Origin of the sequence: Paenibacillus sp. ACRRX, assembly GCF_022346885.1 — a bacterium.
Taxonomy (GTDB): Bacteria; Bacillota; Bacilli; order Paenibacillales; family Paenibacillaceae; genus Paenibacillus_B.
On record NZ_JAKRNK010000008.1, the window covers coordinates 57,672 to 115,342 of the forward strand.

Annotated in this window: 36 protein-coding genes and 1 other annotated feature (1 of these 37 only partly in view); of the genes, 9 read left to right on the top strand and 27 right to left on the bottom strand. The window is 46.9% G+C overall.

Features of this window, described 5'->3' with window-relative positions; all coding sequences use genetic code 11:
* Positions 1-39: 39 nt before the first annotated feature.
* The 8 genes from MH117_RS20710 to MH117_RS20745 all read right to left on the bottom strand — a co-directional run bounded on the left by MH117_RS20710 (position 40) and on the right by MH117_RS20745 (position 24,598).
* Positions 40-5,565: a non-ribosomal peptide synthetase gene (locus MH117_RS20710; protein ID WP_239332019.1), complete on the bottom strand. Its 5,526-nt coding sequence runs from the start codon at positions 5,563-5,565 to the stop codon at positions 40-42.
* Between the two features lie 62 nt (positions 5,566-5,627).
* Positions 5,628-6,362 carry a VOC family protein gene (locus MH117_RS20715; protein WP_239332021.1) on the bottom strand — a complete coding sequence of 245 codons (735 nt, stop codon included), beginning with the start codon at positions 6,360-6,362 and terminating at the stop codon, positions 5,628-5,630.
* Entirely contained in the window at positions 6,334-8,748 is a 2,415-nt protein-coding gene (locus MH117_RS20720; protein WP_239332023.1) for a bifunctional Gfo/Idh/MocA family oxidoreductase/class I SAM-dependent methyltransferase, read from the bottom strand. The genes MH117_RS20715 and MH117_RS20720 overlap by 29 nt, the downstream gene beginning before the upstream one ends.
* Positions 8,735-9,871 (bottom strand): saccharopine dehydrogenase family protein, encoded by a 1,137-nt coding sequence (locus MH117_RS20725; RefSeq protein ID WP_239332025.1) that lies wholly within the window; start codon positions 9,869-9,871, stop codon positions 8,735-8,737. The genes MH117_RS20720 and MH117_RS20725 overlap by 14 nt, the downstream gene beginning before the upstream one ends.
* A gap of 281 nt (positions 9,872-10,152) precedes the next feature.
* Positions 10,153-19,269: a non-ribosomal peptide synthetase gene (locus tag MH117_RS20730; protein WP_239332027.1), complete on the bottom strand. Its 9,117-nt coding sequence runs from the start codon at positions 19,267-19,269 to the stop codon at positions 10,153-10,155.
* Between the two features lie 38 nt (positions 19,270-19,307).
* On the bottom strand, positions 19,308-22,310 hold the full coding sequence (locus MH117_RS20735; RefSeq protein WP_239332029.1) for a salicylate synthase: 3,003 nt from the start codon (positions 22,308-22,310) through the stop codon (positions 19,308-19,310).
* 134 nt (positions 22,311-22,444) lie between these two features.
* Positions 22,445-23,224 (bottom strand): thioesterase II family protein, encoded by a 780-nt coding sequence (locus MH117_RS20740; protein WP_239332031.1) that lies wholly within the window; start codon positions 23,222-23,224, stop codon positions 22,445-22,447.
* A 360-nt stretch (positions 23,225-23,584) separates the two neighbouring features.
* Positions 23,585-24,598, bottom strand: coding sequence for a helix-turn-helix domain-containing protein (locus MH117_RS20745; protein WP_239332033.1), 1,014 nt, complete (start codon positions 24,596-24,598; stop codon positions 23,585-23,587).
* Positions 24,599-24,762: 164 nt separating this feature from the next.
* Between MH117_RS20745 and MH117_RS20750 the strand changes: the two genes are divergently transcribed.
* The 5 genes from MH117_RS20750 (at position 24,763) to MH117_RS20770 (ending at position 31,035) form a co-directional block, all read left to right on the top strand.
* Positions 24,763-25,383, top strand: coding sequence for an MptD family putative ECF transporter S component (locus MH117_RS20750; protein ID WP_239332035.1), 621 nt, complete (start codon positions 24,763-24,765; stop codon positions 25,381-25,383).
* Entirely contained in the window at positions 25,380-26,063 is a 684-nt protein-coding gene (locus tag MH117_RS20755; RefSeq protein ID WP_239332037.1) for an energy-coupling factor transporter transmembrane component T family protein, read from the top strand. Before MH117_RS20750 ends, MH117_RS20755 begins: the two co-directional genes overlap by 4 nt.
* Positions 26,060-27,487 (top strand): ABC transporter ATP-binding protein, encoded by a 1,428-nt coding sequence (locus tag MH117_RS20760; RefSeq protein ID WP_239332039.1) that lies wholly within the window; start codon positions 26,060-26,062, stop codon positions 27,485-27,487. Before MH117_RS20755 ends, MH117_RS20760 begins: the two co-directional genes overlap by 4 nt.
* Before the next feature lie 105 nt (positions 27,488-27,592).
* Positions 27,593-29,296, top strand: a complete 1,704-nt coding sequence (locus MH117_RS20765; protein WP_481857290.1) for an ABC transporter ATP-binding protein — start codon at positions 27,593-27,595, stop codon at positions 29,294-29,296.
* Positions 29,296-31,035: an ABC transporter ATP-binding protein gene (locus MH117_RS20770; RefSeq protein WP_239332043.1), complete on the top strand. Its 1,740-nt coding sequence runs from the start codon at positions 29,296-29,298 to the stop codon at positions 31,033-31,035. Before MH117_RS20765 ends, MH117_RS20770 begins: the two co-directional genes overlap by 1 nt.
* Before the next feature lie 174 nt (positions 31,036-31,209).
* Here the strand turns inward: MH117_RS20770 and secA2 are convergent, their stop codons facing one another.
* The 11 genes from secA2 to MH117_RS20825 form a co-directional block, all read right to left on the bottom strand.
* Complete coding sequence (gene secA2, locus MH117_RS20775; RefSeq protein ID WP_239332045.1) at positions 31,210-33,501, bottom strand: accessory Sec system translocase SecA2; 2,292 nt, start codon at positions 33,499-33,501, stop codon at positions 31,210-31,212.
* Positions 33,502-34,308: 807 nt separating this feature from the next.
* Positions 34,309-34,677: an arsenate reductase family protein gene (locus tag MH117_RS20780; protein ID WP_239332047.1), complete on the bottom strand. Its 369-nt coding sequence runs from the start codon at positions 34,675-34,677 to the stop codon at positions 34,309-34,311.
* A complete protein-coding gene (locus tag MH117_RS20785) occupies positions 34,674-35,681 on the bottom strand; it encodes an RluA family pseudouridine synthase (RefSeq protein ID WP_239332049.1) in 1,008 nt (335 codons plus the stop codon). Before MH117_RS20785 ends, MH117_RS20780 begins: the two co-directional genes overlap by 4 nt.
* Entirely contained in the window at positions 35,674-36,264 is a 591-nt protein-coding gene (locus tag MH117_RS20790; protein WP_239332051.1) for a cob(I)yrinic acid a,c-diamide adenosyltransferase, read from the bottom strand. Before MH117_RS20790 ends, MH117_RS20785 begins: the two co-directional genes overlap by 8 nt.
* Before the next feature lie 28 nt (positions 36,265-36,292).
* Positions 36,293-36,865 (bottom strand): adenosylcobinamide-phosphate guanylyltransferase, encoded by a 573-nt coding sequence (locus MH117_RS20795; RefSeq protein ID WP_239332053.1) that lies wholly within the window; start codon positions 36,863-36,865, stop codon positions 36,293-36,295.
* Between the two features lie 38 nt (positions 36,866-36,903).
* Complete coding sequence (locus MH117_RS20800) at positions 36,904-37,467, bottom strand: hypothetical protein (RefSeq protein ID WP_239332062.1); 564 nt, start codon at positions 37,465-37,467, stop codon at positions 36,904-36,906.
* Positions 37,468-37,577: 110 nt separating this feature from the next.
* On the bottom strand, positions 37,578-37,838 hold the full coding sequence (locus tag MH117_RS20805) for an aspartyl-phosphate phosphatase Spo0E family protein (protein WP_239332064.1): 261 nt from the start codon (positions 37,836-37,838) through the stop codon (positions 37,578-37,580).
* A gap of 148 nt (positions 37,839-37,986) precedes the next feature.
* The gene (locus MH117_RS20810; RefSeq protein WP_275444759.1) at positions 37,987-39,195 is read right to left on the bottom strand and encodes an aminotransferase class I/II-fold pyridoxal phosphate-dependent enzyme; all 1,209 of its coding nucleotides are present in this window, start codon (positions 39,193-39,195) and stop codon (positions 37,987-37,989) included.
* A gap of 11 nt (positions 39,196-39,206) precedes the next feature.
* On the bottom strand, positions 39,207-39,707 hold the full coding sequence (locus MH117_RS20815) for an Lrp/AsnC family transcriptional regulator (protein WP_239332066.1): 501 nt from the start codon (positions 39,705-39,707) through the stop codon (positions 39,207-39,209).
* 176 nt (positions 39,708-39,883) lie between these two features.
* Positions 39,884-40,279, bottom strand: a complete 396-nt coding sequence (locus tag MH117_RS20820; RefSeq protein ID WP_239332068.1) for a spore coat protein — start codon at positions 40,277-40,279, stop codon at positions 39,884-39,886.
* 28 nt (positions 40,280-40,307) lie between these two features.
* On the bottom strand, positions 40,308-40,559 hold the full coding sequence (locus MH117_RS20825; RefSeq protein ID WP_239332070.1) for a hypothetical protein: 252 nt from the start codon (positions 40,557-40,559) through the stop codon (positions 40,308-40,310).
* Between the two features lie 127 nt (positions 40,560-40,686).
* Here MH117_RS20825 and MH117_RS20830 point away from each other — a divergent pair, with 127 nt between their 5' ends.
* Positions 40,687-41,925 carry an NAD(P)/FAD-dependent oxidoreductase gene (locus tag MH117_RS20830; RefSeq protein ID WP_239332072.1) on the top strand — a complete coding sequence of 413 codons (1,239 nt, stop codon included), beginning with the start codon at positions 40,687-40,689 and terminating at the stop codon, positions 41,923-41,925.
* A gap of 47 nt (positions 41,926-41,972) precedes the next feature.
* Here the strand turns inward: MH117_RS20830 and MH117_RS20835 are convergent, their stop codons facing one another.
* The 4 genes from MH117_RS20835 to MH117_RS20850 form a co-directional block, all read right to left on the bottom strand.
* The gene (locus tag MH117_RS20835) at positions 41,973-43,166 is read right to left on the bottom strand and encodes an MFS transporter (protein ID WP_239332074.1); all 1,194 of its coding nucleotides are present in this window, start codon (positions 43,164-43,166) and stop codon (positions 41,973-41,975) included.
* A 105-nt stretch (positions 43,167-43,271) separates the two neighbouring features.
* Positions 43,272-43,844 (bottom strand): hypothetical protein, encoded by a 573-nt coding sequence (locus MH117_RS20840; RefSeq protein ID WP_239332076.1) that lies wholly within the window; start codon positions 43,842-43,844, stop codon positions 43,272-43,274.
* Positions 43,845-43,998: 154 nt separating this feature from the next.
* A complete protein-coding gene (locus tag MH117_RS20845) occupies positions 43,999-44,418 on the bottom strand; it encodes a DUF350 domain-containing protein (RefSeq protein ID WP_239332078.1) in 420 nt (139 codons plus the stop codon).
* A gap of 28 nt (positions 44,419-44,446) precedes the next feature.
* Complete coding sequence (locus MH117_RS20850) at positions 44,447-46,804, bottom strand: endonuclease MutS2 (RefSeq protein WP_239332080.1); 2,358 nt, start codon at positions 46,802-46,804, stop codon at positions 44,447-44,449.
* A gap of 156 nt (positions 46,805-46,960) precedes the next feature.
* Between MH117_RS20850 and MH117_RS20855 the strand changes: the two genes are divergently transcribed.
* Entirely contained in the window at positions 46,961-47,323 is a 363-nt protein-coding gene (locus MH117_RS20855) for a phage holin family protein (RefSeq protein WP_239332082.1), read from the top strand.
* Positions 47,324-47,561: 238 nt separating this feature from the next.
* The gene (locus MH117_RS20860; protein WP_239332084.1) at positions 47,562-47,939 is read left to right on the top strand and encodes a cupredoxin domain-containing protein; all 378 of its coding nucleotides are present in this window, start codon (positions 47,562-47,564) and stop codon (positions 47,937-47,939) included.
* A gap of 47 nt (positions 47,940-47,986) precedes the next feature.
* Here the strand turns inward: MH117_RS20860 and MH117_RS20865 are convergent, their stop codons facing one another.
* From MH117_RS20865 to pheS, 4 genes are all read right to left on the bottom strand, one after another.
* Complete coding sequence (locus MH117_RS20865; protein ID WP_239332086.1) at positions 47,987-48,604, bottom strand: CvpA family protein; 618 nt, start codon at positions 48,602-48,604, stop codon at positions 47,987-47,989.
* Positions 48,605-48,617: 13 nt separating this feature from the next.
* Complete coding sequence (gene zapA, locus MH117_RS20870) at positions 48,618-52,010, bottom strand: cell division protein ZapA (protein ID WP_239332088.1); 3,393 nt, start codon at positions 52,008-52,010, stop codon at positions 48,618-48,620.
* Between the two features lie 317 nt (positions 52,011-52,327).
* On the bottom strand, positions 52,328-54,766 hold the full coding sequence (pheT, locus tag MH117_RS20875) for a phenylalanine--tRNA ligase subunit beta (RefSeq protein WP_239332090.1): 2,439 nt from the start codon (positions 54,764-54,766) through the stop codon (positions 52,328-52,330).
* 34 nt (positions 54,767-54,800) lie between these two features.
* The gene (gene pheS, locus MH117_RS20880) at positions 54,801-55,835 is read right to left on the bottom strand and encodes a phenylalanine--tRNA ligase subunit alpha (protein WP_239332092.1); all 1,035 of its coding nucleotides are present in this window, start codon (positions 55,833-55,835) and stop codon (positions 54,801-54,803) included.
* A gap of 58 nt (positions 55,836-55,893) precedes the next feature.
* Positions 55,894-56,157: a binding site (T-box leader), on the bottom strand.
* 487 nt (positions 56,158-56,644) lie between these two features.
* On the opposite strand from pheS, the gene MH117_RS20885 reads away from it, so the two are divergent.
* Positions 56,645-57,671 carry the 5' portion of a mannose-1-phosphate guanylyltransferase gene (locus tag MH117_RS20885; protein ID WP_239332094.1) on the top strand. The gene runs 26 nt beyond the window's last position, so the window shows 1,027 of its 1,053 coding nt (coding positions 1-1,027); it begins with the start codon at positions 56,645-56,647; its stop codon lies beyond the right edge, outside the window.

Consider the following 57,671-nt stretch of genomic DNA (forward strand, 5'->3'; position numbering starts at 1 on the left):
CGAGACAAACTCGGGGAGCTTCTATTCATAGTACAAGCGCTAGCATTTAAGCAGCGGTGCAGATACAATTTGTGCAACGTTAGCCACATGTTTGGGATCTTCTATACAACTAAAGTGATTGCCTCCAATTGTAATCACTTCAAAATCTCCTAGACAAACGTCCCTCCAAAAATCATGCGTCATTTGATCGGTACCTGGTAAAAAGCCAACCGGCTCTTCGGCTAATAAAAGTCGGATATTTCCCATATAAGGAAGCGGAGTATAACGCGACGCCATAAAGCTTTGGCAATACACTTTATACAAACCTTCAGCCATCTCAACCGGCATATGATTGCCCGTATTAGCCGTCACTGCATCCACATATGCGGTGAATCGCTCCTTCATAGGCATCATCGCCATTTTATTAAATAGCGTCCCTACCTTGTCAAGTACTTCATCCCCGCCGATTGTGCAAACGGAGCCCTGCGGAACGCTTTGATTGTTCTGTTCAAAGACGTGGATCAGACCACACCCTAGTTCTTCAGGAGTTGCATCATCAAACCCAGCTGTTGCAAGGGAAATATGCAAATTAGGAACAAATAACGTTTCAATGACGAGATCATCATTAATATCAAACAACACGGGATGACTGTCTATCAGAACTAGATCACACAGTTCAATCCCCTTCTCGACTAGTCTTCTGGCCACTTCAATCGCGATCATGCCGCCCAAGCTATACCCAAGGAGCTGCATCTGTTTGCAGCCGCTTTCCAGCAAGCGCTCCGTATAGTCATCTGCAATCCGTTCAATAAGCTCTGACGGCGCCAAGGAACAGTAAGTCTCCACATCCGCAATCGAGATGCCTATAACAGCTCCTAAATGATCCAGTTTAAGACGTTCCAGCAATAAGTGGAAACAATTCATCGTTCCAAGCCCTGCATGGAATACTACGCGAAGAGGTCCGGTCTCGCCTCCGCCATATGATGTAAGCGCAGCATTGCTTGAGCTCCCTGCTGCCGCAGAGAGGGCAATAGCAGCCTGCCGTTCAGGCTCTTGATCGTATGAACGCATAAATTGGGCCAGTTCCGCTACGGTGGGATAATTGAGCATTTGGCGAAGCAATGCATCATACGGAATAACGGTACGCATTGCTTGCTCTGCCAGCTTGTCACGTAGTTTACCCGCAACTTGCGCCATAATAAGCGAGTCAGCGCCATGCTCATAAAAGCTTTGCAGCCTGCCAATACGCGGAATACCTAATGCACTTGCCCACATTTCGGCAAGCTGTGCCTCATCTTCATCCATGCTTTCCTCGGTAGCGACCATGCTGTTATCATCTCCTGTTGTAGCTGCAGGAAGCCAAGTCAGCAGCTCGCGCCGATCCAGCTTTCCATTCCCTGTTAATGGAAGGGCATCTACAATCTGTAGATGAGCAGGAATCATATACGCAGGCAGACGTTCAACGAGAAAATGCTCCAGCTCCGAAGTTTGTAAGGATAATCGATCCTGCTTCATCTGCTTGGCATACAGATGGAATCCTAAAGGGGCCAGCTTATGCTGTGATGCCGGCAAACATAAAACAGGTTCTTCCCCATACCTGTGCAGCAGTTGTAACCAGTCATCCTTACTCAGGTACGAACTGTCAGCACGAAGCTCATCGCCCGGTTCTGTCATCATAAAGGCTTGCGAAGCCAATATCCAGGCATGCTCTTCTGTTGGTTCCGTAAATATAAGCCACCCGCCTGGACTAATAAGTTGATTTAAACTGTTCATGCTGACTGGAATATCCCGTGCATTTTCCAAAACTCCAGCAGCAAGCACTACGTCGAAGCTATTAGGGGATAATCCCTGTGCCCGATAATCCTCATCTACATTAAATTGCCCAAAACGAACCCACGGATATTGTGCAAATCTGGCTTTTGCTCCCGGAATAAAGAAGGCCGTAACGTCCGTAAATACATACTCTACCTCATAACCTTCTAAAGCTTGTAATACTTTTTCTGTCGTTGCTCCTGTACCTGCCCCTACTTCCAAAATGCGCAAGCAACGTCCTTGTGGCTGGCTCGCCATAATACGCTGCAATAACGTACACATGCAATCATTGAGATAGTTCGCCATAACATGATCCACATATAAGGATCTAACGTGATCTAGCTTGCCTTCCGGAAACAATAACGATACTGCATCCTGCTGACCACCAAGCAGTTCTGACAGCTTCTCCGTATTGCTGCGCACATATGCTGTAAATCCTGATGAGCCAAGCACATTCAGCCAGATCGACTCCGCCGACACCCAGTAATCACGGACTGTTCTTTCATCGACAAGTTGCGCAGTACTGCAACGCCCATCAAAATGTTCGACTAATAGCCCCGCTTGTGTCAGCTTTGCGATCCAACGCCGAACCAGCCAGCGATACTTAGGCAAGATACCTTGGCAGTATTCTATGGCCTCCTCAGCATACAGTTCGCCTGGGATAAATAGCCCTTGTTTTTGCAGTGCTAACAACATCGCGTAGTATACCGCCTGATCAAGCGCTGCTGTTGCTGATCGGATGTCTGCCACGTGTACATCACGTGTGGCTGCTGTGGCATGTTCATCGATGCCTTCCAGCAAAGGGGTCCACACCGCTTGTTCCACGCTTAACTGCCGTTCTGCCTTAAGGCCCGTTTCCACAAACGCTAACAGCGCTTGTTCTTCCCCTTTGCCAGATGCCACAACCCCTGCAGCAGCAACAACAGGATGCTGCTGCAGGGCAGATTCGATCTCTCCCAGTTCAATACGATGTCCCTTGATCTTGACTTGATTGTCTTCTCGACCAAGGAACTCAATCTCCCCGCCTGGCGTATAACGACCTAAGTCTCCCGTACGGTACAGCCGTTCTCCGTCAGAAGGATGTCTTATAAAGCGTTCCTGAGTTGCAGCCTCATTTCCCAAATATCCATCGGATAAACCATCTCCGGAAATGTACAACTCACCGCTAACCCACACAGGACAATCCCGCATCCGATCGTCCAATATTCGGAAGCTCTGATTATCCAACGGACGACCATAAGGAATGCTGCACCAGTCCTCTTGAAGTCCTGTATATCTATGATAGATCGACCAGATAGCAGCCTCAGTTGCTCCCCCCATACTTACAAGCTGCACCTCTGGCAACCGACTCATAATCAGATCAGGCAAAGTCAGCGGAATCCAGTCGCCGGATAAAAATACAAGCCGCAGGTCAGGGAGACAGTTGCCTGTTTCACCATTTAAGTATGCCATGAGCATTTGCATTAAGGCCGGGACCGTATTCCATACCGTAACGTTATGCTGCTCGATAAGTTCTGCCCAATGAGAAGGATCGGTACGTCGCTCATCACTTGGATAGACGACAGTTCCCCCTACTGAGAGCGGGCCAAATATGTCGTAGACAGACAAGTCAAAGCTGAGCTGGGCAAGTCCCAGTACGCGATCATTATGGTTGATGTTAAATCTACGATTCAGGTCCGTAATCGTATTGGCGACAGCACGATGACTCATCACCACGCCTTTAGGCTGCCCCGTAGAACCCGAGGTGTAAATGATGTACGCAGGCAAGTCAGGATCACACTCACAGTGGACTGTATGATCCTGCATAGGTGGTAGCTGATCCACTTCGATGGTGGTTAAAGAATCAGGCCATTGAAGTCCCGTATCCGCGCACGTTAGGACATAACGAACGCCCGCTTGCTCCAGCATAGACAGACGGCGCAATTCAGGCTGCTTTGCATCGATAGGCACATATACTGCCCCGGCAGACAGCACGCCAAGTACAGCAGCTACTTGATGCGCACTTTTCTCCATAACAATAGCCACTCGATCCTGAACGACACATCCTAATGCCGTTAATCGTGCTGCCACTGCCGCAGCCCGCTGCACCAGTTCCTTGTACGTGATCGTTCCGCTGCTGTCAATGACAGCAGGCAGATCTGGTGTTGCCGCAGCTTGTACTCGTATGGGATAGTGCAAAGAATGATCTGGCAAAGGCGCTTTTGTTGCGTTGATCTCATATCTTTCGGTTAACTGCCACGCTGGCAACGAGATCGGGTCCGCTTCCTCCCAGACCAGGCTAGAACTCGCCAAAGAACGCAGCAAACCCTCAAATGCATCAAACATATCGTTAACCATCTGCTCCGGAAATACGCCGGCACGCACGTCCCAATTGACCTGCAGTCCAGCTGCGCTATCCATCGCCTGGCAATCGATTAACACTTGCGGCGTCTGGCTGATACCGTACCCACTTAATTTTCCGTCGAGAGAACTGCCTTGAGTGGGCTCAACAAGACCAATTGCACTCGTAAATACAATCGGCATCAGAGCAGCTTCACGTCCTCTTTTACGTGCAATTTCACGTAATACTTCAACTCCGGAATATAAACGATGGTCCAAGTCTTCAAATAACTGTTTTTGCAACGCCTTGGCATGTTCATAAAACCTATGGTTAGTCTCCCACTGCACAGCTAACAAGTTTACTGATGTAAAATCACCAACGAGGTCATGAACCTGAGCATGCAGCGGCAAGCGGTTTAGCAGCGTCAAGTTCAAACTAAATGTCCGATTACGACTCCAGCGCTCAATTACGGCCGCATATGCCGTCATTACCACAGCTGTTGGTGTCAAGCCGCGCTGCTGTGCATGATGCTTGAGCGTACCCCACTGTTTCTGGTCCAGTTGCAGATAGCGCCGCTCGAAACGAGGTGTCACCATCGCAAGCTGCTGCCTGGCAAGCGGCAAATCCGGCGCATACGGCAGCATATCGATGCGTTCAAGCCAATATTTTTTGTCATTGGCATAAGCTACAGTCTCGCGCAGGCCGCGCTCAGCCAGCACATAATCGCGGAAACGGAGGTTCAGTTCAGGCAGCTCTGTCTCAGGTTCTTTGTACAGTGTCTCGAACTCCGCTAACAATTTCCACATACTCGCCCAATCGGCAATCAAAAATTCCATGGATACATGGAGAATCGCACCATGACGTGTATGAGTGACACCAATATCATATAACGGCCAACGGTTCGTATCATAAATACGATGACCCATCTCTTCCCGAATTTGCTCAAGTTTAGCTTCAGCTAGCTGCTCCTCGCAATCTATCAGATTCAGCGATGCAATCTCCATACGAGGTACACTCTCCATCACTTGCTGATGACCATTTTGATCTATAATCGCCCTTAACATGTCATGACGTAAAATAAGTTGATTCCAGGCTTCCTCTGTTCGTGTCGGATCCAGTTCGGGGTAGTGGAGCTCCATATAAATGTGACAAGCTACACCTCCATAACCGAACAAATCATGACGTCCTAGTAAATAAGCAGTTTGGATATCGGTAAGTGGGAAAGGTTCATATCGTGAAGCTGGATCTGGCGTAAGGGCAGCCGCGGTGGATTCAGCTTGCAGCAATTCTAGCAGTTCCATTTTGTAAGCTTTTAGCAGTTGTACATCACGGTCTGTAAGCACACCTTTGGGTGATCTGAAGCGTAGATTCCCGTTTTCCTCCCACAAATGAATTCCTTCTCTGCGCAGACGCGTAAGCAGCTCTATGCAATCCGTTTTTAAGTTTACTGTCATCACTTCACACTTCCCTTCCTCTTCAATCCGGTCATTCAGCGATAGATCAATGCCGGTTCAGACTAGACAGACGTAATTACAGCACCATGCAGCAGCTTTGAGTCCAGTGTCTGGCATAGGCCTGAAAGACCGACTTCTATTACTTTTGAGTGTCTTATATGTGATGAGGTGTCTACTCTGAGCCACTTATCGTTCTGTGACAAGGCATGAAATAAATCCATTTGATGTTCCGCTACCTCCATCTTGACCCACTCGACTCCGCGTGCTCCATTGGGGTGAGTGATTCGTAGAGGACGCTGGGGCGGATCATAAGTCGACACTACAAATGGCAAACCTAGCGGCTCAGTAGCAAACAGGCTATATTTCACCTTTTGCCCATCTGGACGAGTACGCCTGCCATGAATAACACGGGAGGTTGCTACACCTGCCAGATCAATTGCTTCTTTAATCACGGTCAGATCACGACCATCATCTACAGCGCCCCCCTGTGTATGCTCCATATCCTGTTCCTCCGGCTCCAGGGCAAGGTCACACCAACCTGATGCTGCTTTCGCCCAGTAAGACCAGCGTCTTCCCGCTACCTGCCCATAAAAGAGACCTAGCGGTCGTATGAAATAGGTCAATGGTTTAGGAATTTGGAAAAATTCAATAAACGGGCCTTGTTCAAACCACAATAAAGCGTTGTTCGCCCGATTCGGCGCGCTCCCCCACTGCATCGTAAATCCGAGTGCTTCATAATCCCTAACGACCTGCGAGATGTTGTCGACCTTACACAATATGTGGCTGCACTTCAGCATCTAGACCCTTCCTTACTACAAATAGTTTTTGACCAAGTGGTGCAAGTGGATGAGCTTCATCTGGGAATGCAGCTACTTCTTCGGCACCTGCCAATTGGAACACTTCCAGCCATTGATGAACAGACATAAAAGTGGTTTGGGTAAGCTGTCGATCATCCTCGGGCACCGTCATCATAAAAGCCTGTGAGATCAACATCTCTACAAATTCCCGTGTAGGCTCTGTTATCAGCATCCAACCTCCAGGCACCAGCACTTGCATGAGGCCTTGAACCACCTTATCCGTATCGCGCGCATTGTTAAGCATGCCTGCTGCGATTACGACATCAACGCTATGAGTCGTGAGGCCCTGCTCCGTCAGATCCCGATCAATATCCACAACGTTATAGCGCAGCCAAGGACAATGAACATAACGTTCACGAGCAGTTGATATAAAGAATTTAGAAATATCGGTAAATAAATAATCAACTGCTAGCTGTCCAGGCAGAACTTCCTGCAATCGTTTCGTTACGACGTCTGTAGTCGCTCCTGTACCTGCACCGATCTCTAGTATTCGCAGCTTGCCGTTCGTCCCGTTCCCTGTCGGGGACATTACTCGTTTGTTGGCGGCAATTCGTATGACTGCCTCAGCTACTGACTCGTTTAAGTACCGCGCAATGGCAGTGTCCCGGTACAAAGCATTGGCAACATCCATGCGACCCTCGGGAAATAATAGCAAGGCAGCTTGCTGCGTATCGCTCATCAGTTGAGGAAGCATCTCGGCATTACGCATGAGATAGTCAATCACAAGGGGAGATCCGAGCTTGCCATTCCAAGCCTGCTTAACTGCATCCCAGCGCTCATGCACCATCGCCGACGTCACCGTGCCAACACTTCGAATACGCCCCTTGTTTAATGTGATATAGCCATGTTCTGCAAGAATAGGCAGCCAGCGCTTGATCACATGTTGGTGACGTCGTGCCACCTTCCCAGCGACGAGCAACTCTTCCTCGCTGAAGTCTTGATTTGTTGAAATGAATGCCCCTTGAGACTGCAGGGCAAATAACATGGAACTTAATGCTGCATCGTCCAGTCGATTCACACACGCGGTTACTTGAACGGCATTAATGCCTCCCAGTGTGCTTTCAGCGTAATCTGTACAGCGGAACACATCGAGTTCTATCACTTGATTAGGCCCCTGCCCCGAAACTACTCTCTCCTCTGTCAGTGCTTTCATGCCAACTTCATCTGTTCGGGCTGTTGAGTTTGTTGAAACAACCTGGATGATTGAATGCTCTGTCTCTTCTGGCTCTGGTGTGATTGCGGACGCTGCTGCGATTAGCTGCTCTACCGCGAGCGGCTGATGACTGCTGCTTGCCCGCATGAGCGGATAGCCGAGTGCAGTCGTTAGCTCCTGCCATTGGCGTGCACACAGCAGTTCTTGCTGCGCCAACGTATCGATATCCGCTTTGGAGACATTGCCCAAAATGACATCTCTCATGGCTAACAAGTCTTGTCCGATAGCTCGTGGCCACTGCTTCAATAATATGTCTCTGTAACTCACGGATATTGCCCCGCCTAGAATTTCAGTACTGAAGCCAAGCATGTGAGCTGAGGTCGTATTTTCCAGTTCCCCTGCAATATGAGGAAGATCCGGCACATGCAGACGAGGATGCCATACGACAGGTCCGTGAGTATCCACCAAGGATAAACTGCCACCCTCCACGCCTATTGCCATCCGGTGTAATAAATGTAGATAATTGTCCGGATCATGGGGATCTACTTCATTGTGCGCTCTTAATGTAATTGGAATATTTCCTAACGACCCAATTAATACTTGAAAGGGTCCCTGCTCCCGAATCACATGGCTGATCTGCCATGGGCGAATGGTTGGTAGGGCTTCTAGCAAAATATGCATCAAAGGGAATGACACTTGTGTAGCACAAGCAACATCCAGATACAGTGCCTGCTGCTGCTCTAACAAGACACGCGCACTTCGGATAAATCTTTGTATGGCTGGCAAGTGGACATACAGATCCCCTGTCTGGAAATGAACTCCGTGCTGCCGTGCCGTTCGTAAACAAGCTGCCATATCCTTATGATGAACCGGCTGCTCTTGGATTACATGAATCCCACGGGCAAGCAGTTCCAGTGCTATTTCAGTTCCGCTGCCACCCATCACCCCGGACCGTAATACAACACAAGCTAAATCGACATGTTCGGGCAGCTGATCCAGCTCCGTATACAATGGAACACCATATCGTTCTGCACATTTACGGGACCGCTCACTACCTTTGGCAAACAGACCCACCAGCTCAAATTGTTCGGGTAGCGCAGATACGGCTTCCAGATAAAACTGGCCGAATCTAGAACCACAAACGATGGTACGTAATGGCTTAGGTTCGCTCATAGTCCACCTCCTGCTGACATTCTGTAACGGCAAGCTCAAGCTGATGATATTTAATTAAGCCATCCATCATCGCTGATACATCTATCCCTTCAGCCACAAAGAAACACCCCGGCTTTTTGCTGTGTCCTTGTGCAATTAATCGGGCAGCTTGAGCAGCCACAATACCCGATAACGCATTCCAATCATGAGGATATAATAGGCTCCCTCGAAGATGCACACGTCTGCCATCCTTGCTCCCTACAGCAGTGAGATAAAACATTGTATAATGATCTGCTGCTTGCCCGCTTCCATGAAATAGGGTGGTCAATGTCGCGGCGGACGCTTGTTTCTGCGCTTCCGTGTTGTATTGTTTGAGCGCCTTTATCATGACAAACTGGTTCAGCACAGACTTATTTGGATAAGTGTTATAAAAGTAGGCCGATTGAATGTTGTACATGTCAGCCATCCGCTGGAACTCACTATTTAAAATAGGGTACGTATCCAACAATCCTGCTGGTGGAGGCAACTCATAGCTGCGGTGGAAGGCCCCGGTCATTTTCTCTGCTTTTCCAAAATGGCTGTAGTTCATGCCCATGCCGGTGTCATCTTTAATGCTGCAGACAATGTCATAGGCTGCATTGATTGAGAATCCACCCTGGCCAGCAAAAAACACCTCGATTTGATGAACTTCATCAAAGTATTGAACGGCCGTATAAGCAGGTAAAATTTCAGACAATCCTGGATATGCCCCTGCAGATATTAGGAATACCAGATTTTTGGCCTCAATTTCATGTGCCCGCCGCAAAAGAAGCTGATAGAGGTGCTCATCTCCAGATACATCGACATAGTGGACGCCCTGTTCCAAGCACGCAACTGCAATGATATCTTTCATTTGCTTGGATGGTCCTGCGCAATTGACAACGATTGTACATGACCGACAAAACTGATGCAGCTGCTCTGCATCGTAAACATCTACTTGCATGACGTTAATTCTTGTTTCATACTCTGAAAAAAGAGATCGAAGCTGCTCCTGCTTACGGCCACCAAGCAAAATCGGGTACTCTGTTGCAGCTATCATCGTACGCACTGCTTCTCTGCCTACATTTCCGGCAGCTCCCAGAATGCCAATCGTGTGATTGTTCAAAGTAGACCTCCTTCTTAGCCTTTTAGCCTTTTTTAGCCCTTTTAACCTTCTTCTTTATTCTGCTCCCCCTCTTTCGCCCTCAAAGAGAACATCATCCTGACATGCTGCTGCGAGTATGTCCCTACCTCTTTCAGTCTCTTAACTCAGCCTTATCATGAAATGACTGCTTTTTGATAAGTCCAACTTCTGTGTTTCATTTGCCTGTCTCATTGAAGGCGAGGAGGATTTCTGATTTTTTATATCTAGCTGCTGTGACTAGTAGTTACTGTTCATTTCCAGCTTTATATCGTTCCCTCTACATACTCCTGCTGGCACTGATCCGCACTAGACTCATTTGTCTCTAGAAACTCCGCCAGCATCCGAACGTTAGGTGCCTCAAACAGATCATGTAACGTCAAATCGATCTGATGCCGCTCCTTAAGCAAGTTAATACATTGAATGGCACGAAGTGAGTCACCTCCAAGGGCAAAGAAACTATCATCGATGCCTACTTGCTTGCAATTAAATATTTCCTCCCATATAAAGGCGATTTTCTGCTGCATATCGCTAGAAGGCGGCACATGTGAGGTATGAAGCTGGCTCAACTGCACACAACTTAGGGCAGCTAGAGCTTTGCGGTCAACCTTTCCGTTTGCTGACAGCGGCAGTTCGTCCAATAATACATATGAAGCAGGTACCATATAATCAGGCAGCTTACGCCGCATCGCATTGGACAGCTTGGCAGGCTGGAATACCGCCACCTTGTCAGGAGCCTGTGCAACAATTAAGCTCCGTCCTAGTTGGGCTGCAGCCTGATTGCTTGCCGGGAATGCAGCTTTGCTGACATAGTTATGCTGTGTTAACATCTCTAGCCAGTTCTCTGCTTTCAGTAAAGGCAAATGACATTCTCTTCGTTCATCTTCGATCTGGTTAAATCCATCCTCAAAAAAGCCAACAGTCGTTAGCATGATACGGCGATTATGAGTTGCCTCCATTAAAAAGAGATGACCGCCCGGTGCCAGCAGTGTCTGTAAATGTTTTAGGGTTGCATTCAAATTGCGTGACCGGTGAAGTGTGTTATCAGCGACAATCACATCCATACGATGAAGCTCATAACCTTGCTGGAGAGGCGAATGGTTCATGTCATATAGACTGAACTCGAGTGCAGTTGACTCGCCCCATGTCCGCTTGGCATTGTCAATGAAGTACGTGGACTCATCCACATAGAGATAATGCCCTCTACCTTCCGGCATGCAAGATACAAGCGTGCCTGTCAGACTGCCCGCCCGTGTTCCAATTTCCAGAACTCGAACCTCATGATCCGGAGGATAACTGTTTACAATCGTACTAAATACCTCACGAGCAAGCTTCAAGTCATAATCATGGGCTAGATGAAATTGACGCAAGTTATCCGGTGTCAAGAAAGTATCTTTCTGCAGGAATAGTTCAAGCGGATCAATGTCGCCTACTAGCAGCCCCTTATATGACAAGCTGTCACGTTCGAGCAATTCAGCAAATCTCCTTGCATCTGGTGACAACAACGGCAGCTTTAACACTCCGTCAGCTGACAGTTCCGCCAATCCCTCATGTAAAGCTTGTTCATTCTTATATATGCCGATATCTGCAAACTCGAGCAGCCCCTCTTCAACCAATGCTTGCAGCCAATGCAGCAGTAATGTCCGATAACGAGATTGAATCTGGCATTTAGCTGCCAGTTCATCAAGGGTGTATCGTTCTCCTGCATGTCTAAACACACCGAATTGATACAACGTGCGGCAAATGTAAGCCAAACTTAATCGGTCCGCCTCATCCATAAATGTCGCAACTGCCTCAACGTTAACAGAATCGGGAATATGTGCGGCTTCCCGCTCGCCTGTAAGCACAATGTTCTGCCATCGTGATGTACAAACTTCAACATCCGTGTGCTCGGTTACCATGATTTCGGAAGTTTGCTCAGCACTTGGCACCACATACCCGACCAAGTGCTTATCTTGGTTCGACTCGCCAGCGACGAGTACAATGGCATCTTTGATCCCGTCATGACGCTTCATCGCAGCTTCTATTTCACCTAATTCAATCCGGTGTCCCCGAATTTTCACTTGACTGTCTTCGCGCCCTATAAACTCAATATTTCCGTTTGGTAAATAACGTCCCAGATCTCCCGTACCATATAGCCGTTCACCTGTGCGAGGATGATAGATAAATCGCTCATTTGTTCTGACCTCATCGTTCCAATAGCCTCGTGCCAAACCGATTCCACCGATATATAGCTGACCTGCAACCCAAATGGGGCAGTCCTCCAGCCTTTCGTTAAGCACGTGATAGCGCTGGTTCAACATCGGGCGGCCATAGGGGATGCTTTTCCACGTTGAATCTACTTCTTGAATCGGGAATATGTTGGACCAAATAGATGCTTCTGTTGCTCCTCCAAGGCCAATAACTTCTATCTCTTGGACATGAGCCTTGATTTTGTCAGGCAAATCCAACGGTATCCAGTCGCCACTTAATAACACCAACCGCAAGGAGGATGACATGACGGCATTTCTTCCACTTCCATATTCAACCATCATCTGCATAAAGGCCGGCACTGTATTCCATATCGTTACTTCTTGTTGTTTCAACAACTCCAGCCAATGGGCAGGTTCCTTTGCCTTAGCTGCCTCAGGCATAACAATCGACGCACCTGCAGCCAAAATACCAAATATATCGTACACAGAAAGATCAAAATTCAAGTTAGAAAGCGCCAACACTCTATCCTGCGGTCCCACATGAAACCGTTTGTTTATATCCATAATCGTGTTGACAGCACCAAGATGGTCAATCATTACCCCCTTGGGTGAGCCAGTCGAACCAGAGGTATAAATGACATACGCCAGATCTAGCGGCTGTACAACAAGCTCCAGTGAATGGAGAGCGTCTGCACTTAAATTCATCTGATCTACACACCAGCAGTCTACATCGTCAGGCCAATTTAATTTTTGTTTCAGCCACGATTGGGTAAGAACGATGCGCACCTCTCCATCACGAAGCAGCTGCCATTGCCGCTCCTCAGGATGGTCTGGATCTACAGGGAGATAAGCAGCCCCAGATTTTAATATGCCGAGTACTGCTGGAATTTGCTCCCATCCTTTATCCATGACAACAGCAACCAACGTATTTGGCTTTGCGCCCTGACCCCGTAACCGCGAGCCTATTTCATTCGAATAACGATACAAATCTTCGTAGGTCAATGTGCGATCTGGTGCAATTACCGCCGGATGTTGGAAGTTAAGGGCTGCCTGCTGGTCAAATAATTGGGTTAGTGTCTCCGTTGGAACAGTAGATTCTGTATCATTGGCTGCTATTCTGGAGTTGAGGTGAGGAACTGGGATCAGACTCGTTCCTTGTTCCCACCACACAGCATCTTCATCCGCAAGACGCTGCAGCAAACAGCAATAAGCTGCAAACATATCCTCTAGCAGCCCTTCCGGGAAAAGTCCCTCGACTGCATCCCATATCAAGAGCAGCTCACCGTCTTGTTCAACCACTTGGTGATCCAGCCATACTTGCGGTGTTTGTGTAATGTTGTACACTAGCTTGCCGAGCCACTTTCCACCAGAGTCGTCTCCGCTCCATTGGTCGACGCCAAGCGCACTCGTAAACACAACAGGCATCGATACACCTTGATGCTCTCCGTTCATTCGCGCCAATTCACGCTGTACTTGCACACCGCCGACATGAGGATGGTCAAGATCCTGCCACAACTGATGCTGCAAGTTTCGCCCGCGTGCCATAAAGGTGTTCCCCTGGGATTGATCAACTGCCAGCAGTGTCAGCGAAGTAAAATCTCCTACAATTTCCTGCACCTGCGGATGTAATGGCAGACGATTAAATTGCGTGAGATTAATCGTGAACTGGGGACGCTTGCTCCATACGCTTAGTACTTCTGCATAGGCAGTCAGGAGCAACCCGGAGGGGGTTAGACCTGCATCTGCCGACCGTGTCTTAAGCTGCTGCCAGCTGTTACGGCTAAGCCGTGCATCTTGGCGGCAGAAGCGCTGCTCCGTCATTTGATCTGGATGCAGAGCCAGCGGCAGCTCCGGGGCAGGTGGCAAATCAGGCAGGCGGTCCAGCCAATAGGCTTCGTCCCGTAGATAAACATCGGATTGTTTTAGCTGTTCCTGCGCTAACACGTAATCACGGAATGATAGTTCGAGCACAGGCAGCGGCGCAGCCGGCTCATGATAAAGTCTGTTCCATTCACTCAGAAGATGAAACATACTCCAGCCGTCAAAGATTAGATTATCAAAGCTGATATGCAGCCTTACCTGTTGTTTACCGTAACAAGTCGCTCTCACGTCAAATAGCGGCCATTGATCAGTAGACAACACCTGATGAGACATTTCATTCCGAATGTGCTGCAGCGCAGTCTCAACCTCTGTCACAGATTGTCCACGCAAGTCGTTAAGGAAGATCGAATAGACAGCCACTTGTGGCAGTATTTGCTGATGCTGTCCACCTGGAAGTATTACAGTTCTCATCATGCCGTGCTGTTCAATCAAACGCTGCCAGGCTCTTTCGATACGTTCAAGTTCTAGATCTGTCCCTTCAATTTCAAAGTAACAGTGGGTTGAAACGTTGCCTAAAGCATAAATCCCGCTTCTTCCTACCCAGTAAGCTTGTTGAATATCGGTTAGCGGAAACGGCATATGCTGCTGCGCGATGTCAGCTGTGATGAGCGGCAAGCTTGCAAGAGGCTTTACACTTTCCGTCTTCTTATCCAGCAGCTTCTGAATATGCTCTGCCAGCCCAGCTATTGATGGACGTTCAAATATGCTGCCCAGTGACAAATCCACCTCAAATCGAGTGCGAATGATCCCGATTAGCTTGGTAGCCACTAACGAATCTCCACCCAAAGTGAAGTAGTTGTCATTTATACCGACCTGATCCTTGTCAAACAACTCACACCAAATCGCTGTAAGAAGCTGTTCAACTTCTGTCTGCGGGGCTTGATAACGAATGTCAGACTTGTCCTTAAGCAAATGATCTGAAGCCGGCAATGCTTGCCGATCTACTTTACCGTTTGCAGTAAGCGGAAGCTCCTGTAATGGAATAAAAGCAGCTGGAACCATATAATCAGGCAGCTTCTGATTCAAATAATGTGACAGTTTCTCCGGCTGGAAACGGGTGACGATATGCGGCGCCTGTGCAACAAACACATGCTGAGCGAATACAGCCGCAGCATCATCTGGTCGAGGAAATACTTCTACCTCTACAAATGTTCTCGACTGCAGCAGATGCTGCCAGGTCTCCACAGCTAGCAGCGGCTCGGCACGTCGTCCATCTTCATAAGAAGAACCTCCTGCTTCAAGAAATGCCGTGCTGATGTGCTGCAATTTGCTATTACGTGTCATCTCCGCGATGATTAATAGGCCGCCAGGAGCCAGCAGATCCTGTATATGTGTTAGTGACGTATGAATGTTACGTGCACGATGCAGGGCATTTGAAGTGATGATGACGTCATAACCATGTAGTTCATAACCTTGTGTGCCAGGATGCTGATCTATATCCAAGAGCTCATACTGAACAAAAGGATACGCACTAAACTTATGCTTGGCACGATTGATAAACAAAGTGGATGAATCAGCGCATGTGTACACGCACTTGTCTCGCGATAATAAGGACAATAAAGATTCAGTCAGAACTTCGTTGCGAGTCCCTATTTCCAATATTCGAATTTCTTTCCCTTGGAGCGTGTTATGCACGACATCGTCCAACATATGGCGTATCAATCCATTACAGTAGTCAGTCCCAGGAATAGTATTCAGCAGAATAGCCGGGGACAGTTCGTGTTCGTCGGAAAAATATAACGCTAGCGGGTCCAGCTTACCTGTCAGCAGATCCACGATATAGGGGTCCAATAGTTGCAAATAGCGCAGTAATCCCTGCGTTTGTGAGCCCCATGCAGGTGGTGCATCATGATCAAGAAAAGCAGGATCTATGAAAGGTTCGGTCAACTCTGACACGGAGTGCAGTGTTTTCAAGTTAACGAAACTACCAGTTTCATCTTTGGTCAAAAAATGCTCTTGCTGCAGCGTATCAAGCCATTGTCCGATCAGCTTCTCATATCGGGGCTTAATGCCGCATTGCTGCATAATGGTATTCAGCGTATAACGCTCCCCTTGCTGTACTAAGGCACCTGCCTGCGCTAGTACGCGGCACATGAAGCTGACGCTTACACGCTCCATCCACGCCCACCATGCAGGTACATACTGCAAATGAGTCCCCTCCGGCCAGGCTTGAAGCTGACGCGCCTGAAGACGCCCTGCATCAGTCATTGCTGCCCAGCGCACAGCTGCTTCTTCGAAATCCGCGTGTTCCTGCTCATAGCAGGACGATTCTTTCTCTGGATCAGTCACCACGTAACCGATCAGATGCTTCGTTCCACGCGGATCACCGGCTGCTGTTACGACCGCATCCCTTACACCTGGATACTGTTTTAATGCGGCCTCGATCTCGCCCAGCTCTATACGATGACCTCTAATCTTCACCTGGAAATCCATCCGCCCCAAGAATTCAAGGTTGCCGTCTATCCAATATCGCCCGAGGTCACCTGTCCGATACCAACGCGAACCATGCCAGCTGACGAATCGTTGTGCTGTCAGTTCCTCGTCTCCGCGATAGCCTTGCGCAACACCATCACCGCCAATCCACAGTTCCCCGGGTACCCAGTCTGGACAATCCCTCCCCTTGTCATCCACGACTCGGTATGTCTGATTCGTTAATGGACGACCATAAGGAATAGATGTCCATTCAGCAGGCAGCGGAAGTGCAACATCAAAGGCATTGGACCAGATAGCTGCCTCGGTCGCTCCTCCCATCGCAACCAGATGGCATTGCTTGGCTGTGCTATTCAACCTTGATGGGAGGTCTAGTCCGATCCAATCACCCGACAGCATCGCGAGACGTAGATTCTGCAGTTGCTGCCGCTCGTGATCCGCTGCAACGAGCAGCATGTCAAGCAGTACCGGAACGGAATTCCAGATCGTAATCTGATGCTTGTTCATTAGTTCTAACCAATAGACAGCATCACGACGAGTATTTTCCGTAATCAGTACTAATGCCCCACCTGCGCTCAATAAGCCAAATAGGTCATAAACAGAAAGATCAAACTCAAGTGAAGATACTGCTAAAATACAATCCTTGTGATTCACCGCATAACGGTGATTAATGTCTGCGATCGTGTTCCACGCTGCCTTGTGTGTGATTTCCACCCCTTTAGGTTCTCCTGTGGAACCCGAGGTAAAAATAATATAAGCCAATTGCTCAGAAGAAACTGGAACAGGTCTAATTAAGGGATCTACGTGTGCTGCATCGTCAATAGCTATGCCTACGGTACCGTCAGGCCAATCTAACGTATTTGCAAATTCAAGGTTAGTAAGTACGTAACAAATGGCGGCCTTTTTATGAATGCGCTGGCGACGAACAGATGGCTGTCCAGTACTTATCGGCACATAACATGCACCGATTGCCAATACGCCAAGTACTGCAGCGACTTGCAGCATGCCCCTTGGCAACGTAATTGCAACAGGCTCTCCCTCTCTTATCCCATGCCTCTGCAGCAGTGCTGCGACACGTAAAGCATAGTCAGCCAGATCACGGTAAGACCAAGTTGTGTTTGTCCCGCTGTCTATAAGGGCAGTTGCCTGCGGATTAACTTGGGCAATATCAAAAAATGAAGTGTGAATACATGGAGTAAGACGTGTATGTGAGGGAACAAGTTTATTGTTCGTTCTAGATGTAAGAGCAGCAGGATGTATCTCGGGTTCCATTTCCCAATTGTTATCTCCCACTACGAGCCAATCGATTAGTTCAGAAAAAGCGTTAAACATTTGATCGATCAGACCTTCGGGAAACAATTCGTCGACAGCGTCCCAAGCCAGCAACAAGCCGTCATTTATTTCATAGGTTTGAAAATCGAGCCATACTTGCGGCGTTTGAGAAATCATATACGAGAGCTGGCCTAACGTATGTTGGCATTCTTCATTCATAAATGGAGTTCCTAGATTACATGCGAATACAACTGGCGCAAAATCACGCTCGCCCCGATGGACACGTGCCAAATCACGCTGAAGCTGTACCCCAGAGTATGCCGCATGAGCTACATCCTGATGAAATTGCGCCTGTACATCACGTACTCGCTGTAAGAAGGATACGCGCGAGCTGCAATTCACTTCAAGCAGCAGCAAATTCGTAAAGTCAGCAACAACATCCTCAAGGCCAACTTCCCCGGTCTGACGGGCAAACAATGGAATATTAATTAGGAACTTCGAATGCGCGCTCCATCGGTCGAGCACTTCCGCATAAGCGGCAAGCAGCACCATCGCAGGCGTCACATGATAAGCTGCCGCCCGCTGCTGCAACAACAACCATTCCGTATTGGCAACAACCCTATTTCTTCTATTAAATAACGGCTTTTTTATCGTATCGGCCTTCACTCTGAGCGGCAAGCCAGGAGCAGCAGGCAGCGTTAACAATCGCTCTTTCCAATAGGAAGTGGCTTGCTCCAGATCTACGCTTCTGCGCCCAGCTTCTTTTACAAGATAAGTGGCAAAGCTCCAATCAGCAGGCGCTGCAGGTGTGCACCCGTGCGCGTAGACGTCTGCCAGATCCCGCAGCAAAATGTGCAAGCTTTGTACATCCGCGACCAGTAAATCGACATCCAGATGAAGCCGTGTCCGCTGATTCGGCAGCAAGCTTAATTCTAGACCTGCAACTTGCCCCAGATCAACATCCAGACGACGATGTGACAGCCGCTCACGTATAAGGTCTAGTTCCTGTATAAGCTCTTCTTCCGCGTGCAGGCTTAGGTCATGTACAGGCAATACTTGATCATATGGCGTATCCATCACATCCTGTCGACCATCACTCAGAAATCTGGCACGCAGCATCGGATGATGCATAAGCAATTTGCTCCAAGCCGTTTCCAAACGAGCAGGCTCAACTCCAACACCGTCTAGTTCCAAGTAAGCATGGCAGCCAATCCCACCAAGTGGCTGGTCATCCTGACGTCCGAACCAGTAGGCCGATTGGACATCCGTAAGCGCAAAAGGCTCCCCCGTATCCTCAACTTGGACCTGTCCCTGTATGCGTTCATCTTCTCTTTGCTTGTCTATCCCGCTTTGATCTAGCAAGGACCACCAGTCACTAAGACGGGGCGAGACAATCAACTCTGCAAATGTAACGGCGGCACCGTCCCGGCGCCACTTGTTAACCAGCCTCATCATTTGCAAAGAATCGAGACCAAGCTCAATCAAGTTCTGATGATCTTCAAATTCGATTGGTGCTGGCAGCATGCTCTTAATCTGCGACCGAACCTCTTCATAACTCAGCGGGGACAACAACATGACATCCGAGTTGCTGTTTGATCCATGGACCATGTACTCGATCACTCCTTTCGCTCGTACTGCCTATATTTTTAAACCTGAAATGCTCTTTCACGACTGGACACCACTAATTGTCGTGAAAAGCTGCTTAGTTTCTCACACGTTTCTTCCAGTTCCCGCGCCGGAACAGACAGCTTGACTACACCTGCGCCAGCATGGAGCCACGCCTGCTGTCCTTGCTGGTATATCGTCCGCAGCACAAGCGCAGCGTCCATCGCGCCATTACTATCAACAGTCATCACAGAACCACTGTACAGATTTCGCGGACTTGCCTCCAATCTGCCGATCGCTTCAATAGACGCTCGCTTCGGAATACCTGAAGCCGTTACAGCAGGGAACAGCGTCTGAAAAGCATGCCACGAGTTGCAGTCAGCGTTAAGCTTGCCTTTTAAACGTGAAGCAATATGCTGCACGGTCCCCCGATTGACAACGGACATAAATTGATTCATCGTAATGGTCTCCGGCTCACAAACTCGGATCAGTTCTTCGAATGCCAGCTTGACGGACACCGCATGCTCTGCGATTTCCTTCGGATCCAACAGCAACTCTTCCTTCAGCTTAAGTTCCTCTTCCAAGCTTCCTCCGCTTGAACGAGTGCCGGCAAGCGGGAAGGTGCTGACCCAGCCTTCACTGTCAACTTCAACGACCGTCTCCGGGCTAAAACCAGCTGCCTGCAAGCCGTCTATACTAAGCAAGAAAGATCTTGCAGGAGAATTCACCCTTCTTCCGGCTATGTAGCTGGCAGCCATATCAAGCTCCTGCTGCAGCGGTATTTTTCGGGATAGTATTACTTTTTCGTATTGTCGCGTTCGTATTTCTGCGACAGCATCCTGCACTTGAGCCATATAATTTTCCGCTTCATACGTATATACTTCTGGAACATCAAGCTTGGACTGATTTGCTCGTTGCGTGAGACTGCCTGAAATGGCATCGTACGACTCCACAACCGACACATAATTAGACAGTCCCTTCACTAATCGCCCAAGTTCATCCAGCCGTTCAATCTGTAAGGACCTTATCAGAATTGAACCTGGTGTAAATCGCAGCTCCACTTGGGGAATAAACAGTTTTAGTAAACAGGGATCTTCCGCTAGCAATGGCAGGTCATGATTGTGACGACACAAACCGAAATTAGCTGTTCCATAAGCACGCCAATCATGCAGTGGGATAGTTGATAATGCGTTGTTTATCGTTTCGCTTAAGTCTCCGTTGTCCCAGCGCCGCGTATGGTCGCCTGTTCGCAAAGTCGTATGTTCCACATCAACGGATAAAAAGGCGTAAACACCCATCCCTAGCGCCAACTCTTCCCCATTTTCATATAACAGATAGTTCTCATACAGCCCTTGCTCCGTCATCTGCGCAGCCACTAGATGAGCATCACCCGTAAATGGAATCGTTTGTTCAAAGTAAGATCCTTTGGCTGGCTCTGCTTGATGCTCAGACGCTGCTGCCATTGCTGTTAATTTACGTTTATCGACCTTGCCTACGCTTGTCAGCGGCCAGGCATGGATAAGTTTGATCTGATCTGGCATTTTATAACGTGCAACTCCCATCTCGTTTAGAAATGTATAAATATCCACAAGACCAAGGTCCTCATTGTCAGTCATTAAATAAGCACAGCTTTTCTCACCAAGGTGGGGATCAGGCAGTGTGATCACAGCAGCGTCTTTAATCGCCGGATGCAGCCGCAAATAGGACTCGACTTCGGATGACATAATTTTTTCGCCAGCCCGATTGATCTGTTCTTTGATTCGTCCACCAATCTGAATGTTGCCTTCTGGTGTAATTCTCGCTTTGTCGCCGGAGCGATAGTACCCATCAGCCGTAAAATCGCTGCGGTTCTGCTCAGGTGCCCTATAGTAACCACTAATGGTATACGGTCCCCTCACTAGCAGCTCGCCGTATGCTCCGTCTGCCACTGGCTCCCCGTTCTCATCTACAATCCGTATCTCGTCATGTGCGGACAACGGACGACCTTGACAGCTTTGGATAATAGCGTCAGAATCTGTCAGCGACGTACAGCAAATAAGACCTTCTGCCATCCCAAACACTTGCTGCAGCTTGCACGTCATCTCTGTCATAATCCGGTTAGCAACTGTTGGGTCCAGCATCGAACCGCCGACTTGCAGCACTTTGAGGCTGGAAATATCGCTTGAACGATCCCATTCCAGCACCTCCAGCCACAGTTGAACAATCGCCGGGACAAGCGCAGTAATGGTTACTCTTTCTTTGGCGATCAGCGGAAAGGCTTCCTCGCAGCTTGTGGTTTGACACATAACTACTTTGCCGCCAACAGACAATGTACCTAAAATACCAGGACAGCAAAGCGGGAAATTATGTGCGATTGGCAGTACGGCAAGATAAACACTATCCGCATTCAGGCCGCTTCGTTCAGCAGCTGCTTTTGCATTATATATATAATCAGTATGAGTTCTTGGGATAAGTTTAGGGGTTCCAGTTGTTCCTCCAGATAAGAGCAGCAGTGCAGTATCTCGATATGAAGGCGATTCCAATTCTATTGAGGGCATGCTGATATCGGCAAGATTAACGCCGTTCTGACTTATGCCATCTGTTACGATAAACTTGATAGACGGATGCTTCTGCGCTAGTTTATCTGCCATTTGGGTATAGTCGAAGCCAAGATATGTTGTTGGAATAATATAAGCTACTGGTTTGGCGAGGATAAAGATGCCGTCCAGTTCCGACTCCCTATGCGCAGGTAATGCCATAATCGGCAGCGCACCGACACGGAACAAAGCAAAGCAGGTGAGCATAAATGATATCCGGTTTGGCAGCTGTACGACTACATTATCGCCCTTCTTGATGCCTAGATGGACAAAACCAGAAGCAAGTTCATCCACTTTGTGATCCAGATCGCGATAAGTAAGACTGACATTCTCCTCAACAACTGCGATTCGACTTTGATAACGTTCTGCCCATGCTCGTAATTGCTGCCCAAGCGTACGCGGCTCCCAGTAGCCAAGTTGTTCGTATGTTAATCCGGTCTGGTCCATACTTTCCTTATATGCGTTCATACTATCCTCCTCCTAAATAAATGCAGATGGAACCTTTGTTGTCTTAAGCCCAGTATGAAGCATTCGCTGTATGAGGATTCCTCCGCAAGGAATAGCGGCTTTGATAGGAATAATTGATAGAAATTGATGTATCTTTACTGTTGTGGAAGATCAACAAGCTGAGAGACGTACTGACGAAGTACTGTTGAGACAGCCGGCAGCAGAATATCCCTTCTTGTTTGGACAAAAAAATGATCCCCGTCGATCATCTCCAGGCTGACATTCCCTGTAGTGTGAAACTGCCACGCTTCAATCTCTTCTTGGGCAGCCTCTGTATCCTTAGTCCCGCCAAATGCAGTAATCGGACAAGAAAGCGGCTTATCTTCTACACAGCTATAAGTTTCATCCACTGTGAAGTCCGCACGCAGCATAGGGAGGAACAAATTGATCAGTTCCCTGCTCTCTAATATCGTTTCGGGTGTGCCCGCTAAGCGGCGCAGTTCTCTAATAAAAGCATCATCCGGGAGATGATGGACAGGCTTTGGTTCCGGTATGTGCGGAGCTCTGCTGCCAGACACGATCAATCGGCTAGGCTGTCTCTCCCCTACCCTGCGAAGATGGCGTGCCAATTCAAAGGCAATACGCGCACCCAGGCTGTGACCAAACAACATAAACGGCCGGTCCAGATGCGGAATAACCACCTCTGCAAGCGCATACACCAACTCCTGCATGCTGCATATCGGTTGTTCCGATATCCGATTCTCTCTGCCTGGAAGTTGAAGCGGATATACGCCCACCTCGGCGGGAAAAGCCTCCTGCCATCCCCTGTAGACAGAAGCACCTCCACCTGCATATGGCAAGCAGAACAGGCGAATTTGATCTCCTGCTTTTGGATAATTAAGCAGCCACGAATTCATTTTTGTTGCAGATTGCATCCATGCTCCTCCCCTTTTTGAAATACACGCTGTAAGTAAGTTAGTACTGCTAATTTGGCCGCCACCACTATCACTGGAGCTCGATTGTTAGGCATACTTTAAGTGTCAGGATGTAATAGGCCGCATTCAGCTGTAAACTGCTCCTTTCTAACAACATAATAATGATAATGATTATCATTGTCAAAATATTATTAGCATAAATATCAATTTATTTTTTGTAAACATGAGCCATGTCACGATTTCTCCAAGTTTATTTATCAACCTGACAGTTTCTGCAACAGGTATAAGCCCATAAAAAAGACACCTTTCCCCCACATGATATGTGTGGTCCTAAAGGTGCCTATTCATTCACTTTAAAGACTAACCTAGTACATGGCTACCCTGATCAGACCGCCCAGCTCCAGTATTGGATATGGCCAACTTGCGGTATTCGTTAGGAAGCATGCCTGTATTTTTACGGAACAACTCAGAGAAGCGGCTCGAGTTGGTATAACCTACAATTTTAGCAATCTGATTAATATTAAGGTCTGTGCTCGTTAGTAAACACTCAGCTTGGCACATACGCTTACTTTGGATATATTCGGTTATCGTGCGTTTATGGACTACTTTAAACATATATTTAAGCTTTGTTGTACCCATACAAGCAATTCGGGCCAGCTGCTCCAAACGAAGATCAAAGGAGAAATGATTATCTATGTAGGTCGCCACGGAGAGAAGGCTCTCCTGATCCTGTGCAGATAAATTCCTTATGGGGCACCAGCACTTGTGCTGTGAAGTCTTCTCTAAAATGAGCGAGACCGCCTCCGCTACTTTGCCCTCATAGTACAACTTGGCAGAGATACCTGTTCCGCGGAAATTACGAATCTGTCTCAGCAGAAAGACCAGTTCTGGAAAATCAGTCAAGCCATCCACGCCAATAAAAGCAGCTCGTGGGTCTTCATAATCACCGGGATATTTAGCATGCAGATAAGTTTCGTAATATTCCGGCATAATGATGATTCCCGTTGAGCACACGGGTATATTCTTATGATAGATTGCCTGATACAAGTTATTACAGCCAATATGGCCTTTGATACAGTTACTCGTTAATGGTTTGCATGGGTTTAGTTCCTCACCCGATACAGAATCGTAATAGTTTACACTCAAATATTCGGGCTGCTTATATTCAAAATACAAATCCTCGTAAAAAACAAAATTTTGGATAGAGATGGAAAACAAATTATTCTGGCAGTATGTCCAATAGTACCCGTCTCCTTTTTCAGGCACAACGGTAAAACAGGCTCCTTCACGACAGCATTGCTCATTACAATAATCGGGATAAAATCCGCTCCCCAACAAACAAGGCGTATGCATTTCAGCCATGATGTCGTTCATTTCATTCACCACCTTATGCCACGATCAGACGAAATTATGCCCCTAACGGACGAATAAGTTCCAATTCTGTTGACCTTAAGAGCCAGCGGACTATATGATGCTGACTAACTATATAATATATTAGCTTGATGCAGATTCCGCAAGCTAATCAGGAGGCATTGTCCATGCAAACCGAGACCGTTGTCCTGAGAAACAGCTGGAAAATGAGAGATTTTATTACTCTTGCTATATTTAATGTTGTCATGATTCTTATTTTTACGATTGGTTTTATGTTTACTTCCATACTTCTGACTCCAGCGGGATCGTACATTGCAGGTACAGGGTTAATTGCTCTGGTGAATGGCCCCATTTACATGGTTATGTCTAATAAAATTGACAGGCGAGGCATATTGTTCTTTACGTCATTAATAACAGGCGTATACTTCATCGCATTCGGTTATGCCTATTTCTTACTTACCCTTGCCATCGTAGGCGTGCTAGGCGAGCTTGCCATGTGGGGCACTCATACCTATCGTAATCCTGTTCGCAATGCGATAGGCTACAGTATTTATAATGTTGGCTTTTCCTTCTGCGGTGTAATGCCGATCCTGTTTTTTAAAGAGCAATATGAAGCTACACTCAGCCAAAGCATGTCTCCAGAACAGGTTGCGCAAAACTTGTATTATTACGGGACACCTTCTATGGTCATCCTCATGTCTGCATTTTCGCTTGTGGGCGCTGTTGTCGGCTGTGCGCTCGGAAATCGACTGCTGCATAAGCACGTTAAAAAGGCCAAACTGGTATGAAATCTCTAGATGCCAGAACTCATCTCCTCGTACTCTTATGTGCGAGCCTTCTGTCCGTCCTAGTTAGCCAGCCTGTTCAAACTGATCTCTTAGCTTCACTTTGTCTTGTATATATGCTCTTTAATCACCTGCCTCGTAAAGCCCTTCAGTATGGCTTGATCTATATCACATTGAAGGTAGTATATTACGTGCTTATAACCTATAATTTGGGAACTTTTGTTATTATTGTGTATACCTTTGTAAAATTGATGCCGATGGCGATGATTGGGGTCACCCTGATCTCGATGTCTCCAAGCGCACTTATGTGTGCTTACGCCAAAATGCGGGTGCCAAACGCTGTACTCGTTATGCTGTGCATATTACTTCGTTTCTTCCCTGTCCTGCAAATTGAAATTCGCGCTATACGAGACGGTATTCGGGCAAGAGGCATCTTTCCTCGCTGGTACAGTGCTGCAGCACAGCCAGCTATAGCCTATGAATGCTTTTTTATGCCACTTATCGTCCGTTGTCTGAAGCTGTCAGCGGAACTGGCTTCTTCTGCGGAGCTTCGGGGCATCGAGAGTGGCTGCATGAGGACTTCTATTCATCCTGTAGGGATAAAAGTGGCTGACGGACTGACAGTCGGCATATATGTCTTGCTCGGAGCCAGCATTTATTGGGTGGGAGGCTTCGGTACATGATTCAATTCGATAATGTCTCCTTTCGGTATGGCCATGAAGATCAAATGTCCAAAGGCGAGCGCGGCGTAGAGCATATTAGCTTCTCCGTAAAACCAGGCCAGTGCCTAGTATTATGCGGGCGTTCAGGCTGCGGCAAAAGTACGATACTCCGACTAGTGAACGGTCTTGCGCCAAGCTTTTTTAGCGGAAGTCTCAGCGGCACTATTAGAGTCAGCGGCCAAAGCCCCTCCGACCTGCTGCCCGAAGCGCGTACAAGGCTGATGGGTGTTGTATTTCAGGACCCACGCAGCCAATTTTTTATGGATAATGTGCGTGATGAGCTGGCCTTTTCTGCTGAGAATCTTGGCATTGCGCCACATGAGATTATGATACGAATAAACAAGCAGGCTGCAGAGCTTGGTATTTCTCATTTACTTGACCGTTCTTTAAATCAGCTGTCCAGTGGACAGAAACAGCTTGTCGCCATAACTGCTGCTTCTGTGCTGTCCCCACCCCTGCTTATCCTGGATGAACCGACAGCAAATCTTGATCATAACGCCACGCAGGCACTGCTCGACGCCCTGATTAAGCTCAAGCAGGCCGGCACTACTCTTGTCATCAGTGAGCATCGGCTCCATGCGCTAATCCCTGTTGCTGATACATTTGTCTATATGGAAGAGGGCAGGATCTCGGATTCATGGACCAAAGATGTATTTTTACAACTTACTTATTCAGACATAAGATCATATGGTTTGCGACACCCGGATATGAGCACAGCAATAACTTCTGCGCACGCCGAAACAGCTGCTGCTGTAGAGCCTGCATTAGAGGCACGCAAACTTGCTTTTCATTACAGACGGAATGGCGACGGCATATATAACTTGAACATAACGCTGCCTAAAGGTAGCGTTACCGCACTCACGGGTGAAAATGGAGCGGGCAAAACGACGCTCTGCAAAATACTGTGTGGCCTGCTCCGCCAACGTGGTGGAACTGTACTGAGCAGAGGAATTCCGTTATCCACAAACCAACGCCGCGCTTCTAGCTATTTGGTCATGCAGGATGCGGATTATCAACTCTACGCCGACAGTGTAGGCAATGAAATCATGCTCGGCAGACAGATGAACGAACAACTGAGAGAGAGAGCCTACGCCGCGCTGGACGCCTTTGGCCTGCGTCAGCTGCAGGAAAGACACCCGGCCTCACTATCTGGCGGTGAAAAGCAGCGTGTCACAATGGCAGCTGCTTATTGCTCAGATGCGGAGCTGATCGTGTTAGACGAGCCGACGAGCGGACTGGATGGCGACGGTGTCCTCAAAGTAGCCCTATGGGCGAGGCAGCTTGCGGAGGCTGGGAAAACCGTCATTATGATTACGCATGACCTTATTCTAGCAGAGCTGGCATGCGACCAAGTCATTGAGTTGAGCAAACAAAAAAAGGAGTGAGAAACTTTGAAAAAAAAGGGCATCTCACGGCTATTGGAGCTTGCCGGTGAGAAAAAAGCGCTCCTTATATGGTCGGGAATACTGTCTACAGTCAGTGTATTTTTAATGCTGTTACCCTATTTATCGGTATATTACGTGATGGCTGAGCTGTTAGCGCACGCCTCATCCATCTTGTCTGTGGATGGTTCATATGTGATTACATGGGCCATATGGGGAGGTGTTGGCGTGGCAGCGGGATACTTCTTTATGTATGTAGGAGGAATGTGCTCGCACATTGCGGCGTTTCGTATCCTATATGGCATCCGGATAAAGCTCGCAGAGCACATTGGCAGACTGCCTTTAGGCTACCTGAATAAAAATGCCACTGGCAAAATCAAAAAAATAGTTGAGCTGGACGTTGAAAGAATAGAACTATTTATTGCTCACCAACTGCCTGATCTCATCAATACGGCTGTTATGATCATCGTCATGATTGTGACGATGTTTTACTTGGATACTTGGTTTGCACTCGCCTGCGTCATTCCAATGATCATTGGATTTATATCACAATTCTCTATGATGGCTGGCAGCAAAGCAAAGGAGGGTTTGAAGGAATATTTCGACGCGCTTGAAAATATTAACACCTCTTCTATACAATATGTACGTGGTATGCCCTCTATCAAAATTTTCGGGCAAACCGTCCATTCGTTCCGCAGGTTTTATGAGGATATGATCCAGTATCGGGATTTCAGCTTGAAATTTGTCGACAATTTCCAGACGGGCTACGTTACGTTTAAGACAATTATCCTTTCATTATCCACTTTTATTTTACCTATCGGTTTATTTTTCTTGAGCGGCGAGCCAAACAACATGGCCTTTGCAGTCACTTTGTTATTTTTCCTTGTGCTGACACCTGGTATTACTGCACCCATTTTTAAGCTGAACAGCTTTGCGTCTGCCCTCAACATGATTTCAGAGGGAGTAAAGCGCATCGATGAGATGCTGGATGAAAGAACATTGGATGAACCCGCTTCTAGTCAGAAACCTTCCTCCTACGAGGTCCAGTTTCATAATGTCTCCTTTTCCTATGGCGGTAAACAGGGCGCCGAAGTGTTAAAGAGTATTTCCTTTACAGCGTCCCAAGGGGAAATTACCGCTTTGGTTGGCCCTTCCGGCTCTGGCAAATCTACGATTGCCCAGCTTATCCCTAGATTCTGGGATGTGCAGAAAGGCAGTATCAAAATTGGTGGTATTGATATCCGCGACATGGGTATGAGCGATCTGATGGACACGATGTCTTTCGTATTTCAAGACACGTTCCTCTTTTCAGATACGTTATATAACAACATTCTGGCTGGTAGACCAACTGCAACTGATGAAGAGGTGTTTGCTGCGGCAAGAGCAGCACAGTGCCATGAATTTATTAACCATCTGCCTCATGGCTACGATACTCCTATTGGAGAAGGCGGAGTCTATTTATCGGGCGGCGAGGAGCAGCGTGTATCTGTTGCCAGAGCCATTCTAAAAAATTCACCCATCCTGGTACTGGACGAGGCTACTGCTTATGCCGATCCGGAAAATGAGTATCACATGCAGCTCGCGCTGCGAGAACTGATTAAAGGCAAAACCGTGCTAATTATTGCCCATCGTCTCACGACGATCTGTGAAGCGAATCAGATTCTCGTGCTCAAGGAAGGTACCCTTAACGATGCAGGCACTCATTCAGAGCTGTTGTCCCACGGGGGGTTATACAAGAAAATGTGGGATGCTTATACGTCTTCCGTAGACTGGCAGATCAATCTCGTACAGGAAAAGGAGGCGCTTGTGTAATGCTGAGCAAATTGCGTAATATTACGGCCGGACATCCAGAGAAGATGATCAAACCAATCTTGTGGTCCATATTGTCCAGTCTGATCCATATGCTTCCGTTTGGCTGCATGGCATTCGTTGTCGGAACGATCTATGTCTATTACGCCGAGAAGCAGACAACGCTTAATATGCAGCATTTGTGGCTTGCATGGGGTGGAATGGCTGTTTGCTTTATCCTATTGTTTGTATGTGAACGGATCTCCTATCGTTCCATTTATCGCGGTGCCTACGAAGCCTCTGCAGAGGGGCGCACGAATTTGGCCGAGCACATACGCAAGCTGCCGATTGGTTTCTTGATGCGCAAAGACCCTGGCGAGCTTGGGCATACCATGATGAATGACTTCACCCAGATCGAGAATGCAGCAACGAATACGTTACCCCAGCTTGTAAGTGGCATTATTATTCCGATACTTGGATTTGTCGGACTGTTATTTATTGATTGGCGCATGTCTGTGGCCATGATAGCAGGCTTCCCGATTTCGCTGCTCATTCTCTCTGCTGTATCCCGTCTAGAGCGCAAACTTGGCAACAGCCATTCAAAAGCTAAAATTGTGCAAGCAAACTGTCTGCAGGAATATTTATTTGGCATGAAAATAATTAAAGCATACAATCTACGCGGCGAGAACTTTAAAAGATTAGAGCAATCTTTTTATCATTACATGAAAGAAAGCATCAAGCTGGAGGGTGCGCTTGGACCTTTCTTTTTAGTAGCCATGGCATTTATCCAAACTGGAATGGCTTTAATTACAATTGTAGGTGCCTACCTCATACTAGGTGGGGAGCTGAATGTTCCCTTATTTGGTGTGTTTCTGTTAGTGGGCACCCATGTGTTTGACCCGCTCACCGTCGCGATCATGCGCTTGCCGGCGTTTAAATATGACGCTATGGCAGGTGAACGCATCGTGAACCTGCTTCAACAGCAAGTGATGACAGGAGACAACCCAGCACCAAGCCATCATGACATCCGCTTTGAAAATGTAACGTTCGGTTATGACAAGAGCATCGTGTTGGATCAAGTGTCCGCTGAGATGAAAGAAGGTACGCTGACCGCAATCGTCGGTCCTTCGGGTAGTGGAAAAAGCACGATGCTGCGCTTGATCGCAAGGTTCTATGACCCGCTGCAAGGCAAGGTGCTGATAGGCGGCAGTGATGAACGTGAAATAGATCCAGAAAAGCTGATCAAAAAGATCTCTATGGTATTTCAGGATGTATACCTGTTCCAAGATACGATCCGCAGCAATATCCGTTACGGCAAGGAAGATGCAACACAAGCCGAGATCGAAGCGGCAGCAAAGGAAGCATGCTGCCATGATTTTATTATGAAGCTGCCGCAGGGGTATGACACGATGGTGGGCGAAGGCGGTTCTACCCTTTCGGGAGGGGAAAAGCAGCGTATTTCTATCGCGCGTGCGATTCTGAAAGACGCACCTGTTATTTTGCTGGATGAAGCCACTTCTTCGCTTGATCCAGAAAATGAGGTGGAGATGCAAAAAGCAATTGCCCGCCTAGTTAAAGGACGTACTGTCATCATGATCGCTCATCGACTGAAAACGGTGGTACGTGCTGATTCCATCATTGTCCTTGATCGAGGTAAGGTGGTAGAACAAGGACGTCATGATGAACTTCTACAGCAAGATGGACTTTACGCTAAGTTGTGGACACTACAGAACAAAATGAGCGGTTGGAAGATTACCGCCTAACTGTACTGCTCTTCGGGTATACATCCGAGTTTTTGACGGTCACTTGCCCTGGATACGGCCTTCGTTATTTGACCAGATACTTCCATTTATAGTTGATGTGGTTGTGATTCACACTAAACTATCTTACAAAAAAATCCGGTGAAGGCTGTTCCTCTAGCCCTCACCGGATTTAAGTTAGATAAGACTTACTCTATTTTGAAAAAAATTATCATTGATGATATACGTCCAAGTAGCAGAAGGTATTCTCATCTCTTCCATATCCAGATCAATCGCTCCTTCAGAAAGATCCATGTTTAAAAAGACGTTTACGACATCCGATTGGATTTTCTCGTCAATCCGTTCAAATGCTTGGATTATTTGACGATTGTAAACGTCCAATGGATTTTCATTACCGATACTTTCCAGATGAATACTTTCTTTAATATAGGAAACATAATCAAGGTAATCTGCCCAATTATGATCGAGTTGAACCAGAAATACGTATTTCTCTGTTTCTTGGATTTTATCTTGTCCAAATTCATTACACAGGTTCTGATAAAATTCAAATTCTCTTTCAACTAGAATATTAGGCTGAATTTGGTTCAATAGGACCTCATTTCTTGTGTTAAAGAGAATTTTTCGTTGTTGTTCAATTATATCAGAATATTTATTGAGCATTTTCTTTATTTCATAGTTTTGTCCTTCAATGACATATTGGATATGTTGTATAATTTTTTGTATTTTGGTTCCCTCTAACGGAATATCCTTCTGCCAATTCCGATACTCTTCAGGCAGTACTGCCTGTAACCCAAACTTGACAAGTAGGTCATCCTCTAAACTTATAATAAATTTTGAACAACCTGGATCCCCTTGTCTACCTGCTCTTCCCCTTAATTGTTTATCTATGCGCACACTTTCATGCAAATTTGTACCTATGACATACAATCCGCCAAGTGCTGCAACCTTTTGGTACGCTTCTGGTTCTCCTCCTCCAAGTATAATATCCACACCGCGTCCCGCCATGTTTGTTGAAACTGTTACTGCACTTAATTCTCCTGCTTTTGCAATGATCTCCGCTTCTTGTTGGTCATGCTGGGCATTCAAAACATGACAAGTGACACCTTTACCGTTCAGTTCCTCTGCTAGCTGATTAGATTCATCTACGCTTGCTGTACCTACAAGAATAGGACGACCTGTATGATGGATGGACATAATTTCATTTACAATAGCTTTCCATTTTGATTGCTGATTTGTGTAAATGAGAGGAGAATAATCAATTCGTTGACGTGCTTTGTTAGGCGGGATAACTACAACATCCAAATTATAAGTATCTTTAAACTCCTCAGTCGATGACTGAGCTGTTGCTGTCATACCGCATATATTATTGTATAAACTCATAAAATGCTGGAGGGTCATTGACCCCAATATTTTTCCCGCAGATTGGACCAATAAGCCTTCCTTTACTTCTACAGCAGCTTGCAAACCGTCGGGCCAATGTCTTTTATCCGCAATCCGACCTGTAAATTCATCGATAAGCTGCACTTTCCCATCACGAACAATATAATGAATGTCTTTATTCAATAATGTTTCTGCATGTAGCATACAATTTAATTCAGTTAAAATATCACTGTTTTCTATTTCATATAAATTTCCGCACCCCAGTAACCCTTCTACTTTCTCTGCACCCTCTTCTGACAAATATACATTACGTTTGTTATCGTCCGTGTCATAGTCTCGGCCAAGCATGAGTTGCTTGACAATGTCCAGCATGTGGCTGAAATCTCGATTGGAATCTCCCAAATCCCCAGCTACAACAAGTGGTATTCTCGCTTCGTCAATTAATATTGAATCCGCTTCGTCCACTAATACGAACTGCAGGGGGCGTTGCACTCGATTATTGCTATCATATACCAATGAATCTTTTAAGTAATCGAAGCATGCTTGTTTCGCTGTCACGTACGTGACATCAGCAGCATAGGCTTCTTTACGTTCAAGCACCGTTTGTCTTTCCTGAATACAGCTGACTGTAAGTCCCAAATAACGATAGATGAGTCCCATCCATTCCATATCTCGACGTGCCAGATAATCATTGAAGGTAAAGACATGAGCACCTTTACCGGCTAGAGCATTTAAGTATACAGGTAATACAGCTGATAGTGTTTTTCCCTCGCCGGTTTGCATTTCTACCATGTTACCTTCATAAAGAGACATTCCGGCCACTAGCTGTTTATCGTATAGTCTATAACCAATTGTTCTAAAAGCCGCCTCATTAACGAGAGCGGCTGCTTCTACAAGTAAGTTCTCAAGAAATATTCCGTTTTGGACGTTCTTCTTAAGTTCCTGAGAAACTCTGAGTATTTGAGCATCCGTTTGATCGCTTAACGAGATTGATTTTACTTGTAACAATTTTTCTTCATACGATTTTAGTTTTATCTTATTGAATGTCACATTAAGCCTGTTGTAAAGACTATTATTAACTTTATCCATATTGACCCTCCTTATTTTAAAACACTACATTTACACGTTGTGATAAGGAGAAGAGTATGGATCCGGTTCTTTAAAGACTTGATATTCGTACAATATTCGCTTACTCTCGCAGCATACTAGTGAGTAGCATTGTACAAAATGATTTGAAACTAAACCATGAATTAACTTACTTAATGGTTTCTCTCTTTTAATATAAAATCGAGACTTATCTTCAAAAGTGAATATGCAGATTGGTATCCGATTGTAGATTGACGTTGCTTCTAGTATCTTCTTGAAATAGAAATAAAGATGAAAATTCAATAAGTCATATTTCAGCTTTAGCATGATACCTCCTAGCAAGGTCACTAGATCTTCTTCCTCCGTCCGGTAATCCCACAGGTAAGATAGCTCTCACAGGGGACTGTCAAGAATTCGATATGGTCAGAGAAGGATTCAGAACTCTGCAATATCATCAACCCCTAGTACTGAACCCGGCCGATTTATTTGCTCTTCCTTTTTTTATAAGATTTTACATGTCCATTATAGCGTAATTTAAGGTCAGTAGCCCATTATTGTAATCTCATTACACAAATAAAGACCCGAGTATGATGGAGACTGACACCCTAATATAAGCAAATCAAAACACCTTTTAAAAAAACAAGCATGATGTAAGATGAAGTGCCCCTTAATTATCGAGGATCTTAAATCTGTTCCATTTAATTCGTACAACCACACTGGGCTGTAAAACACAAAAAACATCCTTTTTTCTGATCTCTGGCACCTAACCTGCCTGTTCAGATAAAAAGGATGTTTTTGCATGGGCTTAAATTACAAGACAGGAGCTCCCCAAACCTGCTCATACATGTCTTCACGGAATCCTACCGTCACACGTTCACCATCGGTAACAACAGGGCGCTTGATCAAGCGTCCATTAGACGCTAGCAGTTCGATCTGCTCCTGTTCCGACATAGAAGGCAGCTTGTCCTTGAGTGACAACGCTTTGTACACCTCGCCGGAAGTATTAAACCACTTCTTCAGCTCCAATCCACTGTCCGCAATTAGCTTACGGAGCTGCTCTGCCGTTGGCGGCTCCTCAAAGACCGGGATCAGCTCTACTTCAATATTTTTTGCTTGCAGCCATTTCACAGCGTTGCGACATGTACCGCATTTAGCATATTGATACACCGTTACTTTCATTCTGTATAGGCCTCCTTTCGTTTGTTCAAAGTAACCTCCAACTGCGCGAGTTCAGCAGGCAGCGGTGCAGTAAAGACAACACGCTCTCCTGACATCGGATGATCAAAGGACAAATAAGTCGCGTGCAGCGCATGTCTTGTCATAGGGATCGACAAAATTGAGTCCGGATTATAAAATTTATCACCGATAAGCGGGCAGCCCAGATGCTGCATATGTACCCTTATCTGATGCGTTCGACCTGTCTCTAGCTCGCATTCGACCTTGGCGGCTATTCCACCATAGGCATTAACTACAGCATAATGGGTAATGGAATCATACCCTGTTGGCGTAACTATTCTCATATGCGGTTCATCAGCGTCTCGATCGATAGGTGCATTCACCGTGCCCCGTGCTGGTTGAGGAACACCTTCAGTAAAAGCGATGTATCGCTTAACCATTTGATTTCTTTTCATTTGTTCGGACAGCTGTTGATGGGCAAATGCATGCTTGGCAACGACAAGCACACCTGAAGTTTCCTGGTCCAGGCGATGGACAGGACGAAAACGGGTATGCTCTCCTCGACTCCTCCAATAATGGACGACCCCATTCGCCAGCGTACCTGATGAATATCCCTTCGTCGGGTGTACGACGATGCCTGCTGGCTTATGCACAACTAAAATATCATCGTCTTCGAATATAACCTCAATCGGAATCGGCTCCGGTTCAATCGTGTCCAGCTGTGGTTCTGCAATACGAATACGTACGATGTCGCCTGGCTCTAGCGGCTTGTGACTGTATGTCCGCGCGTCATTAACCGTAATGGCATGCTCCAGCTTCTTTAAGCGGGTAATAAGCCGCCTCGACATATGCAGCCGTGACAACAGTACCGTACGAAGCAAGATGCCTGCTTCATCTTCTTTAACCGTATAAATAAGCTCTGCCGCTTCCCATATCGGCTGCTCGCCGCTTATATTGCTGCTGATCGAAGGCTCCATTTGGATCGAAGATGCTATGTTATCAGTCATGCTGTTCCTTCACTTTACGACCAAATACGTTAGCACTGCGTGTGTATTCAACATCGTTAACTAAAGCAATTACATTTGCTCTTCTTGCCACTGCAAAGAAATAATCTGATAGTCGATTCACATAATGCTGAGCTTGATCATGGATGGACTCCTCATGTGCCAGCTTCACGATATGCCGCTCTGCACGTCGGCACACCGTACGGCATACATGCAATGCTGCTGCAGCCGGGCTACCACCAGGCAGTATAAAACGCTGCAAGGGCGGATTCACCTGCTCATGCTCATCGATCCATTGTTCCAAGCGCGCAACCATGTCCGCAGTTACTTTATATACAGCCTTGCCCTGTTTGTCCTCCGCAAAAGCCAGATCCGAACCGCAATCAAACAACTCGTGCTGAATTTCCAAAAGCTGCTCACGCAGCAAGTCATAACTACCCTCTGAACAGCATGCGATTGCAGAACCGACAAACGCATTCAACTCGTCCAACTGTCCATAGGCCTCTACGCGCAAGTGATCTTTAGGCACACGTCCACCTTTTAACGATGTCATGCCTTCATCGCCTGTTCTCGTATATAGGTTCATCTGCAAAAACGCCTCCTGTTAGCCGTGTTCATAGTCCACGAAATTGTATTGCCTTTACATCAACTGCCATACCTGCTGTCATCACAAACCACTGATGACACTTTAACCCAACTGACCTATTAAATGCCCCCAACTGTTCGTGATATACACGCTCGTTAGTACTCATAAATGGTGTCAGTTCAGCAGGCTCTGCACTAATAATAAATATGTTGCCTTGATATGAAAAGAGCGCTCGCTCCAACTGCTTACGATACTCTTCAAGCCCATGTCTGTACATTTCAACTGTGATCAGGCTATCTGCGAGCAATTCATGATGGCACGCTGCAAAATATCCTGCGATGCTGTCCACGACTAGTACACGCCGATCTGCCCTAAATATGTTGGCCTCACAGTTAATACGATCCAGTACAGCAGGTAAAAGTTTGCCTTTTGCTCCTAGTACATCAATTACTTTCCACCTGAATGAATCTGTCCCCTCCATTGCAGGAATATCATTCAGGCCAGCCACAACAAAGAGGCCTTCACGGCCAAATGACGACGCGTAACGGAGCATAAAGGACGTCTTGCCGCTGCCGACATGGCCTGTTACGCCGATAATCACCGTTCATTCCTCCTGTCCAGCCTCTATATAAGATATGATTACTTTTCTCCGAGAAGCATCTTCATCACTTGTACCGACTGTTCTACGTTCGGGGTGTTGACAGGGATTGCTGCGTACAAGTACGGTTCGATAACACCATATTTCTTCATTAACGGCATCTTTGTAATTGGAATGGCAAACAGATGCTGCTCCGTAACATATTCGCTTTTACCTTTCTCTTTGCCAGGGACTTCTATTTGACCGTCCATCACGCCTTCAGGGAACTTAACCGGATCAAAATAGGTATCCAACGGAATATGACCGCCATTCTTCGTCACATTTTTTAAATCTTTTATAGGAATAATCGCGATAGAATTCGTCTCCGCCGCATATTGAAGCAGCAGCATCTGTAAATTATACATGGCTGGCGTTGTTACTGTTAATGTGAACTTCCCTGCTAATTGCTTATTCAAATCATCTTCAATGGCCTGGGTAATCGCAGAAGGAACTGTCGATTCGTTCATCATAAAGATTCGAAACCCATCACTTTTCCCACCGCATCCGCTTACAAGCAGCAGTAAAACAAGCCCGATTGACATCCATCCCCATTTTCTTTTATACATGGTGCTACTCCCTTCACTCGTATCCATAATCATGCTCTGTTGTCTCTCTCATGATACCATAAAGCGACACAGCAAAAAAAGAAGACCCTTAGGGCCTCCTCTGTGAGTCGTCACTTCTTGACGTGTGACTTCATATATTCGTTAATCTTCACATCCAGCATACTGCTGATTTCAATGACATTGTCTGCGGTAAAGGACTGCTCCTCTTGAAACATTTGTTCCATTTGCTTGCGGAGCATACGGATTTCTAGCTCTAGAGCAAGCAGCTTGGACGAAACGTCTCTTGTTTTGCCCGACCATTTTGGATGATTAAGGTCTTCCCTGAACAAATGACGCTTATAAGTTGTCAATGTAAAGTCCGAACAAAACAAGCCACTTCCCCCTTCCGCTGCTGGATAATGAACCCCCTACTGCCGCCCAAACATTCCATTTCATGGGACAAGCACGACGAGACATGTTATATTATACCAGAACATTTTGAGGAAAACTAGCGCTTTTTATTGCTAAATTTGAATGATTTCACATTTCCTGTTTGATTTTTGTCACAAGTTTTCCCATTCGCTCGATTGCTTCTGTCAACTGCGCGACAGATGTCGCATAAGAGCAGCGGATAAAACCTTCCCCGCCTCGACCGAATACATCTCCAGGCACAGCCGCAACTTTTGCCTCATAAAGGAGACGTTCAGCAAACTGTTCAGAGGTTAAGCCTGTCGATTGAATGGATGGAAACGCATAAAATGCACCTTGAGGTTCATGGCATTCTAGTCCAATCTCCCTGAATCCTTTGACAACTAGTCTACGACGCATATTATAGGATTCTACCATATGATCTTTCTCGTCCTTGCCATTCTTTAACGCTTCGAGTGCAGCCACCTGCCCCATAATCGGCGCGCACATCACCGTATATTGATGGATCTTTAGCATGGCCGAGATCAGGTCAGGATGAGCACAAGCGTATCCCATCCGCCAGCCTGTCATCGCAAATGCTTTGGAAAATCCACTAACAAGCACAGTCCGGTCCTTCATCCCTGGCAACGAAGCAAAGCTGACATGCTTCTGATCATACGTTAACTCTGCGTAGATCTCATCCGAGATGACGATAAGATCGTTCTCTTCCACGATCTTGGCAATTGGCAGCCAATCTTCGTACGTCATTATGCCGCCCGTTGGATTGCTCGGATAACACAGGACAAGAAGCTTGGACTTTGGTGTTATAGCCGCCTGCAGCGCCTCAGGTGTCAGCTTGAATTCGTCCTTCGCAAAAGTCTCGATGCCTACCGGTATACCGCCGCCGATCGAAATGATAGGCGAATAGGAGATATAACAAGGCTCCGGAACCAGAATCTCGTCACCTTGACATACAAGTGCACGCAGCGCAAGGTCGATAGCCTCGGAACCACCGACGGTTACAAGAATCTCCTTATCTGGGTCATATGTTACCTGGAAAGAATCATCTAAGTATTGTCCGATTGCTTCCCGGAGCTCAGGCATGCCTGCATTAGAAGTATACTTTGTCTTGCCCCGCTCCAATGAATATACGCAGGCTTCACGCACGTGCCATGGCGTGCAAAAGTCAGGTTCGCCAACCCCAAGCGTAATAATATCTTTACTGCCGTTCACCAGATCAAAAAACTTGCGGATACCCGAAGGTTTAATTGAACGAACCAACGGGTTCAAATAATCACCCATATTACGTGATGACTTGGAAGTTATCGTATCATTTATCATGTCACATCACCTCATGGGGATATTACAAGCCGTTGATCGTCCTCACGTTCCTCGAAGATGATACCGTCTTGCTTGTATTTCTTTAAAATAAAATGGGTTTTCGTAGATAAAACGGACTTAATCGGCGAGAGCTTATCTGATACAAAGTTAGCTACCTCGCGTAAGTTCTTTCCTTCAACTTCAACCAACAGGTCGTAAGCGCCTGACATTAAATATACAGACTTTACTTGCGGGAACAAATAAATACGCTCGGCAATACCTTCAAACCCGCGCTCACGCTCAGGCGTAATCTGAACCTCAATCAATGCTGTTACTTTGTCTTCGTCTACTTTGCTCCAATTTACAACAGTCGCATACTTCACGATTACATGATCTGCTTCCATTTCGTTAATGGCTGTCTGTACTGCGCTTTCTTCTACTCCAAGCATAGTAGCGAGAAGATCAGGCGTACGACGTGCGTCTTCTTTAAGAAGCTTCAAAATATTTAAGCTCAGTTCACTTAGTTCCTTCATACCCAATATCCTCCCGCGATCGCGCTTCTTACGAACCGATCGATTGTCATGATATTCAAATATGATACACCCAATGCAACTATATGCCAAGAAGCAACCAGGCAATAAATAAAAAAGAACCCGCCAAAAGGCGAGTTCTTCCTATATTGCTTATGCTACCAGCTCATTGGGGTACCTTACATATAAACAGATGGTGGCTGCTGATGCTGCCCCGCTTGCCCTTGGACAAGATGCTGCGGCACGGTATGATGCGCCGATTGACCAAGCTTCTGCTGTATAAATTGCTGCAGCTTCTGTTGGGACTGTTGACTCTGCTGCAGTTGTTTCTGTACTTCCTGACGCAGTGCAGGGGATGAAGTGCTGTACATGTTCAACTGACTCATCAAGTTATACAGTTCACCTTGCAGCTTTAACGTACTGTTTGTCAGATCCGTAAACATCTGACGAACTGCCGGGCAATTTGATTCTGTCGTTGCGGTAGTATATTCCCCTACCGTACGCTTTAAATCAGCAAGAATCGTATACAATAGATCTTCTTCAGCCATAAACGATGAAGATGGATTCGAGTACATTCGGTAAATCTCCTTTCTGCGATTAAAACTAGGATTGAGACGATGTGGGTTGTGTCGGTGCAAGCTGCACGTGCTGCTGAATCGTGTTTAACAATATACCCATGTGCTGCTCGTGAACGTGAATCATGTGTGTCAGTGCTTGGGCAACCGCAGGATTGGACGTACTCGCTGCTGTTGCTGCGCTCTGTTTCATAAGCAGATCTTCATTGGATATGCAGTCGACAATATATTCTAACTCTTTGCCCGTTAAGGGTTTCATCTGTGAACCGTAATGCTGCATCTTGGCATCTCCTTCTGTAAAAAGGTCATAGAACCATATTTGCGCTATCCTGTGCCTACTACAAGCTTACCTGTATGTATTATGGACAGTTCAGCAGGGAAATATGTATTCGAAAGGAGAGATCTGGATGGATTTAAAGTCTGGACATATAGCCTGGACACATTCATTGGAGCAAGTCAGCACCTACCCGACGCTTACTGAAAATGCTGCCTGTGATGTGGTCATTATCGGGGCTGGCATTAGCGGTGCCTTGACAGCTTACGAACTAAGTAAAGCGGGACTGCAGGTTATCGTAGTCGATAAAAGACGCGCCGGGCATGGAAGCACTTGCGCCAGCACTGGCTTATTGCAGTTTTCTAATGATAAGACACTGACTTCCTGCATCCATACCTTCGGTCGTGAAAGTGGCACACGTTTCTACACCTTATGTAAAGAAGCGGTAGAGAAGCTGCTTCGGATAAAGGACGAGTTAATTATGGACCCCGAGCTTATTCCTCGCCAAAGTTTGTATTATGCCAGTGAAGAAGCGGATGTCCCCTCATTGAAAGAAGAATACGAGCAGTTGTCTTTATGCGGATTTGATGTGTTGTGGCTGGAAGCCCCTCAGATTAAAGCCAGATACGGTTTTAGCAAACCCGCTGCCATCTTATCTAGTGGTGATGCAGAAGTAAATCCGTTTCGCTTCGTACATGCTCTGCTTGATACAGCTGTCTCTCGCTATCAAGTACAGATCTATGAAGAGACAAGGATTGTGCACCATGACTGGCACGTGAATGGCGTTAGGCTAATATCTGACAAAAGCGCAGCTATAGAGGCGAGTTACGCAGTATTTGCAACCGGCTATGAGACACAGGAAATGAAAGCTGACCGAAATACGGTCACTGAGAGTACATACGCTCTTGTAACAGAACCTATTCCCAACATCGATAAGATATGGCCAGACCGATGCTTAATATGGGAAACGGCACGGCCTTATTTGTACATGCGTACAACAGTGGATAATCGAATCGTGGCGGGTGGGCTTGATGTTGCAACTTCCATCCCAGAGGAAAGGGATCGACTGCTTAAGCATAAGACATATCTACTCGAGCAAGAGATCGAAAAGCTTTTTCCTACTCTAGCACCGATTCGTACCCAGTATGCTTGGGCAGCGGCTTTCTGCTCTACCCATGACGGCTATCCTATGATTGGACCGCATCCCCAATACCCACGCTGTTTTTTTATTGAAGGATATGGGGGAAATGGCATTGCCTATTCAACGATTGCCGCTAATATTATTCATCTGCTAATTGAACAAGGAGATCATCCAGACGCCCATCTATTCAGCTTGACTCGTTCTCCCCATCCGGCTCCACCTGTCAGTTAACACCACAAAAGCCGTTATCCGGCTTGCTTGGCGGATAACGGCTTTTGTTATTTTTGCTGCCGCACTAATTTACGCATCATCAACGCACTTATTACTGGCATACAGCCAATAACCGCCAGAAATACAACTATGGTCTGGATACTTGTAGACCAGGACATAATTATAATAAAGGCAACAATGGATACCATCCGACCTGCAAGTAATCCAAATTCGCGTAAAACGGTTAATTCCACCCGGTTATTAACGGCTTGTTCCGACTGCCCCATCAAGTCAAAAGTAACGGATGTCATTGGAATAATGAACAACGGTGATGTCAGCGCCATGCCAATCCCAAATGCTAGCAAAGAATGATAATCAACCCTTACAAACAAAGGTATAATCGCAAGCGCCATCGCAACTGCACCCACTATCATTCCATTGGCTCGATAATTCCATTTTAACCACCGACCTACCGCATAATAAGACAGCAGGGCAGCAATTGAGGAAATTAAGGTGTAGGTTCCTAGCTTCAATTCATTGGTTGTCGCTACAAAAACAAGCAAGCTAATCAGAAAGCTATAGGCACCGTCTCGCAGCCCTTGAGCCGCCAAAGCCCTACATGTAGTATGCCAAGGACTTGAACGGTTTTGCCACAGCTTTAACGGGATACTCCAAACATAGGCTTGACCCGGCGGTCTCTTTTTCAGCCAAAAGCTAAGGACAACACCACAGGTGAAGATGACCAATGAAGCCGTGAACATAAACGTGTAGCCCGTTTCCCCAAAGCTTGCAATTAGCAAGCCGGCTAGCCATGGTGCAACCATTGTCGATGCCGAGCCGATGAGCCCGACCCAGCCATTGAATCTGTCACGATTATCCGCGTCTGTCACTTCAAAGTACACCACATTAAAGGCAAGCCAGAAGGCTCCCATGGCAGCTCCTAGCAGCAATCCAAGCAGCCAGATCCAATGAACGGCCTGTTTGCCAAGAAGTAATACAACAGCATAAAACACCCCAGCAAGAATGATACCTAACCGCAAACAATTCATTTTATTATACTCTTTGACCCATTTGCCACCGAACATAAAAATAGCGCCCAAGGACAGCTGCTGTACAAGAGCAAACCATCCAATGAGCGCATAATCGGGCTTCAATTTCCATAGAAACACGTTTACAAACGTTCCTGAACAGGCATTGGCACAAGCAAACAAACCATATACGATTAGCAGCAACCTAGACTGCGTATCCCATTTCGCTTGCACGAGATGACCCCCTCGCTCTTCAGCTCGTTAAGCATTTCCTGCTTAATCTTCCCCGAAGCGCACTTCGTCATCAGCCTGTCTAAAATTTACTAACAGCGATCCTGCTTAGTTGTCGTTTTCGCTTAACCGATTGACTTGCGTGATAAGCGATTCCCGCTCACCCATGCTAAGTGATTTGGATACGTGGAAGCAAGATGCACATACATACACGTCCAGCGTAAAAGGCGCTTGCAGCAGCGGCTTGTCCAATGCGGCTGGGCGGTTCGGCTGGAATGCGGAAGCCGCAACAGTTTCTTGACCTGCAAGCAGCATATACTCGCGGCAGTGCGGACACTCAGGAACTTCCAGTTGATCGTGCAAGACTCGACCAACACCTTCTTCGAATTGTAATTGATTGGGTGAGCTTAACAGCATGCTGTCATCTCCCCAGCCGATTGTATCGTCAGATCCCTGCGCCGATTGAGCAGCGTTGGCGTGACCTTTTCCACCTTTTTTAGTCCCTTTAACCTGCATCGATTCGATGCCTTCTTCCTCATCCTCTTCTGCCTCAAGCGGTACACTAAGCGTGCGGTACTCTTGTAATTCATTGTGGCAATAAGGACATTCTTCCTCTGGTCCAAGCACTTCATCCCATACGATTTCGGTATCACACCAAGGGCAAATTACATCTGCAGACATTTTGTTTACCAGCCTTCCCTATCCTACATATTCATCCAATAATACACTCCAACAATTAAAAACAAAGCGGCCAATGCAAATAAAGTTCCCCATAAGTACTTCATTTGAGCTGTCCTCCGACCCCGTTAATATACAGCTTAACAGCTGTCATTCCTTATTTCAGGCTTGCGCCGATAATATACGACAGCGAGATCGATAAGATCATTGCCAACAAGCCTACAGCACGGTTATCGCGCTGAATCTCCTGATCCAGCTTAAAGTTCGGCATTAGAAAACCTACCAAAAAGTAAGCTGCCAGCAGCAGTATAAAACCCAGAACAGCCCACTGAAGCGAAGCGTACAAAGAATCATGGGCTTCTACGCCAAATCGGAATATGTTGCATATACCGAATATTTTACCGCCAGTTGCCATCGCAACACTGACGTTGCCTTTCTTGATTTCCTCCCAGCACTTATAAGGGGTAACCAATTCAAATATCGACAACAGGACCACAAGCGCTACACTTGCAACCGAAAAATAAGCGAGCATCTCAAAATACGGATTGCTCAACCATCGTTCAATCCACTGTTCCACTTTGTTCCTCCCATGACGGCTTTGCCTGTTACTTCATCTCCGCAACGGTAATGCCAGCTCCGCCCTCGCCATAATTGCCAAGCCGGAAGCTCTTGACGTGTTTATGCTTGCGTAAAAACTCCTGAATACCAGAACGTAATACACCCGTTCCTTTACCATGAATAATATAAACTTGTCCTAAATTGCTGAGCAGCGCTTCATCCAAAAAACGGTCAACTTCCATAATCGCTTCTTCAAGATTAGCACCACGCAAATCCAACTCAGAGCGAACATTGTCATCACGTGTACGTGTCACGCTTGGGCCCGCCTTTTGCTTCTTCGTTGCTTCCTGCTTCGCAGCAGAGACAAGCTCCAAGTCGTCTTTGCTGACTTTCATTTTCATTATACCAAGTTGTACGACCGCATCGCTGCCAGTCATCTCAACGACGTGACCCTTCTGATTCAGGCTGTATACCATCACTTCATCACCGGGTTCAATCTGGCGTATTGTCTTAGACTTCGTTCCTTGAGCATTCAGTTTCTTAGCAGGAGCAGCCTCATCTAATCGCTTGCGCGCCTCAGTAAGCTGATGATCCTTGACTTTAACACCATCCAGCGCCAGTATCCTTAGCTCAGTAATAATATCGTCTGCTTCTCTGCGAGCCTTGTCCACGATAGATCTTGCATCCTCTTCCGCACGATTGATACGCTTCTGCTTGTCAGCTTGCAGCTTGGCATGCTCCTCTTCCAGCGTTTGACGCAGCGCTTCATAATCTTGCCGAAGTTTCTCTGCTGATTCACGCTCCGCTTCCGCAGTCACACGATTCTGCTCTAAAGAAGCAATCATATTTTCTACGCGCATATCCTCTTCCGTCACTTCACCACGCGCATGCTCAATAATAGAACCCGGCAGCCCAAGACGCTCGGCGATGGCAAAAGCGTTGCTTCGTCCTGGTACACCTATCAGCAAGCGATACGTAGGTCGCAATGTCTGTACATCGAATTCCATACTTGCATTGATAACACCAGCACGATCATAGGCATAAGCCTTAAGCTCGGAGTAGTGCGTTGTAGCAACCATTCGGCAACCGGTCCGATGGATATGCTCCAAAATTGCAATCGCAAGCGCTGACCCCTCAGCTGGATCGGTCCCCGCACCCACCTCATCAAGCAGTACAAGGCTTTTAGGCGTCATTTCATGTAGAATCCGAATAATATTGGTCAGGTGGCTGGAAAATGTACTTAAGCTTTGTTCTATGCTCTGCTCATCACCTATATCCGCATAAATAGCGTCAAATACGCAAAGCTCGCTGCCCTCATTGGCAGGCACAAACAAGCCGGACATCGCCATCAAGCTTAACAGTCCGATCGTCTTAAGAGATACGGTCTTACCGCCCGTATTTGGACCCGTTACAATAATCGTTGAATAATCGCTGCCTATCTCAACATCCGTAGGGACCACAATATCTCTTGAAATAAGCGGATGACGACCTTTCTTCAGCTTCAAATACCCTTGATCATTCATCATTGGAAGGGTGGCTTTCATCTCATGTGCATATCTTGCCTTGGCAAACATAAAATCCAGATCCCCGACCAAATCGGTATCATATAAAAGCATGTCTGTCTGTTCGCCGACCAAATCGGTTAATCGGGACAAAATACGTTCAACTTCCCGCTCCTCACGAAGCTTAGTCTCACGAAGCTTGTTATTCATTGCTACAATGGACTCTGGCTCGATAAACAACGTTGCACCCGAGCTGGACTGGTCATGAACAATACCGCCAAAATGCGCACGATACTCTTGCTTAACGGGAATGACATACCGATCATTTCGAATCGTAACAAGCTGCTCCTGCAGCATCTTAGCTGTGCTTTGCGAACGGACAAGCGACTCCAGCTTCTCACGAATTCGTGTTTCCCCAATACGGAGTTCACGACGAATTGTAGCCAGTTCAAAGCTAGCCTGATCCATCACTTCTCCCTGATCATCAATGCATTGGCGAATCTCATCCTCAAGTGATTTCTGATCGCTGAATTGCTCTACCAAGGTGCTTAGCAAAGGCACAGGATTATCCTCATTAACGGAGCTGATGTAACGACTTAATCGTCTGCCAGCATGGATAAGCGATGAGATGTCCCACAACTCCATTGGATTAAGCATTGCACTAATACGCGCACGTTTTAAGGCTGGACGTATATCCGTAACTCCGGCAAATGGTGCTGCACCCTTTAACCGATCAACCGTGTAGGCCTCGTCAGTGGCCTGCAATCGGTTCTTTACCTCATCCAGCTTAGAGCTTGGCAGGAGGGCTAATGACGCCTGTTCCCCAAGTTCAGTAGCCGCATGACGTACCAGGCCGCTTAATATTTTGTTATATTCTAAAGTCTGAAATATTTTAACGTTCAAACGAAGTCACGACTCCTCTCGTTGAAATCATTATAGCCTAAGCTCTGAAGAGTGGCTATTATTGTCGAAACATGGAATTAATGAACTTCCCGCATCAGGATACAATAATTGTTGCACAAACTGCACCCTTTATAAACGAACAAGGAGGTAAAAATGATGAGTTTTCTCGGTCATGTTGTCCGTTTTATCGTAGCAGCCATCGTATTAATGGTTACGGCTTGGCTTGTCCCCGCCTTTACAGTAGGCGGTTTCTGGAGCGCATTAATCCTGGCTTTAGTCATCGCGTTGTTCGGATGGATTGTAGAGGGCATCTTCGGCAAACGCGTAACACCATTTGGCCGCGGTATCGTTGGCTTTATAGCTAGCGCCGTTGTCATCTATGTCGCCCAGTTCTTTGTCAGCGGCGTGTCCGTATCCATCATCGGTGCTTTGCTGGCAGCGTTGGTCGTCGGATTAATCGACTTGTTTATTCCGGTTGCCACTCCGTTTGAAGCCGGCCGCAGTTCAGATCGAGCATAAAGATTCGGTTTGTTGCTCACACGATTTATCGTAAATGGAATTGATAAAGGGTCAGCTATCTATTCATAACGCAAAACATAGCTGCAGCGTCCCAAAAGTCACATAACCGTCACATCTTACTTCGGTAAAACGACAGGAATTGCATATTGCGTTGCGTATAGTTATCTTCATGACACTTACCAGTGTTCAAAATACACACGTAATAACGCGTCGTGAACTACGAGGAGGATTTACAGTTATGAAACGACCTATTGCACTCGCTGCGGCTATGCTTGCGCTTGCATACGTTATGGTTGCATGCGGCAGCAATCAACAAGGGAGCGCAGGACAAGGATCTGGCGAACCTGCATCTGCGGCTAAAGAGATCATCATTAAAGCTACTAATTATAAATTCGACCAACCCGAGTATCGTGTGAAGGCGGGTGAGACCGTTAAATTCGTACTTGAATCTTCCGGCAATCACGGTATCCGAATTCAAGATATTGGTCTTGAATTAACTCCGAATCAGACCAGCCAAGTGGTTACTCCTGCGGAAACAGGCACCTACGAGTTCAAATGTACGATTATGTGCGGACCAGGCCACAAAGAAATGACAGCCAAACTCATTGTCGAATAACCAACTCATGTTCCAGTTACCCAGATGCAAGGGCCACAACATATGAACTACATCCACTGGGCCCATCGAATAGCTTGTGCAATAAATGAAGGGACCCATTCTCCTGTCTTATCCATCCATACCGAATGCCGTACCCAATCCTGCAGTGCGCCTGACGGCCAAGCTCTTAATAACACGTAAGCAATACACCAAAAACAAACAAATTGAACAATGCCAAGCAATGCCCCCATCACCCGATCGAATGTACGGATCGGCTTTACTGAAGACATCTTTTTTAGTGCGTATTTGAGCAGCCATAACCCAGCTAGTACAAACAAAAACAACATGCAAAATGAAATCACTGCATGAATGAGCTGATCCCAAGGCTGATTCAGCTCTGGTGGAGTCAGCGTAGTCGTATCTGCCTGACTTATGCTGCGTTCAGACTTAAATAGCCGTTTGCGAACCCACGGCACAAAGTATGTATAACTTCTAGCTGCGATGACAAACGCAACAACATAACCAAAGAGCGAAAGAGCTTGCGCACGCAAGCCTCTTATCGCTCCGATTATGATGCTCACTATACATGCTGAAACAATTATCCAATCCAATGTGTTCCATGTGTGCAGCAACGCTGTGAACCATGTCCACGTTTCCATCCATTTGTCCTGTATCGTAGCTATCATCAATGAAGCCTTCCTAACTGCCGTGTTCGATAAGCTCCAGCCATTCGTTAAATTCGGATTGAAGCTTGCCATATTCCTCTTTTAGCTTGTTGTATTCTTCCTCTACCTGCTGCGCCTTTGTGTGCTCCATCTCACGCTCAAGCTGCGACAATCGGAACTGATGTGACATCATCTCGAATTGTTCTTGGATCATCATGATCTCATCCGAACTTGCATTCGGCGCTGACATAGTAGTCGATGCGGCTGCTTCGTCCAATGCTTGACGCAGCTCGACCAATTCCTGACGGAGACGTCGTTCTTCAGCTAGAAGCCGTTCATTCGTCTGCTCTGCATCTGCGATAACAGAAAGATTACGTGCCAATTCTTGCTCTATCGTTTGTTTTTCCAACAACCATGCATTCTGGCGCTTTTCCCATTGCTCATGAAGGTCTGATTGGATTTGTTGTGACTGGAACGACTGCTCATCCACACTTGTCATGAGCCCCTTAATTCTACCTTCATACTCTTCCTGAAACGCTCGCACACGTATTTCCGCCTGTTTGTTGGCTTCCAATACTTTTATTTCAGCAGCAGCCTGTACAGCCTTTACTTGCTGTTCCGCCTCTTCTCCTGCCAGCTTCAACAACTCGTTTGTCTCTTCCTGCAGTGACTCGTATTGCTTATTACGCTCAATCTCCATCTCATTCAACTGCTTCTCAATCTCTTCCTGAACCGCTTTAATCTGAAGGTTAGCTTCCTCTTTAGCTTCATGTACACGATTATTCGCATCTTCTAGCGCATCCTGCAACTGCTGAACGCGCTGTTCAGCATCTTTCAGCGCTTCACCCACACGTCGATTCGCCTCGGTCTCAATCGCTGCTATGCGCTCAAGCGCCTGCTCTTGCTCAGCTTGAAGTCGTTCATCCGATTCTGCTTGCAACTCTGCAAGCTGTATGAGAGCTGCTTCATCTGCTGCCCGAACCTGCTCACGAGCTGTCAGGGCAGCAGCCTCAAGCTGCTCATCTGCTAACTGCTGTGCTGCTAGAAGCTGATCATTCAGGGATTGTTCGATAGAATGAATCCGCTCGTTTGCTGCTGCTTCCGCCGCCAGCACCCGCTGCTTGGCAGTTTCCTCTGATGCTGCAACCAACTCGTCCATCATCGCTTCTGTCGATTGAACGCGTTCATTAGCTTCCAGCTCAATTGACTTGATCCGTGCTTCAAGTGACGCTTTTGCATTCTGCGTACGCTCTTCAGCCATGGCTTCGGCAGCTGCAACTCGAGTATCGGCAAGCTCCAGCGCTACCTGGATACGTTCATTAGCAGCAGCCTCAGCTGCCTGAATACGTTCATGTGCAGCAGCTTCCACAGCTTGGATTCGCTCATTTGCCTCAACCTCAACAGCCTTAAGCCGCTCAGTTGCATCCGCCTCCACCATTTGAAGCAGTTCGCCTGCATCCGTTTCAGCAGCCTGAGCACGCTTGTCCGCCTCACGCAGCACGTCTTGAACCCGTTCGTTAGCCTCAGCTTCAACTTGTTGCAAACGTTGATTAAGCTCAGATCGAAGCGCTTCTAGCTCCTGCTCATGAATCGCTTGCCAATCTTGTTTGAGGGATTCGGCTTGCTCCGCTACAGCGATCGCATGTGCTTCACGTTCAGACTGCAAAATCGCAGCCAACTCCTCATCATGCCCAACCTGCCACTGCTGCTTTAACGTCTTAGCCTGCTCTTCCAGCGCAATCGCATGTGCTTCACGCTCCGATTGCAATATGGCGTCAGACTCCAGCTGCGCTAGTTCCAGTTCTTCTTTGGCTTGCGCCTCCACCGCGTGAAGCAGTTCTAACTTCTGCTTAAGCTCAGCAAGCTGCTTGCGAGCCTGCCGCTCCTCTTGCTGCAGAGCATCGCACTGTTCCTCCAATTGCTTCTTGTCCGACTTTGTCTCTTCTTGCTCACTCGTCAACTGATTACACTGTTCTTCCAACTCTTGGATAAGCGCTTCATACGTCACACGATCTTGCTTTGACTGATCCACTGCTTCTATTTGTAAGTTCAAGCTATCCTGTAATTGTTGCACAGCTGCCAGATGCTGCTCTGCTTCTGCAAGTGCTTCATCTCGAGCACGCATGAGCCGTTCCATCTCAACTTGACGAGCACGATCCAACTCCTCAGCTCTTCCTAGATGGCCTTCAAGCTGGCGAATGCGGCTATCCTTTTGCTTGGACTGCTCTTCCCAGCCTACGCGCAGACGCTCTTCGTGGGCATCACGTGTCATCTTTAGCGTCTCGATAGCTTCCTCGTGCAGCGCGGACATCGTCACCATATCCTCCTGATGACGAGCTTCCATTGTTGCTGTCCGTTCTTCTAACTGTTTATTCAGATCCACTACGACACCTTGATGCTGTGTTTCCAATTCAGCAATTCGCGCAGATTTAAGGGTGAGTTCTTGCTGTAACTTATCTTGCACTTCCTTCATTGCAGCACTATGCTTGTCCTGCAACTGCTTGACGATGCTTTGATGCTGTTCACGCGCTTGCTTAAGCCCCGTATCATGCTTTATAGTCGTTTGTTTCATCGCCTCGACATGTTTAGCCTCTGCTTGCTTTAGGGCCTCAGCCAACTTAGCTTCGCCTTGTTTCGTTAACTCAGCTTGCTTGAATTCCGCCTGCTTGATCGCCGCAGCGTACTTTGCTTCCGACTGCTTCAAATCTGTCTCTAACTTCAAAGAAGCTGTCTTCACAGCAGCATCATGCTCACTCCGCAGCTTTTGCAAGGCCTGCTTGTGATCTTCGGTCATCGCCTGAACACGAGCATGAAGTTCCTGCTCGTGATCGTTCTTCTGCTTCTCCACTTGCTCATTTAAACGAACCAGCTTCAGCTCACTATCCTGAAGACGACGCTTCAAATCCTGCTCGCGCCCTGTGCACGCCTGAACGCGGCGCTCAGCATCCTTCACTTGCTCTTTCAGCTTCGAAACTTGCACATCTACAGCTTTCTTTGCTTCTTTTTCCAGCTGCAGCGCGGCTATTGACCGCTGCTCAGATTCACCAAGACGCTGTAACTCCTTTTGGCTTGCTTCGCGCTCCTGCTTCAGCTTTTCCTCATGACTAGCGGTCAGAGCCTGAAGCTGAGACTCCAAGCTTTGCCTAGAAACTACTGCTTCTTGCTTCTCTCTTTCGATCACTTGAATCTCATTAGCAAGACGTACCTGCTCATCCTTAATACGCTGTACCTGCTCAGCGATATGAACTGCAGACAAAACCGCAATTCGTGGGATATCAAGTCGTGGATTCCCTTCCGCTATCGTTCTCATATGCTCATCCACAATAGCAGCGATATTACGCATATATTCCTTACTGGTTGTGCCTACAATCTTATATTGTGTTCCATATATTTCAACAGTGACCCGGTGCTTGTCTGGTGAGGTCATTATACTCGTCCTCCTTCTTACTGTGAACGACAGCCGCATCCTTCGTGCTATCGGCGGCAGACCGCATGGTTATAACCATTCATTTGTAATTATTTCGATATAGTAAGCGCTTTTTCCTGCTCCTTAGCTCTGTCATTATCAGGCTTTAGCAGAAGTTTAGCTATATATTATCTTGGCGTATAAATAGGAAAAGGGCAACCCCTCCATTCCATGCGTGCACGAAGCGGCGCTTGAAATGACGAGGTTTGCCCTATTTAACTTCCTTTAAAATCTGAAATACCTATATGGTTACAGCATATTCAGACCTTGTTTTTCCATTATTTACGCAGTTCTGCACCTTGCGCTTCTAATGCGGCTACTACTTTACCGTGTAGTGCCGTGATTTCTTCATCTGTAAAGGTTTGTTCTGGATTACGATAGACTAGCGAGATCGCGACACTCTTTTTGTCTGCAGCAATACGATCACCCGTGTACACATCAAATACACGTACCGATTCCAACCAAGCCTCGGCTGTTTCCTTGGCTGTGTTCACAAAATGACCTACTTCAGCCTGGCGGTCCAGCACCAATGCAATATCACGTTCTACTGCTGGGAAGCGTGGCAGCACTTGATACTCAATTGCAAAGCTGGTTGTGTCAATGACGGGTTGGAGCAGAATCTCGGCAACATACGTTTCACCCAGATCCTTGCTGCGCTGAAGATCAGGATGAATTTGCCCAATTGTGCCGAGCAGTACTTCACCTGAATCAGACTGCAAGTAAATACTGGCGGATCGACCTGGATGGAAACCTGCCGGACGGTCTGCCGCATAACGTACACGCCCTATAATACCCAAGTGGCTGAACAAGCTGTCCAGCGCTCCTTTAATATCATAAAAATCAACCTGTTCCGCCTGGATATTCCATTGCGGCGTTCTACGCTTTCCTGTCATCAATACGGCAAGCACGGATTTCTCTTCCGGAAGTTCCGCAAGCGCAGCATTGTCGGTCACATAAATGCTGCCCACTTCAAACAGCTGCACATCTTCGTTCTTGCGATTGCGGTTGTAGCCTGCTGTATCCAACAAGCCTGGTATAAAGCTTGTGCGCAGCACACTGCGGTCCTCACTCATCGGCATAGCCAGCTTTACAGCTTTGGCGTTAGGTGACAATGTTGGGAACAGCTCCGTTTCCTGTGGGTGCGTGAATGAATAAGTAATGGCTTCATGCAGCCCCCCACCTGCCAACAAACGGCGAATTTCGCGACGGATCCGCTGCGACTTTGTCAGGTGACCCGGTGTTGTCGCCCCTTCAATCGGAGTTGTCGGAATATTATCGTAGCCATACATCCGCGCCACTTCTTCAATCAGGTCAACAGCAAGCGTAATATCGCCGCGCCGAGCCGGAATTTGCACTTCAAACACGCCGCTCTCAGCTTCGTTCCCCTCAAATCCAAGTCTTCTAAGGATCGAGTGAATCTCAGCCGCAGTGAGCGAAGTGCCTAACATCCGATTCGTCTTCTCTACTGACAACTGAATCGATTGACGTGTATGTTGTGCTGTTACTTTCTCCACGATTCCCGCTGCAACTGTGCCACCCGTCAACTGACGAATCAGTTCAGCCGCACGATTCAATGCAGGCAGGACCGCTTCTGGGTTCACTTCTTTCTCAATGCGAAGGGAAGCCTCAGAACGCAACCCGAGCTGACGGGATGCCTTCCGTACAACCCCACCATCAAATTTGGCTGATTCGAGCAAGATGTTAACTGTTGATTCCGTTACCTCCGAATTTTCCCCTCCCATTACACCAGCAAGTGCTACAGGCTTAACTCCGTCCGTAATCAGCAGCATCTGCGGATCCAGCTTGCGCTCTTGTCCATCAAGTGTAACAATCGTCTCCCCTGCACGAGCCATCCGTACTTCAATATGTCCATTAGACAATTGATCAGCATCAAATGCATGTAACGGCTGTCCGTATTCGAGCATCACAAAGTTGGTTGCATCAACGATGTTATTGATTGGACGAACCCCTGCTGCTAACAAGCGGTTCTGAAGCCATAATGGCGAAGACGCGATCTTAACACCTGTAATGTAACGCGCTGCGTAGCGACTGCATGCCTCTGTTGCTGCAATTTCTACGGAGATATGGTCAGACGCCGGTGCGCCCGCCTCTTCTATCATTTCATTAGGCAGCTTAACAGGACGATCCAAGATTGCACCGACTTCATAGGCCGCACCCAACATACTTAAGCAATCCGAGCGATTCGGCGTCAGATCGAACTCCAAGACATGATCATTTAATTCCAACACTTCAGCGATCGGCGTGCCTAGTTGAACATCTGCCGGCAGAACCAGTATACCTTCCTGCATTTCTTTTGGCAGCAGCTTGTCATTCAGACCAAGCTCCTTCGCAGAGCAGATCATTCCCTGAGATTCCACACCACGCAGCTTAGCGCGCTTAATCTTCATGCCGTCAGGCATTACAGCTCCAATTGTTGCCACAGGTACCTTTTGTCCTGCATCGACGTTTTTAGCGCCGCATACGATCTGAAGCATGTCGGCTGCCCCTACGTCTACCGTACATACATTCAACTTATCCGCGTCAGGATGCTTCTCTCTAGCCGTAACATAACCAACAACGATGTTATCAAGGCCCGGGTTGCGGCTCTCCACATGGTCAATTTCAATACCTGCACGTGTGATACGCTCGGCTAATTGTTGCGCTGTTGCGCCAGTTAAATCGATATATTCAGATAACCATTTATAGGATACATTCATTATGATTTTTCCTTCCTTCCTCTAATCCTCAATCTTACATCCGGTCGAATTGCTGCAAGAAGCGAATGTCATTTGTATAAAAATGTCGAATATCGTCAATGCCGTATTTCAGCAGCGCAATACGTTCTACCCCCATACCAAACGCAAATCCGGAATATACTTCTGGATCATAGCCGCCCATTTCCAATACACGTGGATGAACCATGCCACAGCCAAGAATTTCAAGCCAGCCTGTCTGTTTGCACATCCGACACCCTTTGCCTGCACATTGTACACATGTAACGTCAACCTCAGCGCTTGGCTCCGTGAATGGGAAGAAACTAGGACGCAGGCGAATTTGCATGTGAGGTCCGAACATCTCGTTTACGAATTGCAGCAGTGTCCCTTTCAAATCGCTCATCCGGATATTTTTGTCGATGACCAGTCCCTCAATCTGATGGAACATAAAGGAGTGCGTTGCATCATCATCATCACGACGATAAACACGTCCTGGGCAGATCACTTTGAGCGGTACTTCGCCTTTCATCATTTCCATCGTCCGCACCTGAACTGGAGATGTCTGTGTACGCATCAAAATATCTTCTGTAATATAGAACGAATCTTGCATATCACGAGCAGGATGGTTCTTAGGCAGGTTAAGCGCCTCAAAGTTATAATAATCACTTTCCACTTCAGGTCCCTCTGCCACTTGGTAGCCCATTCCAATAAAGACATCTTCAATTTCTTGAATGACTTTGTTCAAAGGATGAATGGCTCCACTTGTCAACTTGCGTCCTGGAAGCGTAACGTCAATGAGCTCGGCTTGCAGACGATGCTCAGTCTGAGCACGTACAAAAGCTTCTTGTTTCTCGTTAATAATATTCTCGATCGATCCGCGCACTTCGTTAGCGACTTGGCCGATCAATGGGCGCTCTTCTGCGCTTAAACTACCCATGCCGCGCAAAATTTCCGTGAGCTCACCCTTTTTTCCTAAAAATTTAATGCGTAGATCGTTTAATTGTTGTTCCGTTATGACTTCCTGCAGCAAATCCAGCACATTTTCGCGCAGTGCGTGTAAACGCTCCTTCATGAATGTGTTCCTCCTTCATTTCCAATCCATATTCATACAAAAAAGACCTTTCCATCCGGTAAGGGACGAAAAGGCCGTGGTACCACCCTAATTAGATATTCGACACGGCATTGTCCGCTGTATCAGCCTATCTCACTTCAAGCGATAATAACGGTTCGCGGCCGGGACACTCTACTAATGAAACCGCCTCTAAACGGCTCCTGTTCAAGCTCCTGCTCCGGAGTGAAATTCAGCAAGTCCTAACTCGAAAGATGCTCTCAATCATCGGCATCTTCTCCCTGGCAAGCGGCGCAAGCTTACTTATCTCCATCTCAGCATCTTACTGTTTAACGTGAATTGGTCTAATGTCGTCGGCACGTGTAAGTATGCATCAGACTAGTCTATATTATAGCCAGAAATTAATTTCTTTTGCAAGCGTCAATCACTCATTTTGACCCATTTTATTGCTTGTGGAAGCATAGCTGATGATCCTGCAAACATTCCTCCTTCGCCATGTAGTAGCGTTTATTCCACGAATGCATAGCATAGGAGATAGGATGGTACTTCGCTAAATCCAGTATGGAAAAGAATTGTTTTCTGTAAACAGGACAGAACATACCGATTACTCACTTCTTATTTTGTCCTGCTGCAGCAGTCTGCTGCCATTTTCCATCCATTACTTTCTACACTCATAGTCGTCGTAACTTTAATCTTAAAGTCGGCACAAAAGCCGTTTCAAGCCAAATTCATTTGCACATACAATAGGTACTAAAATGGATTAGAAATATGTACAGTTCTATTTTGGTCTACACGAAATGGGGTGAACCTCGTTGAACGTCGTTATCATGGCTGGAGGCCGAGGCACACGTTTCTGGCCAAGCAGCACAACATCGAAGCCCAAGCAATTTCTCCCCCTTCTCTCCACCAAATCGATGCTGCAAGAAACGTATATGCGCTTTAGGCAATGGCTCCCGGAAGAACGAATATTTGTGGCAACAATTGAGGCATATGTAGGACTTGTAAAGGAGCAATTGCCTGAGTTATCCCCTGATCGACTTATTATTGAACCTGTGGCACGCGATACAGGTCCATGTACCGCACTCACCGCATTATTTTTTCTTCGCCAGGAGCTGGATGATGTGATCGTTATGGTACCTTCCGATCAATTTATATCGGACTATCAACGATTGCGATATGCCTTGGAAGCGGCAGAACAAGAAGCACTTCATAACCGCACAACCGTAATGCTTGGAATCGTGCCGAGTCGGCCCGAAACCGGGTATGGTTACATTCGTACGTCAGAATGGGGCAAACACAGAAGGCTTCGTTCGGTATCTTCATTTATTGAGAAGCCTAACCTAAGCGTTGCGGATGAGCTGGTCAGATTACCCGGAACTTATTGGAATAGCGGTATTTTTGTATGGAGACCTTCCACAATCGCCCACTTAATGAATCGTTTCTGTCCTTCTATATGGAGTCCACTTTCGGAACACTATCCTCACATTGATACCATTTATCCCTCTATTCCTAAGCTCTCGGTTGATTACGCCATTATTGAAAAAGCACCTAATCTATTTGTTGTTCCGGTAGATTTCGAGTGGGACGATGTAGGAACATGGAATTCGGTCCGCAGGCATTACGGCACTGACCAGTCGGGCAATCTGCTGAACGGATACGTGAACTCATTACATGCGAAAGACAATATCGTAATTAGCGATAAACATACTGCTGTCATCGGTGTGCGTGATCTCATCATTATTTCAACAGAGGATGGCCTGCTCGTCTGTCATCGTTCAGAGGAACAGCGCATCAAGGAAGTCATTAACGAAAGCTTACATGCATGGGAGTCCCATCAAC

Excerpts from the sequence above, each read along its gene's own strand:
- secA2 (WP_239332045.1), bottom strand. The coding sequence starts at position 33,501 with ATGGATAAAGTTAATAATAGTCTTTACAACAGGCTTAATGTGACATTC.
- MH117_RS20720 (WP_239332023.1), bottom strand. The coding sequence starts at position 8,748 with ATGAGCGAACCTAAGCCATTACGTACCATCGTTTGTGGTTCTAGATTC.
- MH117_RS20780 (WP_239332047.1), bottom strand. The coding sequence starts at position 34,677 with ATGAAAGTAACGGTGTATCAATATGCTAAATGCGGTACATGTCGCAAC.
- MH117_RS20745 (WP_239332033.1), bottom strand. The coding sequence starts at position 24,598 with ATGAACGACATCATGGCTGAAATGCATACGCCTTGTTTGTTGGGGAGC.
- MH117_RS20860 (WP_239332084.1), top strand. The coding sequence starts at position 47,562 with ATGAAACGACCTATTGCACTCGCTGCGGCTATGCTTGCGCTTGCATAC.
- MH117_RS20815 (WP_239332066.1), bottom strand. The coding sequence starts at position 39,707 with ATGAAGGAACTAAGTGAACTGAGCTTAAATATTTTGAAGCTTCTTAAA.
- MH117_RS20760 (WP_239332039.1), top strand. The coding sequence starts at position 26,060 with ATGATTCAATTCGATAATGTCTCCTTTCGGTATGGCCATGAAGATCAA.
- MH117_RS20710 (WP_239332019.1), bottom strand. The coding sequence starts at position 5,565 with ATGACAGTAAACTTAAAAACGGATTGCATAGAGCTGCTTACGCGTCTG.
- MH117_RS20740 (WP_239332031.1), bottom strand. The coding sequence starts at position 23,224 with ATGCAATCTGCAACAAAAATGAATTCGTGGCTGCTTAATTATCCAAAA.
- MH117_RS20830 (WP_239332072.1), top strand. The coding sequence starts at position 40,687 with ATGGATTTAAAGTCTGGACATATAGCCTGGACACATTCATTGGAGCAA.
- MH117_RS20820 (WP_239332068.1), bottom strand. The coding sequence starts at position 40,279 with ATGTACTCGAATCCATCTTCATCGTTTATGGCTGAAGAAGATCTATTG.
- MH117_RS20715 (WP_239332021.1), bottom strand. The coding sequence starts at position 6,362 with ATGCTGAAGTGCAGCCACATATTGTGTAAGGTCGACAACATCTCGCAG.
- MH117_RS20825 (WP_239332070.1), bottom strand. The coding sequence starts at position 40,559 with ATGCAGCATTACGGTTCACAGATGAAACCCTTAACGGGCAAAGAGTTA.
- MH117_RS20735 (WP_239332029.1), bottom strand. The coding sequence starts at position 22,310 with ATGAACGCATATAAGGAAAGTATGGACCAGACCGGATTAACATACGAA.
- MH117_RS20770 (WP_239332043.1), top strand. The coding sequence starts at position 29,296 with ATGCTGAGCAAATTGCGTAATATTACGGCCGGACATCCAGAGAAGATG.
- MH117_RS20790 (WP_239332051.1), bottom strand. The coding sequence starts at position 36,264 with ATGAACCTATATACGAGAACAGGCGATGAAGGCATGACATCGTTAAAA.
- MH117_RS20755 (WP_239332037.1), top strand. The coding sequence starts at position 25,380 with ATGAAATCTCTAGATGCCAGAACTCATCTCCTCGTACTCTTATGTGCG.
- MH117_RS20810 (WP_275444759.1), bottom strand. The coding sequence starts at position 39,195 with ATGATAAATGATACGATAACTTCCAAGTCATCACGTAATATGGGTGAT.
- MH117_RS20730 (WP_239332027.1), bottom strand. The coding sequence starts at position 19,269 with ATGGTCCATGGATCAAACAGCAACTCGGATGTCATGTTGTTGTCCCCG.
- MH117_RS20840 (WP_239332076.1), bottom strand. The coding sequence starts at position 43,844 with ATGTCTGCAGATGTAATTTGCCCTTGGTGTGATACCGAAATCGTATGG.
- zapA (WP_239332088.1), bottom strand. The coding sequence starts at position 52,010 with ATGACCTCACCAGACAAGCACCGGGTCACTGTTGAAATATATGGAACA.
- MH117_RS20865 (WP_239332086.1), bottom strand. The coding sequence starts at position 48,604 with ATGATAGCTACGATACAGGACAAATGGATGGAAACGTGGACATGGTTC.
- pheS (WP_239332092.1), bottom strand. The coding sequence starts at position 55,835 with ATGAAGGAGCGTTTACACGCACTGCGCGAAAATGTGCTGGATTTGCTG.
- MH117_RS20785 (WP_239332049.1), bottom strand. The coding sequence starts at position 35,681 with ATGACTGATAACATAGCATCTTCGATCCAAATGGAGCCTTCGATCAGC.
- MH117_RS20855 (WP_239332082.1), top strand. The coding sequence starts at position 46,961 with ATGAGTTTTCTCGGTCATGTTGTCCGTTTTATCGTAGCAGCCATCGTA.
- MH117_RS20800 (WP_239332062.1), bottom strand. The coding sequence starts at position 37,467 with ATGTATAAAAGAAAATGGGGATGGATGTCAATCGGGCTTGTTTTACTG.
- MH117_RS20765 (WP_481857290.1), top strand. The coding sequence starts at position 27,593 with ATGCTGTTACCCTATTTATCGGTATATTACGTGATGGCTGAGCTGTTA.
- MH117_RS20750 (WP_239332035.1), top strand. The coding sequence starts at position 24,763 with ATGCAAACCGAGACCGTTGTCCTGAGAAACAGCTGGAAAATGAGAGAT.
- pheT (WP_239332090.1), bottom strand. The coding sequence starts at position 54,766 with ATGAATGTATCCTATAAATGGTTATCTGAATATATCGATTTAACTGGC.